The organism is Pararobbsia alpina (genome assembly GCF_902859895.1).
GTDB lineage: Bacteria > Pseudomonadota > Gammaproteobacteria > Burkholderiales > Burkholderiaceae > Pararobbsia > Pararobbsia alpina.
Genome location: NZ_CADIKM010000036.1, coordinates 1 through 41,747 on the forward strand (window position 1 = coordinate 1; position 41,747 = coordinate 41,747).

General features: G+C 62.2%; 32 protein-coding genes and 1 pseudogene. 9 read left to right on the top strand and 24 right to left on the bottom strand.

From position 1 onward, the window contains the following. Positions 1-178: 178 nt before the first annotated feature. Positions 179-364: pseudogene (locus tag HV670_RS23480) on the top strand (carotenoid oxygenase family protein); the annotation flags it as partial. A 170-nt stretch (positions 365-534) separates the two neighbouring features. Here HV670_RS23480 and HV670_RS23485 read toward each other — a convergent pair. Then, complete coding sequence (locus tag HV670_RS23485; protein WP_175107409.1) at positions 535-1,197, bottom strand: TetR/AcrR family transcriptional regulator; 663 nt, start codon at positions 1,195-1,197, stop codon at positions 535-537. A gap of 91 nt (positions 1,198-1,288) precedes the next feature. On the opposite strand from HV670_RS23485, the gene HV670_RS23490 reads away from it, so the two are divergent. Then, positions 1,289-2,164, top strand: coding sequence for an aldo/keto reductase family oxidoreductase (locus HV670_RS23490; protein ID WP_175107410.1), 876 nt, complete (start codon positions 1,289-1,291; stop codon positions 2,162-2,164). Positions 2,165-2,332: 168 nt separating this feature from the next. Here the strand turns inward: HV670_RS23490 and HV670_RS23495 are convergent, their stop codons facing one another. The 3 genes from HV670_RS23495 to HV670_RS23505 form a co-directional block, all read right to left on the bottom strand. Further along, positions 2,333-3,484 carry a porin gene (locus tag HV670_RS23495; protein WP_425511459.1) on the bottom strand — a complete coding sequence of 384 codons (1,152 nt, stop codon included), beginning with the start codon at positions 3,482-3,484 and terminating at the stop codon, positions 2,333-2,335. Between the two features lie 381 nt (positions 3,485-3,865). Then, a complete protein-coding gene (locus tag HV670_RS23500; protein WP_175107412.1) occupies positions 3,866-5,425 on the bottom strand; it encodes a hypothetical protein in 1,560 nt (519 codons plus the stop codon). Positions 5,426-5,800: 375 nt separating this feature from the next. After that, positions 5,801-6,571 carry a class II aldolase/adducin family protein gene (locus tag HV670_RS23505; protein ID WP_175107413.1) on the bottom strand — a complete coding sequence of 257 codons (771 nt, stop codon included), beginning with the start codon at positions 6,569-6,571 and terminating at the stop codon, positions 5,801-5,803. Between the two features lie 24 nt (positions 6,572-6,595). Here HV670_RS23505 and HV670_RS23510 point away from each other — a divergent pair, with 24 nt between their 5' ends. The 3 genes from HV670_RS23510 to HV670_RS23520 all read left to right on the top strand — a co-directional run bounded on the left by HV670_RS23510 (position 6,596) and on the right by HV670_RS23520 (position 9,998). Continuing rightward, positions 6,596-7,549: an ATP-binding cassette domain-containing protein gene (locus HV670_RS23510; protein ID WP_246257873.1), complete on the top strand. Its 954-nt coding sequence runs from the start codon at positions 6,596-6,598 to the stop codon at positions 7,547-7,549. Between the two features lie 55 nt (positions 7,550-7,604). Further along, positions 7,605-8,600, top strand: coding sequence for an ABC transporter permease (locus HV670_RS23515; protein WP_175107414.1), 996 nt, complete (start codon positions 7,605-7,607; stop codon positions 8,598-8,600). A gap of 450 nt (positions 8,601-9,050) precedes the next feature. Continuing rightward, the gene (locus tag HV670_RS23520) at positions 9,051-9,998 is read left to right on the top strand and encodes a sugar-binding protein (protein ID WP_246257874.1); all 948 of its coding nucleotides are present in this window, start codon (positions 9,051-9,053) and stop codon (positions 9,996-9,998) included. Positions 9,999-10,522: 524 nt separating this feature from the next. Here the strand turns inward: HV670_RS23520 and HV670_RS23525 are convergent. Then, positions 10,523-11,425 carry a LysR family transcriptional regulator gene (locus HV670_RS23525; RefSeq protein ID WP_175107416.1) on the bottom strand — a complete coding sequence of 301 codons (903 nt, stop codon included), beginning with the start codon at positions 11,423-11,425 and terminating at the stop codon, positions 10,523-10,525. A gap of 93 nt (positions 11,426-11,518) precedes the next feature. On the opposite strand from HV670_RS23525, the gene HV670_RS23530 reads away from it, so the two are divergent. Continuing rightward, on the top strand, positions 11,519-12,586 hold the full coding sequence (locus HV670_RS23530; protein WP_175107435.1) for an SDR family oxidoreductase: 1,068 nt from the start codon (positions 11,519-11,521) through the stop codon (positions 12,584-12,586). 94 nt (positions 12,587-12,680) lie between these two features. On the opposite strand, the gene HV670_RS31230 is transcribed toward HV670_RS23530, so the two are convergent. The 3 genes from HV670_RS31230 to HV670_RS23545 form a co-directional block, all read right to left on the bottom strand. Beyond that, positions 12,681-13,526 carry a cupin domain-containing protein gene (locus tag HV670_RS31230; RefSeq protein WP_246257875.1) on the bottom strand — a complete coding sequence of 282 codons (846 nt, stop codon included), beginning with the start codon at positions 13,524-13,526 and terminating at the stop codon, positions 12,681-12,683. Between the two features lie 65 nt (positions 13,527-13,591). Beyond that, a complete protein-coding gene (locus HV670_RS23540; RefSeq protein WP_175107417.1) occupies positions 13,592-14,221 on the bottom strand; it encodes an MlaC/ttg2D family ABC transporter substrate-binding protein in 630 nt (209 codons plus the stop codon). A 560-nt stretch (positions 14,222-14,781) separates the two neighbouring features. Then, positions 14,782-15,585 (bottom strand): DeoR/GlpR family DNA-binding transcription regulator, encoded by an 804-nt coding sequence (locus tag HV670_RS23545; RefSeq protein ID WP_175107418.1) that lies wholly within the window; start codon positions 15,583-15,585, stop codon positions 14,782-14,784. Between the two features lie 31 nt (positions 15,586-15,616). Between HV670_RS23545 and HV670_RS23550 the strand changes: the two genes are divergently transcribed. Further along, positions 15,617-16,216 (top strand): NUDIX domain-containing protein, encoded by a 600-nt coding sequence (locus HV670_RS23550; RefSeq protein WP_175107419.1) that lies wholly within the window; start codon positions 15,617-15,619, stop codon positions 16,214-16,216. 317 nt (positions 16,217-16,533) lie between these two features. Here the strand turns inward: HV670_RS23550 and HV670_RS23555 are convergent, their stop codons facing one another. From HV670_RS23555 to HV670_RS23585, 7 genes are all read right to left on the bottom strand, one after another. Beyond that, positions 16,534-17,166: an ANTAR domain-containing response regulator gene (locus HV670_RS23555; RefSeq protein WP_175107420.1), complete on the bottom strand. Its 633-nt coding sequence runs from the start codon at positions 17,164-17,166 to the stop codon at positions 16,534-16,536. A gap of 5 nt (positions 17,167-17,171) precedes the next feature. Then, complete coding sequence (locus tag HV670_RS23560) at positions 17,172-18,302, bottom strand: transporter substrate-binding domain-containing protein (RefSeq protein WP_175107421.1); 1,131 nt, start codon at positions 18,300-18,302, stop codon at positions 17,172-17,174. 59 nt (positions 18,303-18,361) lie between these two features. Beyond that, positions 18,362-19,069: a branched-chain amino acid ABC transporter ATP-binding protein gene (locus HV670_RS23565; protein ID WP_175107422.1), complete on the bottom strand. Its 708-nt coding sequence runs from the start codon at positions 19,067-19,069 to the stop codon at positions 18,362-18,364. Beyond that, positions 19,066-20,877, bottom strand: coding sequence for an ABC transporter permease subunit (locus HV670_RS23570; protein ID WP_246257879.1), 1,812 nt, complete (start codon positions 20,875-20,877; stop codon positions 19,066-19,068). The genes HV670_RS23565 and HV670_RS23570 overlap by 4 nt, the downstream gene beginning before the upstream one ends. A gap of 55 nt (positions 20,878-20,932) precedes the next feature. Then, on the bottom strand, positions 20,933-21,766 hold the full coding sequence (locus HV670_RS23575; RefSeq protein WP_175107437.1) for a branched-chain amino acid ABC transporter permease: 834 nt from the start codon (positions 21,764-21,766) through the stop codon (positions 20,933-20,935). Positions 21,767-21,848: 82 nt separating this feature from the next. Beyond that, complete coding sequence (locus tag HV670_RS23580; RefSeq protein ID WP_175107424.1) at positions 21,849-23,048, bottom strand: substrate-binding protein; 1,200 nt, start codon at positions 23,046-23,048, stop codon at positions 21,849-21,851. Beyond that, positions 23,045-23,923 carry a nitrilase family protein gene (locus HV670_RS23585; RefSeq protein WP_246257882.1) on the bottom strand — a complete coding sequence of 293 codons (879 nt, stop codon included), beginning with the start codon at positions 23,921-23,923 and terminating at the stop codon, positions 23,045-23,047. The genes HV670_RS23580 and HV670_RS23585 overlap by 4 nt, the downstream gene beginning before the upstream one ends. A gap of 525 nt (positions 23,924-24,448) precedes the next feature. On the opposite strand from HV670_RS23585, the gene HV670_RS23590 reads away from it, so the two are divergent. Beyond that, complete coding sequence (locus tag HV670_RS23590; protein ID WP_175107425.1) at positions 24,449-26,395, top strand: flavin monoamine oxidase family protein; 1,947 nt, start codon at positions 24,449-24,451, stop codon at positions 26,393-26,395. 37 nt (positions 26,396-26,432) lie between these two features. Here the strand turns inward: HV670_RS23590 and HV670_RS23595 are convergent, their stop codons facing one another. Both HV670_RS23595 and HV670_RS23600 read right to left on the bottom strand, forming a co-directional pair. Next, positions 26,433-27,938 carry a sensor histidine kinase gene (locus HV670_RS23595; protein ID WP_175107426.1) on the bottom strand — a complete coding sequence of 502 codons (1,506 nt, stop codon included), beginning with the start codon at positions 27,936-27,938 and terminating at the stop codon, positions 26,433-26,435. Next, a complete protein-coding gene (locus HV670_RS23600) occupies positions 27,935-28,666 on the bottom strand; it encodes a response regulator transcription factor (protein ID WP_175107427.1) in 732 nt (243 codons plus the stop codon). The genes HV670_RS23595 and HV670_RS23600 overlap by 4 nt, the downstream gene beginning before the upstream one ends. Before the next feature lie 199 nt (positions 28,667-28,865). Here HV670_RS23600 and HV670_RS23605 point away from each other — a divergent pair, with 199 nt between their 5' ends. After that, on the top strand, positions 28,866-30,659 hold the full coding sequence (locus HV670_RS23605; protein WP_175107428.1) for a cytochrome c biogenesis protein DipZ: 1,794 nt from the start codon (positions 28,866-28,868) through the stop codon (positions 30,657-30,659). A gap of 177 nt (positions 30,660-30,836) precedes the next feature. On the opposite strand, the gene hpnI is transcribed toward HV670_RS23605, so the two are convergent. The 7 genes from hpnI to HV670_RS23640 form a co-directional block, all read right to left on the bottom strand. Continuing rightward, the gene (gene hpnI / locus HV670_RS23610) at positions 30,837-32,021 is read right to left on the bottom strand and encodes a bacteriohopanetetrol glucosamine biosynthesis glycosyltransferase HpnI (RefSeq protein ID WP_175107439.1); all 1,185 of its coding nucleotides are present in this window, start codon (positions 32,019-32,021) and stop codon (positions 30,837-30,839) included. Positions 32,022-32,077: 56 nt separating this feature from the next. Further along, positions 32,078-33,391 (bottom strand): P-loop NTPase family protein, encoded by a 1,314-nt coding sequence (locus HV670_RS23615; protein WP_175107429.1) that lies wholly within the window; start codon positions 33,389-33,391, stop codon positions 32,078-32,080. Positions 33,392-33,563: 172 nt separating this feature from the next. Next, entirely contained in the window at positions 33,564-34,577 is a 1,014-nt protein-coding gene (locus tag HV670_RS23620) for a lysylphosphatidylglycerol synthase domain-containing protein (RefSeq protein ID WP_175107430.1), read from the bottom strand. Between the two features lie 40 nt (positions 34,578-34,617). After that, positions 34,618-36,039: a hopanoid biosynthesis associated radical SAM protein HpnJ gene (gene hpnJ / locus HV670_RS23625; RefSeq protein ID WP_175107440.1), complete on the bottom strand. Its 1,422-nt coding sequence runs from the start codon at positions 36,037-36,039 to the stop codon at positions 34,618-34,620. 412 nt (positions 36,040-36,451) lie between these two features. Continuing rightward, positions 36,452-39,499, bottom strand: a complete 3,048-nt coding sequence (locus tag HV670_RS23630; protein WP_175107431.1) for an efflux RND transporter permease subunit — start codon at positions 39,497-39,499, stop codon at positions 36,452-36,454. After that, entirely contained in the window at positions 39,496-40,560 is a 1,065-nt protein-coding gene (locus tag HV670_RS23635; protein ID WP_246257877.1) for an efflux RND transporter periplasmic adaptor subunit, read from the bottom strand. Before HV670_RS23635 ends, HV670_RS23630 begins: the two co-directional genes overlap by 4 nt. Before the next feature lie 100 nt (positions 40,561-40,660). Next, the coding region (locus HV670_RS23640; RefSeq protein WP_175107433.1) for a TolC family protein at positions 40,661-41,747 on the bottom strand (1,087 nt) is incomplete at its 5' end.

Here is a 41,747-nt window from a genome sequence, read left to right on the forward strand (position 1 = left end):
TCCAGTTGTTCGAATTCCGTTTGCGTCCAAGGCGTCGATTCGGTAACCAAGGCGTCCACTCAAAAGCAGAGAGTAAACGCGATCCGCCGCCAGTTTACAAGCGCCGCTCTAGGTCATTGAAAGTAAACACGCTTTTTCGCGACCGAGACTCGCCAGTCAAGATGTGTATAACGAGATGCGTCCTACGTCCTCGGTCGAAGACGATGGTTGGCTGCTCGTCTGTGTCTATCGTCACGCAACGGACACCAGTGATCTAGTCATTCTCGACGGCAAGAATATAGAAAGCACACCTATCGCGACAGTACCGCTGCCTAGACGAATTCCCGCTGGATTTCACGGGGCATGGTTGTCAAAAGACTGCTAGGTTGCCGCGACAGTCTCCCTCGCTGCGATGTATGCTGGCCGGCAGCGGCGAGTCCTTGAATGGCTGTTCATGAGAAAAATGAAAGGGCAACCTAAAGGTCCGCTCTTGGCCGCATCCGGAACTTCGCCACTAGCCAAAGTAAGCACGCCACCCGTTCCCTGCTTTCAGTATTAGTGTTCCGCCGATTGCTCGAATGCACTGTGGGGACTTCCCTCGCGTTCCAGATAGCCCAAACACAACGACTCAATATGGCGACGCAGGGACCGGAGCATTGAAGCCGGTGCTTCCCCCTCGATCATCAGACGTGTTGGGCCCGCCATTGCCGCGCTCAACATCCAAGCCGCCATGTTCAGATCTCTGAATTCTGTGTCCAAGGCTGTTTTCAACATCGCGCCAAGCGTTACGCGTCCTCGCTTCTGTGTTTCAAGAATAAGCTCCCGCGAATCAAGTTCACCGGCGACTGCGTAGAGCGCACGCGCTTCATCGATGCGTTCTGTCTTTGCCTGAACGAAAGCATCAACGACTGCGGGCACCATGATTGCCAACGGCTGGTGGTGTACGGATACCGCTGCCTGCTCCATTCGATCGCCCAGCCTGACCAAATGGCGCTCCAGAACCGCGAAAAGCAGCGCCTGCTTATGGGGATAGTACTGGTAAAGCGTGCCAACCGAGACGCCGGCGCGTTCGGCTACCCTGATAGTGGTGAGCCGCTGCAGGCCTTCGGCCAGCAAAACCTGAATAGTGGCATCGAATATCGCATCCACGGTGGCTTGAGAGCGAGCTTGGCGCGGCAGTTTGCGGGGCTTCAGTCCGGTCTTTGCATCAGGAGGCATATGCGAATCCACAATCTGAATGATTATTCGTATTATAGACAGTGTCACTTTCCGGTGACGTTTTCACACCTATTGGAATGGGAACATTGCAATGATCGACGCAAGCCGTGCCGGCACCTACCAGTTGGGCGATTCGTCCGTAGCGCGTATGGGCTACGGCGCCATGCAATTGGCAGGACCGAAAGTGTTTGGCCCCCCCAAGGACCGCGACGAAGCGATTTCCGTGCTTCGGGAAGCTATCGCCAGCGGTGTGACCCACCTGGATACGAGTGACTTCTACGGCCCTCACGTCACGAACCAGCTCATTCGGGAAGCGCTCTACCCCTATCGGGAAGGCCTTGTGATTGTCACCAAGGTTGGCGCGAAGCGCGGTCCCGACGCGTCATGGGGCGCGGCTTTTTCGCCTGCGGAACTGGAATCCGCAGTGCATGACAACCTGCGCAACCTCGGCCTCGATGTTCTGGACGTCGTCAACCTGCGCTTGATGTTCGACGTCGCGGGACCTGCTGAAGGTGACATCGAGCAGCCATTGACCGCCCTCGCCGAATTGCAGCAAAAAGGACTCATCCGTCACATCGGGCTCAGTAACGCAACTGCCAAGCAGGTTTCCCAAGGTCAAACGATCACCCGGATTGTCTGTGTACAGAACCACTACAATCTGGCCCATCGTGCCGACGACTCGCTCATTGATAGTCTGGCGCAGTCGGGCATCGCTTACGTTCCGTTTTTTCCGCTCGGCGGTTTTTCGCCACTGCAGTCGGAGAATCTAACCGCCGTGGCCGACCAATGTGGCGCGACACCCATGCAGGTGGCACTCGTCTGGCTGTTGCAACGGTCACCGAACATTCTTCTCATTCCCGGAACGTCGTCAGTCGCGCATCTGAAACAAAACATCGCTAGCGTCGGTTTAAACCTCCCGCCGGAAGCGCTTAGAGCACTTGACGAAATGGGTGCCGCGGCAAACTAAGACATTCCAAGAACCTGCAAAGGCGCGCTGCGATCATTCGATCGCTGACGCGATAGCCAGCATCGTCAAGGCTTCGTGGCCAGCGCCATTGAATGGCTGGCCGAACCGCCGCGCCTGCGCTTCTTTGCAATCAGGATTTCCTTTTTAGCCGCGATTTCGGCATCAGCATCAAAACCGTGTTCGCGACCCTACGGTAGCGACAATCTGATTGCCGGTTGAGGACGCACCGCCCGACGTATTGACGAATGCGACGTAGTTCTTGCCCGACACGTGCTGATACATGCTTTCCAGGTAAACGTCCGTACTCTTCGAGAGAAAATACAGGACCTGGGCATTGAGCTGGTTCCACTTCGAATCGGCCCCGTAGGTCGTGGTGTCGGTCACATGGCCGTCGGTATACGTGTACCCGATGCCGACCTTCAGGCTTGGCGTCAGCGAGTATTTGCCGTTCACTTCGTAGTTGTCGAAACGAAGGTTACCGCCGGCCGAGCCGAACGCTTCCGTGCCCTCGAACTCGCTGTGCGAATAAACGAAGCCGACCACCGCCGAACCCAAGGTGTAATTCAGGCCGGCCGCCGCCACGCGTTGCACGTCCGCGCCAAGCAGGAAGCCGCCGGTACCGTTGGCGGTCGATTCGGCTACGTCAATGGCCCCGGTTGTGTTCGTGCTGTTCGAGCCGTCAAGCTGCAAGTAGCTGACACCCACATTCAACGGACCGGAGCCGTAGCTTGCGCCAACGCTGTAGACACGATTCGCGTCGAACTCCGAGCTGTTGGAGAAACCGTAGAGCGTGCCGAACTTGAAGCCATCGAAGTTACTGCTGGCGAACTTGACCGAGTTGTTGATGCGAACCGAGTAGTCGAGGTTGTCGTTGTCGAACGGATGCGCGAAGCCAGTCTTGCCGAAGTCATACGCCACGTCGGACAGCGGTGCGACGTAGTCGATCCCTTCGTCATACTGCCGGCCGAGCGTGATGGTTCCCCACTGATCGTCGCGTATGCCGACATACGTTTGGCGCCCGAAAAGCCGGCCGTCCTGGCCAAGCTTGCCATTCTGGACGCTGAATCCGTTCTCGAGTTTGAAGATCGCCGTGACGCCACCGCCGAGATCCTCGCTGCCGCGTATGCCGAACTGGCTCCCGTTGGTGTTGCCGCTGGTCGCCTGGTAAAGCGGGCCCTGCGTCGCCCCGTGTTTTACGTTGTTGGTGTACATCAGGCCCGCATCGATCGAGCCATACAGCGTGACCGAGTTCTGTGCATGGGCGAGCGAGACGCTCAGGCTGCCGATCACGGCCAGGCCCATAACTTTCTTATTCAACATTGTCATTGCGTGTAAATCAGTGCGTGTACAAAACCTCGCTCCGTTTTTGGACCTTCTTATAGCCAATGACGAGGTATCGTTCAAAACGTGCACGAAGGCTGGTCAGAAGCGTCTTCAACGGCGCGGGACAGGCAATGTAACGGCGCGTGCGCTCAAGGGGAACGAAGCAGATTCGCTATGGATATATGCTCACGTGATAATCGCGATGCCGTACCGGACAGGTTCGTAAGGAAGCGCACCCAAGCCGGGGGTGGCTTGGTGGTGACCGGGCTAGTCAAGGCGTGTGAGCTTTAAAGCGTTTTTCAGATCGGCGCAGCAAGTCACTACTCTGGTCACGCTCACCCGTAGGGCGGACTGGCTATCAGCACGTCGCCAACATACTCAGTGGCATTGCCGATTCTCATATAGCGACCAGCTGCCGCTCTTTTCCACCAGGGTCAACGGGCAAAGACGGTTGGTCAACAATGCAGGCGGCAGCGATCCGGACTCACGGACAAAGAAGTAGCGGTAGTCCGCTCCGCGGTCGTTTTTCCAGTTGAATGCGCCCGGCATCCAGGAGAGCCGATCGGGCGCCTCCCGCAAGGTATGCCGCTCTCGGTACCGCACGATCTGCGGCAGGAATTCCGCGAAATTGAAATCGACGAGCCCCTGCTTGTCGGCCTGGTACCACGCCGCGTAGTGCATGTACGCGACCGGATTGTCCGCGGCTGGGCTACGCGGATCCATCGGGAGCATGAGTGCCCGCTGGGCGGGTTCCGCGGCGGCGAGCACCCGCTCGAAGTTCGCGCTCTCCGTCGCAAATGCCAACGACCGCTTTGTCTGCAGACTGAAAAATGCGATGCAAATAAGGGCGAGCGCCACCTGACAGGCGAGATCGCGGTGCCGCCTTGCGTCGCGGTCTCTGTCGGAATCTTCGCGTCGAACGAACAGGAATGCATAGAACGGCAGCACGTATACCGCAAAACGCTCGTAGATGATGCTGGTGTTCATGAGCACTTCAGGCACGAGAAACCAGTATGCGAGCAGCACCACCAGAGGCACAAACGCAGCAGGCGACCTGCGATTCAGACGCAGGCCGAGCATGTGCGCCGTGGCCAGCGTAAGCAGAGTGGCGAGGACCGTCGGCCACTTGTGCGAGAACGCCGCACCCCATGTCGCCATGAAAAGCATGGCGCCGCGGTGGATGAACTGGCCCCCCGGAATGGCCATTTTGTAGGCCGATTGAGCGTTGTCATTCAAGACGACGTAGGCCACGCTCAGAAGAGCGAAACCAGCGTACGGTATCAGCGCCAGTGCGATTTCCGACAGTCGCCGCCCCCTGCTGCGTACGAGGACAAACGCTGCACCGATCGCGTTGGCGACCAGAAAAATCAGGCCATGCGCAAAGAACAGGATCACGCCAGCGAGAAGCAGCCAGCCACCCGTCGAACGGCTTGGACGGTCAGCGTGCTGCAGAGCAAGCAGCAGGTAGAGCAAGCCGAGCGGCACCGCCAAGATGAAGGTGTAGAAACCCCATTGATATGAAAGACCGAAGAAGGACGGCACGAACAGCCAGTCGAGCCGCGCATCGCCACCGAAGCGCCGACGCAGCAGCACGCAGGCAAAGACGAATGTGTAGTAGCTCAGCATCAGAGCCAGCTTGATGGCCGCGGCGACAGGCATCACAAACGAAAACGCCAGCGCCAGACCATAGCCGATCAAGTAGGGCGTAAACAGATTGACGGCCAATATCCGCTGCCAGGGCGACTCGCCGAGCAGCATGTCATGCAATGTGGCGATCTGCGCCGCATGCTGCGGGATATCGACCATCGGCGGCCGAGGTGCGATCCAGAACAGGATGCCGCCATAGAGGACAATTGCAATGAACAGTGCCCGCAGCGTCAGCACGCGGCGTGTGATAGTGATCAGGGCGAATTGACGATGAAACGAAGTTGTATTCATCGATCCTCTCTCTAACCCATGGAATTCCGGCCGGCTAGCCGGGCGGACTGATTAAAGCGTCATTTCCACGATGAACGGTGGCCGCTGTTTGGCACGACAAAGCGGGGCCGTCGTGACTTCGTCCCTGCGGGACGTGCACTCGAGGCCCTGGTCGCGTCAATGCTAAGCAAGCTGGCCCGGACACATCGTTCGATTCCGAACACTTGTGGCCATAAGTTACGTGCCTGCTGCCCGCTTGGGAACGCCCCACGCGAGCGGTCCACATCGTCCGATTGCCCGGAGCACGGCCCAGCGCCAAGCTGCGCCGTTTCCTCGACTTCGTGGTGGCGCGACTGGGATAGCGGCTGTTCAAGCAAGCTGGAGCCGCCGCAGCGCTCACTGCACCAGGTCGGCATCGCTCAGGATGATTTCGTCCCACAGCGTCTGAAACGATAGCCAACCAAAGTGCGGCGATCCCAGCACCGAAGCCAGCCATCTCGCATCATCGGGCGCCCACAGTGAAGGCTCGCCGTAGGCCTGGGCCATCAGTTGCGCTTCGCAGCAGCGGTTCATCAACACGAACCACCATGCCGCCTCATCCACCGTCTGTCCGGTTGTGAAGATGCCGTGGCCTGCGTGGATCGCCACCCGCTTGTCACCGAAGCCTGCGGCAAAGTGTGCTGCCGCGGCCGGGTCCCGCACGACACGAGGCTCGAGGATCAGTGCCTGCTGCTCGAAGAAGATGCATGCGTCTTGTGTGATCGGATCGAGCAGCCGCTCGAATGCGGACCACGTCGAGGCGTGCAGAGCGTGCGCGTGACACATCGCCATGACCTCGGGCCGTGCCTGATGGACGGCCGTGTGCAGCAGCAGCCCGACCGGGTTCACCATTCCGCTGCCGTGTACGACCTGGCCTTGTTGATTCACCTGCACCAAGTGCGAGACGCGGACCTGGTGCATGGGGACGCCGACCGGGTTTACCCAGAAATGGTCCGACAGTTCGGGATCGCGCACGGTGACGTGGCCCAGCAGGCCTTCAGAGTAGCCGCGCCGGCCGAAGATGCGGCAAGTTGCCGCCAGCCGCTGCAGCGCGTGTGCTCGCTCGGCGTCCTTGGTCTCGAACACCGGCTGGGAGCGGCTTGCAAAGCTCTGGACATTGATCTGCATATCACTATCCTCCCTGAGGGCACGTTGCCGCAACTGGGTCTCGCCAATCTTGAGTATGGCCTGACGCCGCAGATCGGTCTATCCACGACGCGTGCTGGCCCCATTGGGCCGCAGATGAACCGGGTGACCGAAGGAGGCTTGCTAAAAGCGCCATCGTGCTATAAAAACAAGCTAGCATGTCTACTGGTCGCCCGGCCGAAGAAATGGGCGGCACCACTGGAGCGAGCGCGACAGTCCATGAGTCTTTTAGAGCTCAGAGGCATTTCCAAGCACTTCGGCGCCATTCACGCCCTGACCGATCTGACGTTCAGTCTGGAGCCGGGCCAGGTGGTCGGGCTCATGGGCGACAACGGGGCCGGGAAATCGACGCTGGTGAAGGTCATTGCCGGTAACTTTCCCCCCTCGCACGGCAAAATCCTCATCGACGGTAAACCGGTGCATTTCAGCAAGCCGGTCGACGCCCGCGCTCAGGGAATCGAAGTCGTCTATCAGGAGCTCGCGCTCTGCAACAATCTCACGGCGGCGGCAAACGTCTTCCTCGGGCGTGAGCCACGGATCGGTTTCGGACCCATCCGCATTCTCGATCACGCGACCATGTATCGGCGCGCCGGCGAGCTTTTCAAACAACTGAAATCCGAAACGCGTCCCCGTGATCTCGTCCGACAGATGTCGGGAGGTCAGCGACAGGCTGTGGCGATCGCTCGCACGCGCCTCTCCGAGGCGCGGCTCGTCATCATGGACGAGCCGACGGCATCGATCAGCGTCCGGCAGGTGGCGGAGGTGCTCAACCTCATCAAACGCCTGTCCGAACATGGAATCGCAGTCATTCTCGTCAGCCACCGCATGCCCGACGTTTTCGACGTCGCCCACCGCGTGGTCGTCATGCGGCGTGGACGCAAGGTCGCGGACAAGAAGACCGAAGCGTCCTCTGCGGAAGAAGTAACCGGCCTCATCACCGGAGCAATCGCCACCGCCTGAACCTGCCTTGCACGGGAGACCGAAATTGAACGATGCGCCGGAAAGGCCCGCCTCAATGCCGACTTTGCTTGATGAGCCGCAAGCCGAGAAGACCCATACCCGCTGGACGGGGCTTCTCGCGAGTCAGGTGTTCTGGGTGGTGCTGGCCACTATCGTCGCCTGCATCCTGCTCTCGTTCGTCACCTCGACGTTTGCGACGCAGCAGAACCTTTTCAACGTCACGCGCAACTTCGCCTTCGTCGCAATCGTCGCGCTCGGCATGATGGCCGTGATCGTCACGGGCGGCATCGATATTTCGGTTGGCTCGACGATCGGCCTCAGCGGTATCGTCGTCTCGGTGGTCATGAATGCCGGCTATCCGATCTGGGCCGGCATCGGCATGGGGCTCTTGACCGCAGGGCTCGTCGGCCTCGTGAACGGTCTGCTCATCGCCTATCTCGACATGCAGCCTTTCGTCGTGACGCTCGGCATGCTGAGCGTCGGCCGTAGCCTCGCGCTGGTGTTCTCCGGCAGCCGGACCATTTTCGATTTTGGTCCCGACGGGAGCAAGCTCCTTGCGCTCGGCGGCGGCAAGACCTTCGGCCTCGCCAATCCGGTGTGGTTCCTGATCGTCCTCGCCGTGCTGTTCTGGTTCGCTTTTGCCTGGACGCGCTGGGGCCGCTACGTCTTCGCGGTCGGCGGCAACCGCCATGCGGCGAATCTCACCGGCGTTCCGGTGCGTCGCGTCATCTGCTCCGTCTATGTGCTCGCCGGCCTCATGGCGGGCGTTGCGGCGATCCTCGAAGTCGGCTGGCTCGGCGCGGTGACGACCGGCCTTGGCACGGGCGACGAATTGCGCGTGATCGCCGCGACCGTGATCGGCGGCACCAATCTCATGGGCGGCGTCGGCAGCGCCTTCGGGACCGTAGTCGGCGCCGCACTCATTGAAGTCATCCGCAATAGCCTGATCCTGCTCGGCGTCGACTCGTTCTGGCAGGGTACGGTCGTGGGTACCTTCATCATCATCGCCGTGCTCTTCAACCGGCTCGGCGGCGAGCGGCAGGGAGATTGAAATGTCTTCGGGCGCACCGGCCGCACTACGGCCGGTGTCTGGGGGGCGACCGGACAAGATGCGGAACTGCCCGGCGCTGGTGTTCAAAAGAAGCGCGAGGTTCCGCGGGAAGGTGAAAGCTCGGATACGGTCTTTCCTTTCGATTTTTACGAAGTTTGTGCAAGCAGACGTGGGCACCGCATTGCCGGCGCCGATAGCTTTGTATGGGACCGGACCAAGCGCTAAAGCACTAACTCTAGTCGACAACTTTGTATGGGACCAGACTAAGCACCAAAGCGCCAACTCCGATCGATAACTTTGTATGGGACCGAACTAAGCGCTAAAGCGCTAACTCCGGTCGACCACCTTGCATGGGACCGGACTAAGCGCTAAAGCGCTAAGTCCGGTCGACAACTGGAGGCAATAATGAAAAAAGTTTCGATGTGTCTTGCTGCAATCGGAGGGCTCGTCTTGCTGGCCTCCTCCGCCTACGCAGCCGATAAGACTCTGGCGCTGGTAGTGAAGGGGCTCGACAACCCCTACTTCGATCTCATGCATCAGGGATGCGACCGGGCGAACAAGGAGCTCAATAAGCAAGGCTATACCTGCTACTACACCGGGCCAGCGACAGCCGCGGACGAAAGCGCCGAAGTGCAGATCATCGACGACCTCCTGACCAAGGGCGTGGCGGCAATGGCGATCTCGCCCGCGAACGCCCCGGCCGTGGCCGAAGAGTTGCGCCGCCGCAATGTGACGATCCCGATTATCACCGCCGACGCCGATTTGTTGCCAAAGGACGCGTCGCTCCGGAAGACCTATGTCGGCACCGACAATTACGAACTGGGCGTCAAGCTCGGCGAGCAGTTGAAGTTGCTGATGCCGAAGGGCGGCAATATCTGCCTCGTCATGGGCAATCCCGCGGCCGAGAATATCAACCAACGCGCCCAGGGCACGCGCGACGTCCTCTCCGGCAAGAAGGGAATCGCGAAGCTCGCCGGCGAAAACGGTTGGCAGGAGCTCGGCGCCTGCCCGCTCTACACGAACGACGACGCCGCCAAGGCGAACCAGATGATGCAGGACACGCTGACCGCCAACGCCACCGGTCTCGATGCCTTCGTGCTCGAGGGCGGCTGGCCGCTCTTTGCCCCACAAGCGTATTCGCAAGTCGTCGCGCCGATCATGGACAAGATCCAGAACGGCAAGTTCGTCATCGTCTCGGCCGATACGCTCGGACCGGAACTGCAAGCCCTCAAGGAGCACAAGGTTAATGTCCTTGTCGGCCAGCGGCCGGAGGAAATGGGCTATCGGGCAGCGATGATCATGCGCGACCTCGCAGAAGGAAAGTCGGTGAAGCCGATCATCCACACCGGCCTCGACACCTGCACCTGGAAGAACGCCGACACCTGCCTCAAGCATTGAAGGCGGGCAGGATCCGTTGCAAAGATGGATGCGGGCGATGCGGGAGCCGAGGCAGCCCTGACTCGGCCCCGTCACGCGGCTTTCCTTTGATCGCGTCCGTCGATGTTTCGAACCTGCCCCTTCCTGATCGTGGCCTAGAAGCCCGCCAGCGTACGCAGTATCGTTTGGATGCCGCCGCGAACCAGCCGCTTGATGCGTCTACGGTCCTGGTGGAGCTATGAACGAGAGTGGCGGGTCTTCAAGGAATTGACAGCACAGCACCCCGACGGAAACTATTGAATGTCGGACTTATGCCCAAGGCGAGCGACGGCGTATCGTCGATCAACGGCGTGACGACGTATGTAGCTTCGGCGGTGCGCCCCAACTTGACGACGCCCACCTACCGGACCTATTACGAGCGATCTGCGCGTTGGCAGCGCTCGGCAAGCGCACCGAACAGCAGCCCGCAAAAGGTAAGCGGTTCGCTCTCGTGGGACGGACCTGAGGCCTACCCTGGCGAACCGGCTCGCGGGCGTTGCGCGTTCTCAGGGTTCGACTGCCGTCGCCGTATGGGCCTGGAGACACACCACCAGGGCGTCGAAGGTCGCTTTGCAGCGCGGGCTGCCGCGCAGGTCTTCGTGCATAGTGACCCAGGTTTCCAGCTTGAACGTAAAGTGTTCGGGCAGCACGCGCATGAGCCGCGCGTCCCGTCTGGCAAGGGCCGACTGACAAAAACCCACGCCGCAGCCGGCGCGGATCAGCGCAAGCTGCCCCAGGTCGCTGTCGGTGCGCAAGGAGAAGACGTCGCGCGTCCAGGATGGCTGCAGCTTGCTCGCGGCCCGCAGGAAGGGCGTTTCCTCGTCAAAGCCGATCAGCGCATGGCGTTTCAGGTCCGCTGGCGTGGCAGGTGTGCCGTGTTGCTGCAGATAGTCCGCGCGCGCGTACAGGCCGAGTGCCACCTCGCCCACGCGCCGGGCGATGAGCAGGCCCTGTTGCGGCGGCGTCATTCGGACCGCGATGTCGGCCTCCCGCTGCAACAAATCCTGCACGCGATTGCTTAGAACCAGCTCAATCTTTAACTGAGGATGCACCTGCCGCAGTTGCGCCAGCATGGGCGGCAGCACCTCCGCCCCGATGACCTCGCTTGCCGAGATTCGCACCGTTCCGGTCACGCCTTGTCCATGGCTGGTCGCCGTCCGTTCCAATGCCGCGGCGGTGCCCTGCATAGCCTCGACATAGCCGCGTAGCGCCAGCGCTGCCTCCGTCGGCAGCAAGCCGGTCTGAGAGCGGGTGAACAGGGTCTGGTTGAACGAGGCCTCGAGCGCCGAAACGTGACGGCCCACCGTTGGCTGGGTAATGCCGAGGGCGCGCGCCGCGCCGGAGAGCGAGCCCTCCGTCAGCACGGCGAGAAATGTGCGGTAGAACTCCCAACCGATGCTCGATGCCATACATAAATGTATAGCCGATCTATCATGTTTGGCAATTCCAATCGAACAAGCGACAGCCCAGAATTCATCCATCGACAACGCATGGAGAAAACCATGAGCAGTAACAAATCGGTTCTGGTTTTGGGTGCTACGGGCGGCATTGGCGGTGAGGTTGCCCGCCAGTTGCGAGACGCCGGCTGGCAGGTGCGCGCACTGAAACGGGGTGCAGAACAGCCCACGGAGCGCCGGGATGGCGTGAACTGGCTGCGCGGCGACGCGATGAACCGGCAGGACATCATCCATGCGGCGAAGGGCTGCTCGGTCATCGTCCACGCGGTCAACCCGCCCGGCTATCGCCAATGGTCGAAGTTGGTGCTGCCAATGCTGGACAACACCATCGCCGCCGCGACGGCCGAAGGCGCGACGATCGTGCTACCGGGCACGGTCTACAACTTCGGGCCGGATGCCCTCCCGGTGCTGCATGAAGACTCGCCGCAGCACCCCGTGACGCGCAAAGGCGCCATTCGCGTGGAACTGGAAAAGCGCCTGCTCAAGGCCAGCCACAACGGCGCCCGCGTGCTGATCGTGCGCGCCGGTGACTTCTTCGGGCCGAAGGCGGGGCAAAGCTGGTTCTCGCAGGGATTGGTCAAGCCAGGGCACCCGGTCAAGACGGTAAGTTACCCCGGCGAGCGCGGTGTCGGCCACCAATGGTCGTACCTGCCCGACGTGGCGCAAACCATCGTCGAGTTGCTGGCACGCCGTGACGCACTCGATCCCTTTGCCTGCTTCCACATGGCTGGCCACTGGGACGCGGACGGCACGCGGATGACCCAAGCGATCCGTCGGGCTGTTCTACATCACACCGAGCGCGAACCGCGCGTCACCGCGTTCCCGTGGTGGCTGCTGACATTGGTATCACCGTTTGTCACCACTTTCCGAGAAATGCGCGAGATGCGCTATCTGTGGCGCACGCCGGTGCAGATGGACAACACACGCCTGGTCGCGGTACTGGGGCACGAGCCGCACACACCGCTAGACGAGGCAGTCGAAGCCACGTTGATCGGCGTAGGCAGCATTGCGCCGGATCAGCAAAATGACATCACTCACCGCATATTCGGCCAGGGCCACCATGCTTCGTTTATTGGGACCTCGCTTCATGGTGGTCGTGATAAAGTTGAATAACTTTCATTAATCGCGTGGCCCTTATGTCGCCACGTGCCTCGTTGTTGCTTGCCTAGCGGGCTGCTCGGATATCCCTCGGCCAGAGTATATACATTCAGAAACGAACGCCACCCTCCGGACCGAAGAAAATCACCCAAGTCCTGAAATCGTCACTGAAGCTCGCAAAGCGGTGCTCTACGTGAGCGGGGACGAAGAGCAGATCGCCGGACTTGAATTCACACACCTGGTCCGCACGGCGGAACGTCCCTGAACCTGAAGCGACGATGTAAAGCTCATCGCGCGCATGGGGCGATTGAGTGTCCGTGCCTCGCGGCGCGTACAGTTCAACTGACACATCGCCGCGCTCGAATAAAACGGAAAACGGCAACGGAAGTTCAGACAGCAAGCGGGAGGCTTCTGCCTCTGAAATGCGAAGTACGTCGTTCTGAATGACTGTCATAGTGGGTCCTTTTCTGCATTCCAACTCGCCTTTCGCGGGCATGAATGTTTTTATAATGCCCCAATCAATTTCGTGATAATGGACCTCTTTGACAACCATTAACAGCCCTACCCTGCTCTTCGTTGATACCGCCACATACCAATACACAAGGTCGCAATCACAAACAGGAGAATAGAAAATGACACACAGGGTTTGGCTTGCCGGTGCAAGCGGCGCGATCGGCACCTCGCTTGCACCGCTGTTAATCGCGGCGGGATATACGGTGTTCGGAAGCACCGGCCGCGCTGATCGGGCAAACGCATTCGAAGAAGCAGGCGTCAGCCTTGCTCGCGCTTCAACGAGGCAAGCCGGGGTGTACAACATCGCGCAGGACAACGCCGAGGCGGACAGCGCCAAGGCAAAGCGTGAACTGGGTTGGTCGCCGGAGTTGCGATTGGCGTCGCGCCCATGAAGCCGAATACCCCGCCGCTTCGGCATTTGTTTCCGTTGGCTCATCAACATGACAACGGCGGGGGGCCGCGCGTCTTATCTTGCGGTATTACGTCCGCCTGTCGCCTGCCACGAGTTCAGCTAGGCTTGCCCGAGGCCAACTGCTCGTTACGCTCATTGAGAGACTGGATCAGGCCGTCCACACCGCTTTGCTGGATCTTCTCGCTGAACTGCTGCCGATATGTCTGGACCAGCCAAGCACCGAGCACGTTCAGGTCATACACGCGCCAGCCCTGCGGCGTCTTGTACAAGCGGTAGTCGATTTCCAATGGCTCGCCGTTCGTCATCGCGACCGTGCGCACTACCACGTCCGTATCGGTCGGAGCGATGCGCGACGGCGGGAACTCGAACTGTTGATCCGGGCGGAGCTGCGCAATCGCGCCCGAATATGTGCGGATCAGCAGCAGCTTGAACTGTTCGACCATCTGCTGCTGCTGCGCCGGTGTCGCCGTTTTCCAGTAGTGCCCCATCGCAAGCTGCGTGGTGCGGTGAAAATCGATGTAAGGAAGGATGTCCCTGTTCACGATGTCCATGATGCGGGGGATATCGCTCGGCTCGACCGCTCGGGTGCGCACCTCGTCGAGCACCTGCTGCGTCGCGGTCTTGATCAGCGCCTGCGGATCCGACTTGTCGTCAATCTGTGCGCACACCGCACCACCAAACGCGAACAATGCGAAAAAAATGGGGATGAAGAATAGTTTCTTCATGGCTATGAACCCTGGTTGAATGCGCTAACGCAATGCTAAACGGGCATCGTCCTCTGAGCCCGACCAATCTCTTGCCTGCCTCAAGATGAGCCTCGCAGCGCGCAATAGACGCCACCGCGGTCGTCACAGGCCATGTTCATCGTTGAGCTTCGCCGTCACCCCATATGATTACCGCCGCGCGCTCGATTGTCCACCCTACCATCCATGCTGACGGCATCTTCGGAGGCGTTGATACGAGCTTCTCGGTCAGCAATTCCGGCGCATTGATCAGCCATCCATACAAATAACATATACCGTTGTGCTCGGGTGGGACATTGCATGTTTATGTAGTCCGAGGCACGTCCAGGTGCCTGTCCTGGTTGCTCAACAAAGATTCGCTTCAAATGAGCGAACAGCGTCTCGACCTTCTTACGTTCTCGGTGAGATCGCTTATATGCTGGTGCCGCACATGACCGGGAATCGAAAAAGCTAGCCCGAACACACCGATGCGAAAAATCGCACGCCGCGTTCATGAGCAAGCACGAGACGAAGCCAGGGCCATTGCCAAAGGGATCTGCCGGTTACGCCCGCACGACAGTCACTCCCGCTGCTTCGATCGGTTTCGTCAACTCCAGGGCGGTTGCCTTTTCGACGATGATGGTCTGCGCGAGTGTGATGTCGCCGATGACAAACTGTGACGCCGCATTGAGTTTCGATGACGAGGCGAGTACGACAGTCTCCGCCGCACGCGCCGCGAGCGCGCGCTTGATCGCCGCTTCCTCGAAGTCTCCAGTGCTTAGCCCGGCTGTCGGATGAACACCGGTCACACCCATAAAGTACAAGTCAGCATGGATGCGTGAGACTCCCTCCATCGCTGCGGCGCCAACAGCCACTATCGAATGCTTGTACAGTCGCCCGCCAATCAGGATGACCTCCACTAAAGGATGTTCGGCGAGTGCCACCGCGACGCTCGGGCTATGGGTGACGATTGTTGCCCGCAGATCGGCGGGAAGCTCCCTCACCAAGAGCGCCGACGTGGTCCCCCCGTCGACGATCACGATCTGTCCCGACGCAATCATTCCGACCGCGTGCCGCGCGAGCCGCCGTTTGGCGACGGACTCGATGTCCTGGCGCCGTTCGAATGGCGCGATGGCCGGAGAAACGGGCAAGGCCCCGCCGTGAACCCGTTGTAGCAGCCCTTCCGCCGCGAGTTCACGCAAGTCCCGACGGATCGTGTCTTCCGACACGCCAAACGTCGTGCTCAGTTCGCCGGCGAGTACTTGGCCGTCACGTGCGAGCGCGTCGAGGATGGCTGCCTTGCGTTGAGTGGTCAGCATGGAATTGCACGAATTTTCTTGATATTGCACGAATATGCACGATACCATGAGCTTAGGTTGACTGTCGATAGGAGGAGCAATGACTGCAACGAATGACCGCGTTCGCATCGTCGATTCCACCGTACTCTCCGACGATTGGTACACGCTTAGAAAGGTGACGTTCGACTTCCTGCGCCGGGACGGTAAGTGGCAACGTCAGAGCAGGGAGACGTACGATCGTGGCAATGGGGCGACAATCCTGCTCCATAGTCGGCAAACCCGAAATATCGTGCTTACACGTCAGTTCCGCATGCCCGCGTTCGTCAACGGGCACGATGGCATGCTGCTCGAAACGGCTGCCGGACTGCTCGACAACGCCACGCCGGAAGAACGCATACGCATGGAGGCGGAAGAGGAAACAGGGTATCGCGTTCGCGAAGTCCGCAAGGTTTTCGAGGCCTATATGAGCCCGGGATCCGTGACAGAAAAGCTCTACTTTTATTTGGGAGAGTACGACGCTTCCATGCGCGTGAATGACGGCGGTGGCATCGAGGGCGAAGGAGAAGATCTCGAAGTGATTGAAATGCCTTTGCGGACAGCGTTGCGGTTTATCGAGGACGGGGAAATCGTCGACGGTAAGACGATCATGCTTCTGCAGCATCTCGCGTTATGCGAACTAACAGCGGGACGCCCAATATGAAGCCACAACGGGTTCTGATCAAACTACGCGTACGAAGGGATCCAAGAAGGGAGCCTCCAAGGCGCACTGGCAAAAAATAAAGGTCGATCGACAGATCCTTGTAATTGCGCGCGTTCACGGCGCCGACGCAATTTACACCGAAGATGACGACCTTCTCGCTGAAGCTTCGCGTCTCGGAGTCGCGGTGCGCCGAACAAGCGACACTCCCCTTAAGCCGAAGCAAAAGCAACTAAACCTCGAGCAGTCAAGGTAGTGCGCGCCGGGGGAACCGGCAGGCAACAGTAATCGAGCACTCAAGCCCTGGGGTCGCCTGCGACTTAAGCCCGGGGTTGCCCGCGGCCATTATCGTTCAGCCCAAGCTTTTCGAGCGTCTCGCGCGCGTCGACGACCATGCCGGCGACTTCCGCGACGGTCATGCGCAATGCAGTGGCTCTTGAGCGCATATGCTCATAGGCCTGCGATTCCCCCATCTGCTCATGCTCCATGAGCATGCGAATCGCCTTTTCGATTTGCCGCCTGCCCTTGATCGTGTCTTCGAGCTTGCGGATCTTGTTTTGCTGAACCATCTGAAACGTCCTCGCCGATCGCGCGAGCGCCAGCGTGTTCAGTACCCCCGATGAGCGCAAAGGCTTGGTAAGCACACCGTGCGCATGCGTGTTGAGCAGCAGTTTCAGCGTGGTCGGGCTTTCATAGTCCGCGAGTGCAACGAGCGTCGCGTCTGCTTCAGTCGAGCACCACGCGCTGTTGCCCTGCAGCTCCTGGGCGACATGAAACAGGATCACATCCGCCTCGACGGGAGGCACCGACGGAAACGGCCAGACCAGGCTCAACTGGCATCCGATGCGCCGCAATTGTTCGACCAGCGTGTCCCGATCTTCGCCGGGAGGATGCACGACCACCACCCGCACCGTTCGCAAGTCTTCATACAGTCGACGAATACTCGAGTCCACTCGCATCACCTCAACCAGAAATCGGCAAAACCATAGCTCGACAAATACGGATCAGGCTTCACCGGCTCGGCATTCTGCCAGACCACTTCATACCGCCCATCCAGCCGACATACCGCGATGCGTGGCGTCAGCACACAGTGATTGTTCTCGGGATCGATCGTAAGCCGGCCTTCCGGGGAATCCAGCGAGACCTGGTGCGCCGCGCGAACAAGCTTGCGCGTATCGAGCACGCCGACCTCCTTCAGCGCGAGCGCAAACAAGTGGACCTGGTTGTAGGCCATCTCCGACCACATGCTCGCGGGCTGTTCACCGAAGCGGGCCCGCCACAGCGCAAGGAAGCGACGATTGCTGTCGTTGTCGAGATTGTTGAAGTAGGTCGCCGCCGTCACATGCCCTTCGCAACGCGCGGGGCCGATTAACTGGGTCTCGCCCTCCGCCATGGTGAGGCTCGCGATGGGAGTCCGCAGGGAATCGATGCCGCGCTCGCGGTACAAGCTGTAGAATCTTCGCGCGCCGATGCCGATGAGCGTCGAGAACACGACGTCGGGCTCGTGCGCGCGAATATCGCGAATGACTTCGTCGAGCTGCGTCTCGCTCGCGTCGCTGGGCAGGTAGATTTCCTCGACGATCTCCCCGCCGTGCTGCTCGACCATGTCCCGCATGATCCGGTTCGATTCGCGCGGATAGACATAGTCCGTGCCGACGAGAAAGAACCGTTCCGCCTTGTGCTGCAGCAGATAGGCGGCCAGCTGCATACTGTTCTGGTTCGGCACCGCGCCGGTATAGATCACGTTCGGGGAGTATTCGAATCCCTCGTAGATCGAACAGTACCAAAGCAGCGAATTGGTCCGCTCGACGACCGGCAGCACCGCCTTGCGGGACGACGAGGTCGAACATCCGAACAGGACATTGACGTCGCCTTCCATCAGCAACCGCGCCGCGAGCCGGCGGAACTCGTCGGGTTCGCCCTTCGGGTCGTAGACGACCGGTTCGAGCGGCCGGCCAAGTACGCCGCCAGCGGCATTGATTTCCTCGATCGCGAGGACCGTCCCGAAGAAATGCTCGGACTCGGTGACCGACGTCACGCCGGTCCTCGAGTAAAGCACGCCGATACGCCAGCCTTCGTCATGCATCATATGAATGGTCCGATGGTCATCGCCTTGCTCTGCCCTGCTGCTTGCGCCAAGGCCGCCCGCTATACCTTGAGATGTTCGAAAATGGCCTGTGCCGCGCCGCCGTCGCGGGTCTCGCCCTGCCGGACGATGTCCCCCTGCTTGATCAACAGATACCGGTCCGCGACCTTCAGGGCAAAAGTCACGTTCTGTTCGACGATCAACATCGTCGTGCCCCGTTGTCGACGCTCCCACAGCAAAGCCTGCGCAATGCGGTCGACCACCGAAGGTTGCAGCCCTTCCGTAATTTCATCGAGCAGCACGATCGAAGGCCGCATGAGCAAGGCCCGGGCCACCAGCAGCATCTTCTGCTCACCACCCGAGAGCGTGCCGGCGGGTTGGCGAAGACGTGTCTTGAACACAGGGAAAAGCGCGATGACGTCTTCGAAGCGCTCTTCGAACAGGGCATCGGCTTCGAGGCCCAGCCGCAGGTTGTCATGAATGCTCAAGTCCTGAAAAAGTGCCTTCTCCTGCGCGGCGTAGGCGATGCCGAGACGCGCGATCCGGAACGGTGTCAGGCGAGTCGCATCCTGACCTGCAAGGCGCACGGCTCCGCTCTTCTTCGGCAGATAGCCCATGATCGTCTTGAGCAAGGTGGTCTTGCCCATGCCGTTCTTGCCCAGCAATGCCGCGGCCTCACCCTTCGGGATCGACAAGGACAGGTTCCGAAGTACGACTGAAGCCTTGTAGCCGCTTGTCACGTCGTTCAACTGCAGTGCGGCATCGGTCATGAAAGGTCTCCGGAGTGGCTGGCCAGTTTGGGCTCGGTCGCAGATACGGGCACCAACGTTGGCGCACATGTAGCTGCCGCAATTCCACTATGCGCCGTACCCGCATAGATGGTTTTGACAAGCTCGGAATGGACGACTTCCTCGAAGGTCCCCTGCATGACGATGCGTCCCTGATGGAGCACCACGACACGTGTGGCGATTTCCGCCACGAAATCGAGATCGTGCTCGACCAGCAGGCAGCACAGTCCATGACGGTGTGCAAGCGACGCGAGAATGGTGCCGATCTGCGTACGCTCTGTCTTGGTCAGGCCTGCGGTCGGCTCGTCGAGCAGGACGATCCGTGGCTCGAGTGCGAGCACCATCGCCAGTTCGAGCGCCTGTTGTTCGCCGTGGGATAGATCGCGTGCGACCACGCCGAGCTTCCGGTCGAGCTCCGTCGCGCGGATCACGTCGAGCGCATACGCCGGCAGGCCGAGCGTCGCAGCGCGCCCCAGCCATGACAACGGTTCGACACGAGCACTCGCGATACGCAGGCATTCGGCAACCGTAAGCGTCTCGAATACATTGGCGTTCTGAAACTTCCTGCCAAGGCCGAACCCGACACAGCGCTCCGGAGGCAGCCCGCGGATGTCGTTTCCACAAAGACGGACGATGCCCGCCGAACGTTCCGCGCCGTCGCTCATGCAGCGCATCAGCGTGGTCTTGCCCGCCCCGTTGGGTCCGATCAGTCCGACCAGTTCTCCTGCCCCGGCACGCAGGTCGATGCCCTGCAGAACCTTGAGGCTGCCGAAGTGCTTCTCGACACGGTCCATGAGCACCGCGGGCTCGCCGCCGGCCGTGTCGATTTTGCGGGCCAGGCGTTTGGCCAGTCGCAGGCGCGCGGCGCCTCGACGCCCGAACCCGAAAGGCTTCAGCAGCACGGGGACCAACCCTTGCGGCAGAAGCACGATGACGATGACGAACGCCGCCCCCAGGATCAACGGCCAGGCGAACGGCACACGTCCACTGAGATAGGCGGTGGCGACATTGATCAGCACCGCGCCGATCATGGGCCCCCACAAGGTGCCCCGCCCGCCGAGCGCGACCCAGATGATCAATTCCGTGCCGAACACAAAGCCCGTGAGTTCCGGTGCAACGACGCCGCTGAACGCGCCGTAGCCGAAGCCGGCCGCGCCAGCGACCGCGGCGGTGCCCACCAACAGCGCGATCTTCACGATCGACGTGTCGATGCCGAGAAACGCGCACCGTGATTCGTTGTCGCGGATCGCAGTCAGCACGCGTGCGCCGTCGCTGCGCATGATCACCCATGCGAGCGCGGCGAGCGCCGTGAGCGCGCCGCCCGCGATCCAGTACCAGGCTTCAAGCGACAGATCGAAAGTCTCGAACCCGGTCAGTCCCGAACTCGAACCGGTCCACTCGCCGCCCGATAGCAGGGCCTGGGTCAACACGATAGGCAGCACGAGCGAGATGACTGTCGCGAAGAACGGCGACGCGCCCCGGTAAAAGGAAAGCCAGCCCACCACTGCGCCGATCGCGCCTGCCACGACGACTGCGAGAACAAGCGCGAGAATCGCATATCCGCTGGAGAAGCCCTGATGCGTAAACACGAGGCCGGCGGCATAGGCGCCCACACCGAAGAACGCGGACTGCCCGAATGTCAGATAGCCCGCGTATCCCCACAACACGTCGACCGTCAGCGCGACGATGGCAAAGAAAAATGCCTTGATGAGCACGTTCAACAGATAGGTGTCGAACAGCCAGGGGCCTGCAATGACGAGCACGACTCCGATCACGCCGAGCACGGCCATGCCGCGGCCGCTTTCGTTGGCGGGCGCAGTCGAGCTGCCCAGCAAAGGGTGGAGATCAAACATGGGAGAATCCTCTCGGACGAATTCGCAGCACCAGCGCGGAGAGCACCGCGATCGTGATGCCGCCTAGTACGGGGCTGACATAGGTACTGACCAGCACCTGGCAGGCACCGAAGAGAAAACATGTCAGAAGAAGCCCGGTCATCGAACTGCCCGCGACCATGACCAGCATGAACGCGCTGACCAGCCAGGGCAGGCCCATGCCCGGATCCACGCTCGAGAGCGGCGTGATGAAGGCGCCGGCCAGCGCGCCAAGCCCGGCCCCGAGGCCGAACATCACGAAGCGAATCCGCTCGGAATTGATGCCCAGCCCCTTGGCCAGGTCTTCGTTCATCACGACCGCGCGCGTCTTCACGCCGAAGCGGGTCCGGTTGAGCAGCACGCTCATCGCCGCCCAGATCCCGAGCGCGACCGGCACCAACAGCAGGCGATAGGCGGAGTACCCGGTACCCGCGATCGACAGCGCGCCGCCGACGGGCGACTCGACGAACTGCACGCCGCGGCCGAACATCATCACGACTATCTGGCCGATCACGATGCCCAATCCCCACGTTGCCAGGATCGCATCGAGCGGCCGCGCGTAGAGCGGTCGGACGACCAGCCTCTCGACCATCATCCCCACCACCGCACCGACCACCAGGGCAAGCGGCAAACCGATCCAGGGGCTGATCTCGAGTTGAGTGACCACCAGGCTCGCATAGGCGCCGAGCGTCAGGAGCGCACCGTGCGCGAAATTGACGATCTTCATCACGCCGAAAATCATCATCAGACCGGCCGTAACGATGAACAACACGGCAGCGGTCGTTACCACATCCAGGAACACACCCATCATTGTCTCCAACGGCCGGGACGTATGACGTATGGCCCACCCATGCGCACATCCCGGCCAGTCTCCCCATTCCCGCCTGCCCTTACCGGGTATTCGGGCACTGCGCGCCCGGATCGACGCGTTCGAACGTCTGCAGGATCCTGATCGAGCCGTCGCCCTGCACCTGGCCGAGCCGCATCGAAAGCGGCGCATGCCGGCTGCTGTTCATCGACACCGGCCCGCGAGGTCCGTCGAAAGAGACGTCCTGAAGGGCCTTGATCACCTTCGATCCGTCGGTCGAGCCGGCCTTTTCAACTGCGGCCTTGTAGAGATGAAAAGCCTCGTACTGCGGCTCGGACAACTCGTTTGGTGTCTGCACCTTGTTGCCGAACCGGCGGTCCAGCGCCTCGATGAACTGTTTGTTTTCCTTGCTGTCGATGCCGGTGAGATACGAGGCGGACATGTACATGCCGCTCGCGACATCGCCCATGGTCCTGGCTGTCCCCTCGTCGATGGCGAGGTTGCCGTACGCGACGTTCAGGCCCGCGCCTTTGAGCTGCTTGGCCAGCGACACATTGGGCGCGCCCCCGGCGGTCGCGCTGATCAGGGCATCGGGCCGGGCATCGCGAATCTTCGAGATGATCGGGGTCCACTCGGTGCCGTCGATCGGCAGATAGTCTTCTCCGACGACCTTGCCGCCGTGCTGCTCGATGTACTTCCGGGTGAAGGCGAGCATGCCTCGGCCGAACGAATAGTCGTTGCCCACCAGGAAGAACGACCTGGCCTTGCGAGTGTTCAGCATATAGTCGACGACCGGCGCCACCTGCTGCTCGGGCACCCAGCCATTGGCGAACATCCAGGGGCTGCACGAATGGCCTTCGTAGAACGAGGTGTAGATGAACGGTACGCGGCCCCGCGCGACGATCGGCAGCCCCGCATTCCTGGCGGCACTCGTTTCCATCGAAATGATCGCGTCGACCTTCTTGTCGAATACCAGCGTGTCGTAGGCCTTCTGGGCCCCCACGGCACCCGAGGCATCGTCGACGATCTCGAGCTGGACCTTGCGGCCCAGAATGCCGCCGGCCGCGTTGATCTCATCGACCGCGAGCTGCGACGACTGGACCACGGCAGGGGCGACCACGCTGTTGGCACCGGACAGGCCGACGGCCATGCCGATCCTGATGGGCTCCGCGGCATGGGCGGTGGAAATGAGCGCGACCGCCCAAGCACTGGCGGCAAGCGCTCGGCGTGTAACGGGCGAACCGAGCGCGTTGTCAGGACGCAGGATACGGGTGAGCTTCATCGGGATGTCTCCGTCGAGTCTGAGTGGGCGATAGGGGAAGATTCAGCCGATGGCAGCGACCAGCCCGTACCCAGCATGGGGTCGTACACGTCGCCGCGGCGATCGCTCAATACTTCGTTGAAGACGTTGAACCGCCGGGCCTGGCGCGACTGTTCGCGGTCGATCCGGGCGTACAGGATGCATTCGCCGTCGGTGCTCGCGGGACCGGCCAGCGGCCATCCCCGCGCGCCGACGATGAGGCTCTGGCCGATGAACGGTTGGGTCCGCTCGGTGCCGATACGGTTCGCGCAGACGATGCTCACGCCATTGCTGTGCGCCGCGGCCATCGTGAGAATGTGCGCCATCGCGGCGCTGTGCGCCGGCTGTCCCGGCATGGGCACCCAATTGGTCGGCACGCAGATGATGTCGGCGTCTTGCGCCGCCAGCAGCCGGTAGACCTCCGGAAACCAGCCGTCATAGCAGATCGCCATCGCGAGCTTGCCGATGCCGGTCTCGAACACGGGCAGACCCAGATTGCCGCGGTCGAAAATCCGGTGTTCGTCGTTCCAGAGATGAAGCTTGCGATACGTGCCGATCACGCCCTGCGGCCCCGCGAGCAGCGCAGCGTTGTAGAGCCGGCCGTCGCCACCGAACTCGGCGATCCCTCCGGCGATATGGATGCCGAGTGAACGCGCGGCATCGGTCCAGGCGCGCACGGTGGCGCCATCGGCGATCCGCTCCGCCAGCCCGAGCGCCTCTTCGCGGCTTTCGAACATGTAGCCGGTATTGGCGAGTTCCGGCAACACGACGAGCTTCGCACCGGCAATTGCCGCTTCCTCGATCAAGCGCAAGGTACGCATGACGTTTTGCTTCTTCTGTCCGATGCGAGGTTCCATCTGGATACTCGCGACGAGCGTGCCCGGTGCACTTGCCGTCGTGCGCGGGGATAGGGGGATATGCAAAATTCGTCTCCAGAAATGCAAAAGCCCCCGACCACGCGATATACGCATGTCGAGGGCTTTCATAGCCGACTCAGGTTGTGACAGCAACGCTGCTGCCAGACCCGCCGTTGAAGCAACGTGCCAAGTCCGGTTCGGAGTGTCGTCGCGCGAAAACGGCGCGTCAACACTGAAGCCGCAGGACTAGGGAAAATCCTTATCCATCGCCTCCCAACCGGCCGAGCGTGCCGAAACGGCCACCCCCACCAAAGCGAGATTAGTGGCAAGCAGTCAAATCTCTAATTCAGATTCATCTGACTTTCGCATTGGACTCGGACGAGCGGCAACGGAAGCCACGGATTTTTTCGGGACTTAGCCCATTCACTCAAGCTTGACCCGGTTCCGCCCGCACATGAGGACACCCCTCGCGGCGCGCCCACCCCGCCTGGATATGATCCGGCAACTTTGAACCGGGAGTGATGCATGACCATTGGCAGCAGCTACGACTACGCAGCGAAACGCGCCGCGCAACTCGCCGCGGCAAACCGACTACCTAAGGCACTGCCTTGGGCAGGACGCTATCCGAACCCGCCCGATCTTTCGTTCGACTATCGCCGCCTGGTCGAACAGACCGGCGGCGTGGCACAGGTCCAGGGCGCCGCGGCGGCGCACAGCATCTGCATCGTCGGCGCGGGCATCGCGGGTCTCACGACGGCGCGGGAGCTCTACCGATGCGGCTTCACGAACGTGACGATCCTCGAAGCGAGCGACCGGACCGCGGGGCGTCACTACACGATCACCGACGTCGCTGGCCAGGGCCTCCAGACGATGTATTCGCCGTTCGAGATGGCCGCCATGCGAATGCCCTACTTCAATCTGGAGGGTGAAGCACCCAACGACGGCCGCTCGCTCCTTGCGTACTACGCCAAGGAGTTCGGTCTTTCGATCCAGGACTTTCCCAATCCCGGCACCCGCTGGGTCAGCTCGACGGGCATCTACCTCGAGGAAGGACTCGTCCAGGGCGATACCACGCCGGTCATGCAGATCTGGGTGAACGCCGACGGCACCACGCCTCCGCCGACGCCGCAGCTCCAGGCGGTCTACGACAAATGGAAGAAATTCGAGAAGATGATGATCGACAAGGTCAGCGAGATCTACGGCTCGGAAGAGTGGGAGGCCATGTGGGACGCCATCGTCGCGACCTATTCGAACACGGCCTTTCGCGCCTTCGTCAAGGCCGATGCGATCGACGAATGGTCCGCGGCCGACCCCGGAAATTTTGGCGGCCTCGGAATGACCGACGAAGAATCGAACTACTTCTATTCGATCGGGTTCGGGGACGGCAGCTGGGGCGCCTTCTACGACGTCTGCACCCTCTATCCGCTTCGCACGGCGATCTTCGGATTCGGCAGCCAGTTGCAGCTCATTCACGGCCGCTATACCCCCGCCGGCGATTTCAACCCGGGGCCCTATGCCGATCTCTCCTTCCTTCCCGACTCGGCCGGCAATTCGTTCGCGGGCCCGCCCTACCGCGGTGTCCGCTCGTTCGATGACGGCATGCTTTTCCTTCCCGTGCCGGAGCGCGGCCTGTCGTTCTACGACTTCGCCATGCAGCGTTCCGATATGTTCCACACCAGCACGAGAGTGACGCGACTCGAGAAACAGGCGGACGGCAAGATCCGGGTTGTCTACGACGTCAATGGCATATCCGCCGGTTCGCGAGACTTCGACTCAGTCGTGGTGACCGTGCCCTCCTGGATCATGGAAGTCGGCATGCAGCTGCAGGGCTTTTCGCAGGAAGCGTTGCCCCAGACGATCACACGCGCATACAAGCAAGCGCACTGGGAAACCAGTTGCAAGGTGTACGCCCCTATCGACGCAACCTTCTTCACGGATGCCGGCAACAGAATTCCCCCCAATCTCGTGACCGACACCTTCGTGCACGATGTGTATGCGTACCGGTACAGTGTGGGCGGGTACGAGGTGCCCTGCATCCTGATCAGTTACACATGGGAAGACGATGCCACCAAGCTGGCCTCCTTCAACGATGTCGAGCTCGTCGACAAATGCATCGCGGAACTCGACCGGATCCTGCTGCGCTCGACCAATATCGGCCAGCCCATTTCGCCGTATATCCGCAAGGAGCATGCACGTGTCGTCCGATGGATCACCGAACCCTTGTCCCTCGGTTGCGCAAAGCTCTATCGCGCGGGAACCTATTCGGATGCAATGAGCCTGCTCGCCTATAACCGGAACACTTCGGCTCAATCGGGCCTGTACTTCGCGGGGGAGTCGTTCTCTGTCGACGCAGGCTGGACCGAGCCCGCCTTGCGAGGGGCGATCGATACCGTCATCAATCTCTGCGAGAAGACCGGCGCGACATTCAACGGCGGCTTCACCATGGCGGACTACCCGCAGTATCACGTTTGATCTCCCTTATTCCAGGTTGATCGTCCTCATTCCAGGCTCATTCTGCACGGGGCCTGGAAGCCCCGGTCTCGGCTGGAAGCTCGAAGCGGAATGTCGCTCCTTTTCCGGCACGCTCGATCAGACGGATCTGACTGTGATGCAGTTCGAGCATCCGGTGCACGATCAACAAGCCGAGGCCGCCGCCACGGCGAGCGCCGGTGCTGAAAGGACGCTTGAACAATCCGTCGAGCAGCTCGGCCGGAATGCCCGGGCCGCTGTCGCTGACTGTCACCGACACTTTACCGTCCTGATATCCGACATGGACTTCGATCACGCCGCCCCCGGGCGTATAGCGAAGCGCGTTGTCCAACAAGTTCGTCAGGACGCGCTCGATCATGCCGAGGTCGGCGACGACGGACGGCAACTGCCGGGGAAAATCCGCCTCCAGCCGCACGCTGCGCGCTTCCGCTGCAAGCTCGAATTTATGAAAGACATCCTGGACGAGGTCAGGCAATGAAAAAGCTTCAAGGCTCGGCTGCACAAGTCCATGTTCGAGTCGCGCAAGCTCGAAAAGCGCTTGAGCGAGACCCCCGACCTTGCGGCTCTGATCGAGCGCGACGCCAAGATAGCGGCGCCGGTCGGCCTCGAGAAGCGAATCGCCCTTCAACGACAGGGTTTCCAGATAGCCGTGCAGCGATGCAAGCGGTGTGCGCAGGTCATGCGAGATATTCGCAACGAGCTCACGACGTTCCTGATCCTGGCGGATCAGCTCGCGCCATTGCTCACCGATGCGCAGGGCCATCTGGCCGAACGCCGTCTCGAGCACGGCGATTTCGTCGCGGGAGTCGGCCTTCGCGGTGCGCGGCATCACCGGCAATGCCACGGGCTCGGCCTCGGCGTCGAAATGACGCATCGCGCTCGTCAGGCGGCGCAACGGGCGCGTGATGAGCGCGAAGGCCGTCAGGCCGGCAATCAGGCACAGCAAGGCCACCCACCCAAGTGACCACAACGCGATGCGCAAGCCCTCGCTCGCCATTCCGCGAGCCGCCAACTGGTCATGGGCTTCGCCGACCAGCACGACATAGATGTAGCCCCGCGGATTCCCGTCTTCTCCGGGCAAGGGCGCTGCACTGAACACCTTGCGTCCGTCCGCGCTGCGAGGATCGTCGCCGAGGATTGGCAGCGGCGCGCCGTCGATCAGCCGCCGCAGGGGCTCGAGATCGACTCGATCACGCTTGAGATGACCCTCGGGCGCGTCGTGGCCCTGAATGCGTCCCTCCTTGTCGAGCAAATAGACCTCGACGCTCGGATTGACGATCATCAGGCGGCTGAAGAACTGACGGATCGCCTCGGGTTTCAAGCCGCCCGCATCCATCAACTGGGCGTCACTGGCGATGTGTTGCGCGAGATCCCTCGACAGTCCCTGCACGACTTCCATCTCGTGCATATCGTTCGATCTCACCTGCAGCCATGCGGACACACCGCAACATGCAAGCAACAACATGGCAAACACGGCCGACAGACGCTGGGTCAGGGAAAAACGCCGGGCCAGGCTCAGGTTCATGATGCCGCTCCGCCGGCTGCGGCCGGTTCGACCGAGAACTTGTAGCCGCGGCCCCATACCGTCAGGATGCGCGATGGCTGCGCCGGGTCCGTCTCGATCTTCGCGCGCAGGCGATTGATATGCGTATTGACGGTGTGCTCGTACCCTTCGTGCTGATAGCCCCAGACCGCATTGAGCAGATCGATCCGCGAGAACACCTTGCCCGGATGCTTCGCGAAGAAATAGAGCAGGTCGAACTCGCGGGGCGTCAGATCGAGAGGCTTGCCACGCACGGTGACCTCACGCGCGATCGGATCGATCGACAGTCCGCCGGACTCGAGTGTGCCGGCATCGATACGACCGTTGCGCGCCATCGCGTCGACACGCCGCAGCAGGGCCTTCACCCGCGCGACGAGTTCAAGCACCGAGAACGGCTTGGCAAGATAGTCGTCCGCCCCGAGTTCGAGACCGAGGATCCGGTGAAGCTCACTCGAACGCGCGCTCGTGATGATGATCGGGGTATAGCGCGTCATCGCGCGCGCCCGGCGGCAGATTTCCAGGCCGTCGACGCCAGGCAGCATGAGATCGAGTATCAGCGCATCCCAGCCGCCCTCCTCGAGCCGGCGCAAACCCTCGTTGCCGTCGGCGCAATGGACGACTTCGTAGCCTTCGTCGCCCAGATGGAGCTTCAGGAGGTCCGCCATATGGAGGTCGTCTTCGACAATGAGGATACGTTTCGGATGGTCCATCGGCAGTCTTGTGAACGAGAAGTCCTGCAGGTCCCGCGTCGGATGCCGGATGCCGGATGCCAGGCAAGGCGCAGCGGGTTGCCCCCATTGTCCCGGCTTTCGGCCCAGCGAAGTATCACAATTAGTTTAACTTTACGTGAGGACTTCGACACCGCGCGCGCGAGACACTCTGGCCACCTCTCCTAACAGAGTCCAAGCCATGCTGATCATTGTCCTCTCCTACCTCGGCGGTGCACTCACGATACTGAGTCCGTGCATCCTGCCCGTGCTGCCCTTTGTCTTTTCCCGCGCGGACCAACCGTTCCGGCGCAGCGGGCTCCCCCTGCTGGCCGGCATGGCGCTGACCTTCGCGCTCGTGGCCACGCTCGCGGCCGTCGGCGGCGGCTGGGTGGTCCGGGCCAACGAGTATGGCCGCTGGCTGGCGATGGCCCTGCTCGCGGTCTTCGGCCTCACGCTCTTGCTGCCGAGCTTTGCCGAGCGCCTGACCCGGCCGCTCGTGGTCGCCGGCGACCGCCTCTCACAAATGGCCCAGTCCCGGAGCCAGACCGACGGCCGGCCGGCGGGTGCCGGCTCGTCGTTCCTGCTCGGCATCGCGACCGGCCTGCTCTGGGCACCCTGCGCGGGCCCGATCCTCGGCCTCGTGCTGACCGGTGCCGCCCTGCGCGGCGCGAGCGCGGGCACGACCTTGCTACTGCTCGCCTATGCGGCGGGTGCGGCGACATCGTTGGCGATCGCCTTGCTGATCGGCGGCAAGGTGTTCGCGGCCATGAAGCGTTCGCTCGGCGCGGGCGAGTGGATCCGGCGCGGCCTCGGTGGCGCAATGCTGGCCGGCGTGGTCGCTATCGGGCTGGGGTTCGACACAGGTGTTCTTGCGCGTGTTTCCACGGTCGCGACAGGCGGCATCGAACAATCGCTCATCGACCGGTTCTCGTCCCGCACGACGCCCGCCCAGGCGGCCGCCTCGAACACCGGGGCGGCGTCGCAGACGATGATGCGGGTACAACAAGTGGATGCCAGGCCGGCGCTGCCGATCGAAGGCGAACTGCCTTCGCTGTCCGGCGCGGTGCAATGGCTCAACTCGCCGCCGCTGAGCGCACAGGAACTGCGTGGCAAGGTCGTGCTCGTCGACGTCTGGACCTACTCGTGCATCAACTGTCTGCGCACGCTGCCCTACGTCAAGGCCTGGGCGCAAAAGTACAAGGACCAGGGCCTCGTCGTGATCGGCGTCCACGCACCCGAATTCGCGTTCGAACGCAATGTGGACAACGTCAAGAAAGCGGTTCGCGACCTCGGCATCGACTATCCGGTCGCGATCGACAACAACTATGCGATCTGGCGCAGCCTCAACAACCAATACTGGCCCGCGCATTACTTCGCCGACGCTCAAGGTCGCATCCGGTACCACCATTTCGGCGAGGGCAACTATGCGGAGTCGGAACAGGTCATCCAGCAATTGCTGGCCGAGGCGGGCCGCAAGGATGTGTCCAACAACCTGATCGATGCCCATGCCCAAGGTGTGGAGATGGCTGCGGACGACGCCGATGTCCAATCGCCCGAAACCTATATCGGCTTCCAGCGTGCCGAGAACTTCGCCTCGGTGGGCGGCGTCAAGGCGGACACGCCGCACGCTTACATCGCACCGGCGAAACTCGCGCTCAATCAATGGGGGCTGGCCGGCACATGGAGGGTCGACGGGGAGCAGGCGACGCTCGACAGCTCGCCGGGCCGCATCGTCTACCGCTTTCACGCACGCGACCTGCATCTCGTGCTGGGTCCGGGCAAGGACGGCAAGCCGGTGCACTTCCGCGTGAGCGTCGATGGCGCGGCACCCGGTGCATCGCACGGGACGGACACCGCAGAAGATGGCTCGGGCGTGGTGACCGAACAGCGCCTGTACCAGCTCGTCCGTCAGAGCGGCGAGGTCGGCGATCACACATTCTCGATCGAGTTTCTCGACGCCGGCGTGCAGGCTTATGCTTTCACGTTCGGCTGAAGAGATCCGACTGATTGCCATTAGGCGCGGAGCGGGTGCAAAGTACTGTGGCATACCGCCGCGGCACTAGGCGGTACTAGGCGGCGCTAAGCGGCACTACGCGGCAGCACTATCAGCCAACACTAAACTGGCGTCACTAAGCGGCGGCACCAAGCACCCACACACCAAGCGGCGTCGCTAAGCGGCGTCGCTTTCCTGCATCCCGGGGCGCGGCACGACCGTCATCAGGCCGTCTCCCCTGACCTGGAAGCGCGCGCCCCGCCAGGTCACGCGCTTGGACACGAAGCTGGTCAGGAAAATCGCGAAGGACAAGACATCCCACACCGGCATGAGCCAAAGGTCGCGTGTCGGTTGTCCCAGGGTCCTGTCGACCCCCACCTTGAGTGAGAGCCGGGCCACCAGTGCGCCGAGCACGAAAGCCCAAGCCCAAGCCGTACCGCCGCACAGGATGCAGCCAAGCACGGCCAGCGCAAACGGATAGGTCAGCGCCGAGCCCAAATGCCCGATTGGATCGATGCTCCGGATCGTACGTGCCCATCGAAGTTCGTGAGACACCAGCGCAAGCGCCGTGTTCTCGACACAGGCATGCGTGATCGCGAACGACGGCACCGCGACCTTCAGTCCGAGCCCGCGCACCGCTTCGCCGATCGCATGATCCTCTGCGAGATGGTGCGTGAAGGCATTGAAGCCGCCGATCTGCTCGAGCGTGGCACGCCGCATGGCGATGGTCTGTCCGAAGCAGGGGCGCGCAAGGCCAAGCGCGAGCCCAATCACCACGCCTGGCAGAAACTGATAGTTGGTCGCCTTGGCGGACATGCGCGGCCAGAACCCGGGATCGGGCAGGCCCCGATACACGCACGTAACCAGACCGACACCCGGCGCCTGCAATTCGCTCGCGATGCGTCGCAGATAGGTGCTGTCCACGCCGACATCGCTGTCCGCGAACACGAGCGTGTCATAGGACGCGAGCGGCATCATGTTGAGGATGTTGCTCATCTTACGGTTCGGGCCATACAGCTGTGCATCGACGACCACGGTGATGTCCGCTTCCGGATGCAACTCGCGCAGCCGTGCGATCGTATCGAGCGCGGGGTCCGCATGGTCGTGCACGCCGAAGAGGTACTGCACCGGCGCCGGATAGTCCTGCTCGCAGAAGCTCGCAAGATTGGCCAGCAATGCCAGCTCATGACCATGCAGCGGCTTGACGAGTGTGATCGGCGGAAAGTCCGCGGCCGGGGCCCCGGCTCGCGAGAAGAAACGGCGCACCAAAACGGCCGCGCAGAAGTTATAGCCGATACCGAAGCCCGCACAGGCGAGGCACAGCACACCGAGCGCCTGCGCCATGCGATGCGCGGCGATCATTTCGCCACTGTGGGTGATCATTGAAACCAGGACAGTCACGCCGGTTGTTCCCGAAGTCAACCCTCTGCCCACGAAGGGGAAGGATCGACATGAAAGGCCGCGGGCCGGCGTAGCGGTCGGCGGGCGGATTGCTGAAGCTCGTCCAGTTCGAACAGAAAGTCGAGATTGGTCGAAGCCAGCGCATAGGGGCCGTCACTGGGCCGATACACGAGGCCGCGGCGTTCCAGGCGTTTCAAAGCGCCCTGCACGTCGGCTTTCGAAACCTCGGGCAAGCCCGCCACACAGGCATAGCGATCGCGTCGCACGGATGCGTAGAGTTCGGTACCCGAGAGCCAGACTTCACGAAGCATCACGGCTTGCAACGCACTGAGCTTGTTGACCGATGCCGACAGACGCGCGTCGTCGAGCGCGCTTTTCCGTATGGATTCGGCGGCCGCCAGCACCTGCGTCGCATCGCCGCTCAATACATGCGCGAACGCACGCCTGAACAGCCTTGCCGAGCGTGCGACCGCGCGAATGGCCGCACGGGCCTCGGCGAGCTCAGGCGCGGCACCGCCGAGCCGGCTTGCGGACCAGCGACACACGGTCTGTACAAAGCCGTCATCGAGGCGCGGCAGCAGAACCTTGTGTCCCCCGAAGACACCGCATCCGGTGTGGGTGCCGGCGTCGTGGCGGGGGGGGTTGCCTGAGCGGCTGCCTGAGCGGCTGCTCGAGGGGCTGCCTGAGCGATTGCCAGGCACGCCGCACAGGTCGGCGTATTCACTGCGCGACGAAACCAGGCCCTCGCGCGACGAGCCGGCAAAAACACAGGCGAGCTTGGCGGCGGACCGCGCCGGCACACCGCGCAGCTCGGCGCCGATCGCCTGCCGACCCACCGCGTCGAGTACATGCACATTGTCGAAGACCAGCATCACGGGTTGATCGGCCTGCCCCACGGCTTCGCGGATCGCATCTTTCAGACGCGTATCGATCGCGGACACACTTGCTCCGGAGCATGAATCGATATGCATCAACGGCCGTTTCGATTCAACGCATTCGAGCAGCGAAGGCAACAGTAGCCGCGTGATCGTCTGTGCGGTCTCTCGAGGTGATGCCGCGTCCGACGAACAGGCAACGTGGTGCGGCGGCGTGGCAAGCCACTCGACGGGACTCGCGACGCGCGGCGCGAGATCGGCGTAAACACACCGGAAACCTCGCGCGATCGCGAGCGGCAGAAAGTCGAGCGTAAGGAACTCGGTCTTGCCGATGCCCGACGGGCCCAGCAACGTCATGGACCGCGTCTCGCACTCGCCGAGCACACGCAGGTAGTGATCGGCGAGCGCGGCACGGGGGTGGTGAGGCCATGGAGCAAGGGCTTGCCGCATTTTCATGGTTCTCTCTTCCAGGGGAGAACACACTGTCTCAGCCGACCGCTTAAGAACGCCTGAAGTTGCGCACGATTGCGCGATTCGCTTGCGCCGACGGGTGTTGAAATACCTGTGAAATGTTCATCCTGCAGGCTCCGCCCGCGGCACGATCGGGTCGAGGCACCATGCGCTTTCATTACGAAATGCCTGCAGCGCGCGGTGGGATGACTGCGGGGTCGTCGCGGCGCCCGCTTGACTCGGTCAACTGCCAGGCGACCAGACCTGGCAGATACATCACGAGGTCTCGGATGCGGCGCGCCCCCGCCAGCGCGACACACATGGACGGGTCGAGTCCGAGTGCCCCGCCGATCAGCATGAAGCCCCCTTCCTGAACACCGAGTCCGCCCGGAACGAAGAAGGCCGCGCTATTGATTGCCTCGATCAGCGCTTCGATGACGATGGCATCCCAAAAGCTGACGTGCGCGCCGAGGAAATACAGCGCAAGCCAGATCTCGAACGAGGTCGCAATACGTTGTGCAGGCTGCCAGATGAACAGATAGCGAAGAATCACGCCGCGCCGCCGCCAGATGAGCCGCAGCGACAAGTCGACGCGGGCCGACGGGCCAATGATCTGGGTGAGCTTGCCGCTCGTGACACGGTTGATGATGCGGCTCATGCGCTCGAACGGCCGCGCGTGCTGCACCAGTGCGAACAGCACGAGCAGCGGCGCAAGCGCGGCCACACCCCATGCCAGCTCGCTCGCGAGCCGCAAGGAGCCTGAATTGGCATGCTCGAACAAGAAGCCGATACCGACCATGGTGAACACGAGCTGGCTGATCAGACCGAGCTGCAGGTCGGCGACGATGCCCGCCGCCGCGGGCCCGGAGCGCACGCCGGCACGACGCAGCATGCGGAACGAAACAAGTTCGCCGCCGACGCGCGCGACCGGCAGCATATTGTTGACGGCCTCGCGCAGCCACACGCAATGCAGCATCTTGAGCAAGGACGGCCGCCGTGGGCCATGCATCAGGATCTGCCATGCGCGCGCGTTGAGCGGCATGGGCAACAGATGAGCGAGCGCGGCGATCAGCAGTCCGCCGCCGGCCGCACGCATCGACTCAAAGGCAGCCTGAGGGTGACTGCCAATCACAAGCCATACTGCGACCACCAGCCCCGCCAGCGCGACAAGGCGGCTCAGTTGTTTCATCATTGAACGAGGCCGTTCGATCCACGGAGTGTCATGCGCAAGCTCAACTCTGGTGCGCCCGCAGGAAACGGAAGAATTCGACGCCCTCGCGCAGGCGGCGCTGCATCATGTCCCAACTGCCGAGCATCTCGCGCACGATCTCCCAGATCTTGACCGGGCGGAAATAGAAGCGCCGGTAGAACGCTTCGACACCGTGATAGATATCCTCCTTCGACAGGTGCGGATAGCTGATCGCCGCCAGCTGCACGCCCTTGTTGCTCACGAGATTGATCACCTTGTTGTCCTCCATCCATCCGTTCTCGACAGCCTGCTTGTAAAGCGTGGTGCCCGGATAGGGTGCGGCAAGCGAGACCTGGATCGTGTGCGGGTTGATCTCCTTCGCATATTCGATGGTCTTCTCGATGGTGTCGTGCGTTTCACCAGGCAGGCCGAGAATGAAGGTCCCGTGAATCTTGATGCCGAGCTTGCGGCAGTCTTCGCTGAAACGCTTCGCGATGTCGGTGCGCAGACCCTTCTTGATGTTCAGCAAAATCTGGTCGTCGCCCGATTCGTAGCCGACCAGCAGCAGGCGCAGGCCATTCTCCTTCATGATCTTCAGCGTCGAATACGGGACATTGGCCTTGGCATTGCACGACCACGTCACGCCGAGCTTGCCGAGCCCGCGCGCGATCTCCTCGGCGCGCGGCTTGAAATCGGTGAAGGTGTCGTCGTCGAACATGATCTCCTTGACTTCAGGCATGTTCTCCTTGATCCAGCGGACTTCCTCGAGCACGTTCTCGACCGAGCGCACGCGGTAGCGGTGGCCACCGACGGTCTGCGGCCAGAGGCAGAATGTGCACTTCGAGCGGCAGCCGCGGCCCGTATAGATCGACACGTACGGATGCTGGAGATAACCGATGAAATAGTTTTCGATCTTGAGATCGCGCTTGTAGACCGGCGCGACGAACGGCAGCTCGTCCATGTTCTCGATCATCTCGCGCGGGCCGTTGTGCTCGATCGACCCATCGGACTCGCGATAGCTCAGGCCCGGGATGTCCTTGAACGCGAGGCCGTTCGCGACGTCGCGGCAGGTATAGTCGAATTCCTCACGGCAGACGAAATCGATCGCCTCGCTCGCGCTGAGCGAACCGTGGGGATCGACAGCCGTCTTGGCGCCGACCATGCCGATTATCACGGCCGGCTTGCGCTTCTTGATCTCCTCGGCGAATTTCGCATCGGTCGGAAACGACGGACTGCTCGTGTGCATGATCACGAGGTCGTATTCGAGAGCAATCGCCAGCGTCGCGTCAACGCTCAGCTCATCGGCGGGCGCATCGAGTACCCGGCTGCCGGGAATGAGCGCCGCAGGCTGCGCGAGCCAGGTCGGATACCAGAACGATTTGATCTCGCGCTTCGCCTGATAGCGCGAGCCCGCGCCGCCGTCGAAACCATCGAATGAGGGCGCCTGCAGGAAAAGCGTTTTCATCATGAGTGTGTCAGTCCAATCGCTTGCGAGTCCGCACGCCGCCTCGCACAAAACGCGCCACGCGGTAGTTCGGAAAAAACCAGGGAATATGCTGCCAGTGACCTTAAGAAAACCTTAAGGTCCCACCGTCATGTTTGCGGTCGAAAGCATTTTGTCAGGAGGCCTCTATACTCCTGTCATTGCTCCTGTCATTGCCGCCGGAATTCTATACCGGGCAGGCCGTCGTTGCAGCGATCCTTCCGATTTTCATGGATGCTAGACAGATTGGATGTCAGCGTTATGTTGCGCAGAGAATTGTCGCGACCCGACGAGCATGCCGCCGTCGCCTCAATCCGTTCGATCCCTTCAATTTCCTTACCCCTCCACCGCCTCATTCTCTATTCCTCCGATCGCCCTGAAGGCATCGTTCGCCTCATTTGTCGCGACCAGCCAGGATCCATCCGAGTAATGCGGGCAGCGCAACCAGCACCAGCGGCAACTGCACGATCAGACCCGAGACGATTGCGATCGCAAGCGGCTGCTGCATCGCCGACCCCTGCCCGAGCGCAAAGGCGAGTGGCAACAAGGCGAGAATCGCCGCGATGGTGGTCATCGCGATTGGCCGTAGCCGATTGCGACCCGCGGCGAGCAGTGCCTCGCGCACGGCCATCCCGTCGTCGCGCATCAACGACTGGAATTCCGACACGTAAAAGATCGCGACCTCGGTGACGATGCCGATAATCATCGTCATGCCCATCATCGCGGAGATGTTGAGTTCGACGCCCGTGATCCAGAGCCCGGCGAACACCGCACATACCGCGAGCAAGGGCATCAGGAGGATCGCCGCCGCGATGCGGAAGCGCTCATAGAGAAACAGCAGCAGGCCGAACACCAGCGCAACGGCCGCGCCGAATACCGCGAGCAAGCCGCGAAACGCGATCTGCTGCTGTTGATACAGGCCGCCGAGTTCGGTATAGACCCCTGCAGGCAATAGGCCCGGCTTCGCCAATGTGCGCTGCACATCGGCAATGGTCGAGCCCAGGTCGCGGCCAGCGATCCGTCCCGTCACCGCGACCATCCGCTTGAGGTTGTCGCGGCTGATCTCGGGTTGCCCGCTGACCTTGACGAATCGGGCAACGCGCCGCAACGGCACCAGATGGCCATCGGATGCGCGAATCTGCAAGCGGCCGAGCGCAGTATCGGTCAATTGCCCCGCGCCGTTTGCGCGGACCCTCACGCCGATGGTCTTGGGGCCGACCTGGAAGTCCGTCGCCACGGCGCCCGCGACGCTGTCCGAAACGGCTTGCGCGACGCTTTGCGGATCGAGCCCCTCGGCCGCGACCGCATCAGGAAGAATCAGGAGTTCGAGCGCATCGCCGGCCGGATTGATGCCGTTCTCGACGTCGACAACGCCCGGCACCTTGCCGATGGCCGCCGCGACGGCGGTCGCGGTGTGTGCGAGCACAGCCGCGTCATCCGAGAAGATCTTGATCTGCACCGGCTGAGGCACGGCCGTGAGGTCGCCGATCAGGTCTTCCATAAGCTGCGCGAATTCGACCGCGACGCCCGGCACGCTTGCTTCGATGCGGGTGCGAATCTCCTCGATGACCGTATCGATCGGTTCGCGCTTCGACGACTTCAGCCGCACGAAAAAGTCGCCCTTGTTCGGTTCGTTCAGATCGCCGCCGAGTCCCGCGCCCGTCCTTCGCGAATAGGTCGCGACATTCGGATTCGCACGGATGATCTGTTCGATCTGCATCATCAGGCGATTCGTCTCTGTGACGGATGTGCCCGCCGGCGTGTGATAGTCGAGCACGAAACCGCCTTCGTCCATCGACGGCATGAACCCGCTGCCGACCTGGGTGTAGGCGAAACCCGCCACACCCAGTAGCGGCACAACCGCGATCAGGATCAGGAGCGGGCGCGCATTCACCCGCGCCATCAGGCGGGCATAGCGTTCATTGACCCAGTGGGCAAAGCGCGTCTCCTTCTCGTGCGCGTCGGCGGCGTTCAGCCAGCGATCGCAGAGGATTGGAATGGCGAGCCAGGTGACAAGGAAGGAAATCGCCAGGGCACTCGCCATCGTGATCGAGAGCGCCTTGAAGAACGCGCCGGTCACGCCGCTCAGAAATGCGAGCGGCACGAAAATGATCAGCGTCGCGGCCGACGAGCCGGCGAGCGGGCGCGTGAATTCGAGTGCGGCCGCCATGATCCGGCCGTGAAAGCGTTGGGGGCCTCCCTCGCGCATGCGCCGCACGATGTGCTCGATCATCACGATCGAATCGTCGATGATGAGTCCGACCGCTGCGGCCATCCCACCGAGCGTCATGATGTTGAAACCCATGCCGAACAGATCGAGCAGGAAAAGGGTCGCGGCCAAGACGACTGGCACGAGCCCGACCGCGATAGCGGTGATCTTCCAATTGCGCAAGAACACGAACAGCGTCGCGGCGGCGAGCAGCACACCGATCAGAATCGCATCGCGCACGCTGCTTGCCGAGGCGACGACGAGTTCGCTCTGGTCGTACCAGTTCGCGATCCGGATGTCGGACGGCAGCCGCTTGCGAATATCATCGAGGCGTGAGCGGATCTCGCGCGCCATCGCCACGCTGTTGGCACCCGGTTGCTGGAACGCGTTGATGAGCACGGCATCCTGTCCGTCGGCCGTTACGCGGATCCACTGCGGAACCGTGCCCTGCGTAACCGACGCGATCTCGCCGAGCCGCACCGGCGCGCCGCCGGGGCTCGCGACCACGACGGCCTTCAGATCGGAGAGTTGCTGGATTGCCGCATGCGCGACCACGAGATAAAGCTTGTAGTGGTCTTCGATCCGGCCGGCCGCCATCAACACATTGCTCGCGCCGATCGCCCTGCTCACGTCGCCTAGCGTGAGCTTGTAGGCCGCCAGGCGGGCGGGATCGACAGCAACTTCGAACTCCTCCTGGGCACCGCCCGTCACTTCGATTCGCGCGACGCCTGTGACCGATGTCAACAAAGGGCGGATCTGGTATTGCGCAATATCCCGCAAGGCGGTGAGCGATTCGCTCTTCGACGTCAGGCTGTAGGCGATCACCGGAAACACGGTGGGGTCCATCCGGCGCACTTGCATGGTCGTGCCGGGCGGCAACGATCCCAGGATTTCACCGATCGACGACTGGAGCTGGAGCGTCGCGCGCGCCATGTCGGTACCCCAGTCGAAGTTGACCGAGATTTCGGCGCTTCCCCGGCTGGTCTTCGACTCGACGTCCGTCACACCGGGCACGCGCCGCAACGCTTCCTCGACCGGCGTGGTCACGCGCGTCGCCATCAATTCGGCCGGCTGGTCGCCCGCATCGAGCGAAACCACGGCACGCGGAAACTGCACATTCGGAAACAGCGAGATCGGCAACTGAAAAGCCGCGAACGCCCCCGCCAGCGCGAGCAGTGCGACCAGGAACAGTAACGAGCGCCGATGCAGTTGCATCCATCCGCTCGTACTCATCGAACCGCCTCCGGCTTGACTGAGCCGCCATCCTGCAGCTCGTAGTTGCCGGTCGAAATAACGGGCCAGGAGGCCGTGAGCGGACCGTCGATACCGTAACTCGCGTCACGCTCGACGCGGACCACGACGGCGACGCGATGGGCCTTCCGATGGGGGTCGACCTGGAATAGGAATGCGCCATTTTCGTCGTTGAGCACCGATGAGCGCGGCACGATCCAGTGCAGCGTGCCGGAGGGCAGGATATCAGCCACGACATGGCTGCCGGGCAGCAGATCCGTGCCCGTGGTGGCAAGCGTCGCCATGACCGTGACTTGTTGAGTCTGACTGTCGATCGCCGCGCCCACGTTGACGATGTGCCCTTCTGTAGGGCGGGCGTCGCTCTGCGCGGCAAGCGTGCGTACGGTCACCGCGTCGCCCACATGGAGCGAGCGTACGTCGGAAGGTTCGACCGACAACTCGAGATTGCCTGTGTTGCCCGCCTGCGTGCCGCCACGCGATAGTTGCATGACAGCGGCGCCGGGCTGCAGCGCATCGCCCTGCGCGGCCGACATCTGCAGCACCACGCCGTTGAAGGGAGCATTCACCGTGATCGAGCCGGGCCGGAGGCCCAACAGACGCTGCGCGACATCGGCCTGGCGTGCGTCCTCGAGCGCCTTGCTTGCCGCGTCGAGTTGCGAGGCCGTTGCGAGGTGCCCGTCGTAGAGCGCCCGTGTGCGGGCGAGTTCGCGCTGGGCCACATCGAGTGCACTTCGCGCCTGCTGAGCGGCAAGCACCGCAGCCGGATCGGCCATCACGTCGAATAGCGGCGCACCGCGTGTGACGGCCTGCCCGCGCGCAACGCGCCAGCGCACCAGATGCGCGGCATAAGGCACGCTGAGGGTCGTCACCGAGGCACCGTCCGCCGCCACGATACCGTATGCGCGAACGGGCTGCGTGATGATGCCCTGACGTGCCGGCACCGTGCGGACCGATGTGCGGACCTCCGGAGTATCGTCGGCACGGGCGGTCGGCGAAACCACGCTGGCGCACAGCAGCGCGACTAGCAGCACTGCAAGACTCACGGTGGGTTGCAGGACATGAGCTGTGTCACGGCATACGCCGCGAGGCACGTCACGCACTTCACTCACATCACTCACATCACTCACCGGAGTACAAAAGAAATCACGAATCGGCATGGGTAGTCGTATAGATAAGGTCGGGCCGCTGGGCAGACGGCACCACATCGCCGAGCAATGCCTGCAAGGCAATTCGTTGTTCGGCGAGCGATTCGCCGAGCGTCTCGGCTTCGATCCGTTTGCCGAGCGCGGCGATCTGCGCATCGGTGTACGCCCCGATGCCGAGGTCGTGCTGGCCATAGGCCTGCTGGGCCGCGCCCGCCGCCTGATCGAGCTCAGGCAGGGCGGCCTGGGCGGCGGCAAGCTGCTGCTCGAGCACGGCGGTGTCCGCCAGCAGGCGGTCGACCTCGGATTGCGCCTGAGCGAGGCGATTCTGGTATTCGTCGTGCAGCCGGCCGCGTGTCGCCTCTTCGATTTCGATATTGCCGCGGTTGCGATTGAAGATCGGCAGGCTCAGATTGACCTGGAAGCCGCTGGTATAAACGTTGGACGTGTCGCGCATGCGTACGAAACCGACCGTGAGGTTTGGAAACTGGCCGAGAATGGCCCCGCGATATTTGGCCTGCTGTGCCGCGTAGCCGGCCTCGAGTGCAAGCAGGTCGGGACGCCGGTGCGGGAGCTCGCGCAGCGCGTCGTCCACCGCATGAGGATCGACCGGCGCGGGGGCCGGCGAGCCCACCAGCGGCAGTTCGATTGCCGGCGCGACACCGAGCAGCGCATTGAGGTCGTGGCGCGTCTGCACGCGCTGGCGTTGCGCCTCGGCGAGCTGCCTGCCCGCGTCCTGCATCGCCGTGAGCGCCGCACTCAGCGCGTCGGCCGGCTGGTTGCGTGCCTCGACCGCGGCCGCGATGCGCCGGTACCGCTCGGCACTCAGGTCGCGCTGACGAACGAGCAGTGGCATGACCTCGTCTGCATGGACGGCCTTGACAAATAGCTGACGCGCCTGCGCGATCACCTGCCATTCCTGCCAGAGCAGTCCCAGGTCGGTCTTGGCGACCGTCGCATCCGCAGCGCGCCGGTTGTCGCCACGCTGCAGGATCGCCATCACGTCGATGCTGAGCCCGTAGGTAAACGCGCGTGTCGCGCCCGCGAGCGCCGGCGCGGGATAGTCGCTCTCGATGCCCACCTGAGGG

Coding starts and splice junctions, on each gene's coding strand:
- HV670_RS23485 (WP_175107409.1), bottom strand. CDS start 1,197: ATGCCTCCTGATGCAAAGACCGGACTGAAGCCCCGCAAACTGCCGCGC.
- HV670_RS23490 (WP_175107410.1), top strand. CDS start 1,289: ATGATCGACGCAAGCCGTGCCGGCACCTACCAGTTGGGCGATTCGTCC.
- HV670_RS23495 (WP_425511459.1), bottom strand. CDS start 3,484: ATGTTGAATAAGAAAGTTATGGGCCTGGCCGTGATCGGCAGCCTGAGC.
- HV670_RS23500 (WP_175107412.1), bottom strand. CDS start 5,425: ATGAATACAACTTCGTTTCATCGTCAATTCGCCCTGATCACTATCACA.
- HV670_RS23505 (WP_175107413.1), bottom strand. CDS start 6,571: ATGCAGATCAATGTCCAGAGCTTTGCAAGCCGCTCCCAGCCGGTGTTC.
- HV670_RS23515 (WP_175107414.1), top strand. CDS start 7,605: ATGCCGACTTTGCTTGATGAGCCGCAAGCCGAGAAGACCCATACCCGC.
- HV670_RS23525 (WP_175107416.1), bottom strand. CDS start 11,425: ATGGCATCGAGCATCGGTTGGGAGTTCTACCGCACATTTCTCGCCGTG.
- HV670_RS23530 (WP_175107435.1), top strand. CDS start 11,519: ATGAGCAGTAACAAATCGGTTCTGGTTTTGGGTGCTACGGGCGGCATT.
- HV670_RS31230 (WP_246257875.1), bottom strand. CDS start 13,526: ATGTTGATGAGCCAACGGAAACAAATGCCGAAGCGGCGGGGTATTCGG.
- HV670_RS23540 (WP_175107417.1), bottom strand. CDS start 14,221: ATGAAGAAACTATTCTTCATCCCCATTTTTTTCGCATTGTTCGCGTTT.
- HV670_RS23545 (WP_175107418.1), bottom strand. CDS start 15,585: ATGGTATCGTGCATATTCGTGCAATATCAAGAAAATTCGTGCAATTCC.
- HV670_RS23550 (WP_175107419.1), top strand. CDS start 15,617: ATGACTGCAACGAATGACCGCGTTCGCATCGTCGATTCCACCGTACTC.
- HV670_RS23560 (WP_175107421.1), bottom strand. CDS start 18,302: ATGATGCATGACGAAGGCTGGCGTATCGGCGTGCTTTACTCGAGGACC.
- HV670_RS23565 (WP_175107422.1), bottom strand. CDS start 19,069: ATGACCGATGCCGCACTGCAGTTGAACGACGTGACAAGCGGCTACAAG.
- HV670_RS23570 (WP_246257879.1), bottom strand. CDS start 20,877: ATGGCCGTGCTCGGCGTGATCGGAGTCGTGCTCGTCATTGCAGGCCCC.
- HV670_RS23575 (WP_175107437.1), bottom strand. CDS start 21,766: ATGGGTGTGTTCCTGGATGTGGTAACGACCGCTGCCGTGTTGTTCATC.
- HV670_RS23580 (WP_175107424.1), bottom strand. CDS start 23,048: ATGAAGCTCACCCGTATCCTGCGTCCTGACAACGCGCTCGGTTCGCCC.
- HV670_RS23585 (WP_246257882.1), bottom strand. CDS start 23,923: ATGGAACCTCGCATCGGACAGAAGAAGCAAAACGTCATGCGTACCTTG.
- HV670_RS23590 (WP_175107425.1), top strand. CDS start 24,449: ATGACCATTGGCAGCAGCTACGACTACGCAGCGAAACGCGCCGCGCAA.
- HV670_RS23595 (WP_175107426.1), bottom strand. CDS start 27,938: ATGAACCTGAGCCTGGCCCGGCGTTTTTCCCTGACCCAGCGTCTGTCG.
- HV670_RS23600 (WP_175107427.1), bottom strand. CDS start 28,666: ATGGACCATCCGAAACGTATCCTCATTGTCGAAGACGACCTCCATATG.
- HV670_RS23605 (WP_175107428.1), top strand. CDS start 28,866: ATGCTGATCATTGTCCTCTCCTACCTCGGCGGTGCACTCACGATACTG.
- hpnI (WP_175107439.1), bottom strand. CDS start 32,021: ATGATCGCCGCGCATCGCATGGCGCAGGCGCTCGGTGTGCTGTGCCTC.
- HV670_RS23615 (WP_175107429.1), bottom strand. CDS start 33,391: ATGAAAATGCGGCAAGCCCTTGCTCCATGGCCTCACCACCCCCGTGCC.
- HV670_RS23620 (WP_175107430.1), bottom strand. CDS start 34,577: ATGATGAAACAACTGAGCCGCCTTGTCGCGCTGGCGGGGCTGGTGGTC.
- hpnJ (WP_175107440.1), bottom strand. CDS start 36,039: ATGAAAACGCTTTTCCTGCAGGCGCCCTCATTCGATGGTTTCGACGGC.
- HV670_RS23630 (WP_175107431.1), bottom strand. CDS start 39,499: ATGAGTACGAGCGGATGGATGCAACTGCATCGGCGCTCGTTACTGTTC.